The organism is Rhodococcus sp. Z13, from assembly GCF_025837095.1.
GTDB lineage: Bacteria > Actinomycetota > Actinomycetes > Mycobacteriales > Mycobacteriaceae > Rhodococcus > Rhodococcus sacchari.
Window position 1 is genome coordinate 4,310,589 of sequence record NZ_CP107551.1, and the last position, 57,212, is coordinate 4,367,800.

The 57,212-nt window shown below is 69.7% G+C and carries 53 protein-coding genes (2 of these 53 cut by a window edge); 27 read left to right on the forward strand and 26 right to left on the reverse strand.

From position 1 onward, the window contains the following. Positions 1-376: the 3' portion of a M50 family metallopeptidase gene (locus OED52_RS19685; RefSeq protein ID WP_264152496.1), read on the forward strand. Its footprint begins 365 nt before the window's first position; the window shows 376 of its 741 coding nt (coding positions 366-741); its start codon lies off the left edge, out of view; its stop codon occupies positions 374-376. A 38-nt stretch (positions 377-414) separates the two neighbouring features. Here OED52_RS19685 and OED52_RS19690 read toward each other — a convergent pair whose 3' ends face one another. The 5 genes from OED52_RS19690 to OED52_RS19710 all read right to left on the reverse strand — a co-directional run bounded on the left by OED52_RS19690 (position 415) and on the right by OED52_RS19710 (position 6,976). Then, positions 415-1,959 carry an AMP-binding protein gene (locus tag OED52_RS19690; RefSeq protein ID WP_264152497.1) on the reverse strand — a complete coding sequence of 515 codons (1,545 nt, stop codon included), beginning with the start codon at positions 1,957-1,959 and terminating at the stop codon, positions 415-417. Positions 1,960-2,000: 41 nt separating this feature from the next. Beyond that, on the reverse strand, positions 2,001-3,512 hold the full coding sequence (locus OED52_RS19695; protein WP_264152498.1) for a class I adenylate-forming enzyme family protein: 1,512 nt from the start codon (positions 3,510-3,512) through the stop codon (positions 2,001-2,003). 102 nt (positions 3,513-3,614) lie between these two features. Then, on the reverse strand, positions 3,615-4,802 hold the full coding sequence (locus tag OED52_RS19700; protein WP_264152499.1) for an acyl-CoA dehydrogenase family protein: 1,188 nt from the start codon (positions 4,800-4,802) through the stop codon (positions 3,615-3,617). Position 4,803: 1 nt separating this feature from the next. After that, positions 4,804-5,586, reverse strand: coding sequence for an enoyl-CoA hydratase/isomerase family protein (locus tag OED52_RS19705; protein WP_264152500.1), 783 nt, complete (start codon positions 5,584-5,586; stop codon positions 4,804-4,806). Positions 5,587-5,656: 70 nt separating this feature from the next. Next, positions 5,657-6,976, reverse strand: coding sequence for an FAS1-like dehydratase domain-containing protein (locus OED52_RS19710; RefSeq protein WP_264152501.1), 1,320 nt, complete (start codon positions 6,974-6,976; stop codon positions 5,657-5,659). 167 nt (positions 6,977-7,143) lie between these two features. Here OED52_RS19710 and OED52_RS19715 point away from each other — a divergent pair, with 167 nt between their 5' ends. Both OED52_RS19715 and OED52_RS19720 read left to right on the forward strand, forming a co-directional pair. Continuing rightward, positions 7,144-9,294: an acyl-CoA dehydrogenase gene (locus tag OED52_RS19715; protein WP_264152502.1), complete on the forward strand. Its 2,151-nt coding sequence runs from the start codon at positions 7,144-7,146 to the stop codon at positions 9,292-9,294. Between the two features lie 104 nt (positions 9,295-9,398). Then, a complete protein-coding gene (locus tag OED52_RS19720) occupies positions 9,399-10,196 on the forward strand; it encodes a FadR/GntR family transcriptional regulator (protein ID WP_264152503.1) in 798 nt (265 codons plus the stop codon). Positions 10,197-10,262: 66 nt separating this feature from the next. Here OED52_RS19720 and OED52_RS19725 read toward each other — a convergent pair whose 3' ends face one another. Together OED52_RS19725 and OED52_RS19730 are read right to left on the reverse strand one after the other, a co-directional pair. After that, positions 10,263-10,916, reverse strand: a complete 654-nt coding sequence (locus OED52_RS19725) for a cyclase family protein (RefSeq protein ID WP_264152504.1) — start codon at positions 10,914-10,916, stop codon at positions 10,263-10,265. Between the two features lie 34 nt (positions 10,917-10,950). Beyond that, positions 10,951-11,757: a thioesterase family protein gene (locus OED52_RS19730; protein ID WP_264152505.1), complete on the reverse strand. Its 807-nt coding sequence runs from the start codon at positions 11,755-11,757 to the stop codon at positions 10,951-10,953. A 41-nt stretch (positions 11,758-11,798) separates the two neighbouring features. Here OED52_RS19730 and OED52_RS19735 point away from each other — a divergent pair, with 41 nt between their 5' ends. Together OED52_RS19735 and OED52_RS19740 are read left to right on the forward strand one after the other, a co-directional pair. Then, positions 11,799-12,893: a nucleoside hydrolase gene (locus OED52_RS19735; RefSeq protein ID WP_264152506.1), complete on the forward strand. Its 1,095-nt coding sequence runs from the start codon at positions 11,799-11,801 to the stop codon at positions 12,891-12,893. Positions 12,894-12,928: 35 nt separating this feature from the next. Continuing rightward, positions 12,929-13,324 carry a histone-like nucleoid-structuring protein Lsr2 gene (locus tag OED52_RS19740; protein WP_264152507.1) on the forward strand — a complete coding sequence of 132 codons (396 nt, stop codon included), beginning with the start codon at positions 12,929-12,931 and terminating at the stop codon, positions 13,322-13,324. 28 nt (positions 13,325-13,352) lie between these two features. On the opposite strand, the gene OED52_RS19745 is transcribed toward OED52_RS19740, so the two are convergent. After that, positions 13,353-14,765, reverse strand: coding sequence for an FUSC family protein (locus OED52_RS19745; RefSeq protein ID WP_264152508.1), 1,413 nt, complete (start codon positions 14,763-14,765; stop codon positions 13,353-13,355). 71 nt (positions 14,766-14,836) lie between these two features. Here OED52_RS19745 and OED52_RS19750 point away from each other — a divergent pair, with 71 nt between their 5' ends. Further along, positions 14,837-15,349 carry a MarR family winged helix-turn-helix transcriptional regulator gene (locus OED52_RS19750; protein WP_264152509.1) on the forward strand — a complete coding sequence of 171 codons (513 nt, stop codon included), beginning with the start codon at positions 14,837-14,839 and terminating at the stop codon, positions 15,347-15,349. Between the two features lie 118 nt (positions 15,350-15,467). Here the strand turns inward: OED52_RS19750 and OED52_RS19755 are convergent, their stop codons facing one another. Then, positions 15,468-15,947 (reverse strand): hypothetical protein, encoded by a 480-nt coding sequence (locus OED52_RS19755; protein ID WP_264154779.1) that lies wholly within the window; start codon positions 15,945-15,947, stop codon positions 15,468-15,470. A gap of 32 nt (positions 15,948-15,979) precedes the next feature. After that, on the reverse strand, positions 15,980-16,792 hold the full coding sequence (locus OED52_RS19760) for a DUF72 domain-containing protein (protein ID WP_264152510.1): 813 nt from the start codon (positions 16,790-16,792) through the stop codon (positions 15,980-15,982). 104 nt (positions 16,793-16,896) lie between these two features. Between OED52_RS19760 and OED52_RS19765 the strand changes: the two genes are divergently transcribed. Then, the gene (locus OED52_RS19765) at positions 16,897-17,481 is read left to right on the forward strand and encodes an HdeD family acid-resistance protein (RefSeq protein ID WP_264152511.1); all 585 of its coding nucleotides are present in this window, start codon (positions 16,897-16,899) and stop codon (positions 17,479-17,481) included. Positions 17,482-17,500: 19 nt separating this feature from the next. On the opposite strand, the gene OED52_RS19770 is transcribed toward OED52_RS19765, so the two are convergent. Then, positions 17,501-17,908: a PPOX class F420-dependent oxidoreductase gene (locus OED52_RS19770; protein ID WP_264152512.1), complete on the reverse strand. Its 408-nt coding sequence runs from the start codon at positions 17,906-17,908 to the stop codon at positions 17,501-17,503. Between the two features lie 141 nt (positions 17,909-18,049). Between OED52_RS19770 and OED52_RS19775 the strand changes: the two genes are divergently transcribed. The 3 genes from OED52_RS19775 (at position 18,050) to OED52_RS19785 (ending at position 21,034) form a co-directional block, all read left to right on the forward strand. Next, positions 18,050-18,379, forward strand: coding sequence for a GYD domain-containing protein (locus tag OED52_RS19775; RefSeq protein ID WP_264152513.1), 330 nt, complete (start codon positions 18,050-18,052; stop codon positions 18,377-18,379). 80 nt (positions 18,380-18,459) lie between these two features. Then, positions 18,460-19,752: an MFS transporter gene (locus tag OED52_RS19780; RefSeq protein WP_264152514.1), complete on the forward strand. Its 1,293-nt coding sequence runs from the start codon at positions 18,460-18,462 to the stop codon at positions 19,750-19,752. A gap of 49 nt (positions 19,753-19,801) precedes the next feature. Further along, positions 19,802-21,034, forward strand: coding sequence for a serine hydrolase domain-containing protein (locus OED52_RS19785; protein WP_264152515.1), 1,233 nt, complete (start codon positions 19,802-19,804; stop codon positions 21,032-21,034). A gap of 13 nt (positions 21,035-21,047) precedes the next feature. Here OED52_RS19785 and OED52_RS19790 read toward each other — a convergent pair whose 3' ends face one another. The 5 genes from OED52_RS19790 to OED52_RS19810 all read right to left on the reverse strand — a co-directional run bounded on the left by OED52_RS19790 (position 21,048) and on the right by OED52_RS19810 (position 26,232). After that, positions 21,048-22,745 carry an AMP-binding protein gene (locus OED52_RS19790; protein WP_264152516.1) on the reverse strand — a complete coding sequence of 566 codons (1,698 nt, stop codon included), beginning with the start codon at positions 22,743-22,745 and terminating at the stop codon, positions 21,048-21,050. Next, the gene (locus OED52_RS19795) at positions 22,742-23,611 is read right to left on the reverse strand and encodes an alpha/beta fold hydrolase (RefSeq protein WP_264152517.1); all 870 of its coding nucleotides are present in this window, start codon (positions 23,609-23,611) and stop codon (positions 22,742-22,744) included. Before OED52_RS19795 ends, OED52_RS19790 begins: the two co-directional genes overlap by 4 nt. After that, on the reverse strand, positions 23,608-24,345 hold the full coding sequence (locus OED52_RS19800; RefSeq protein WP_264152518.1) for a hypothetical protein: 738 nt from the start codon (positions 24,343-24,345) through the stop codon (positions 23,608-23,610). Before OED52_RS19800 ends, OED52_RS19795 begins: the two co-directional genes overlap by 4 nt. Then, a complete protein-coding gene (locus OED52_RS19805) occupies positions 24,342-25,538 on the reverse strand; it encodes an acyl-CoA dehydrogenase family protein (protein ID WP_264152519.1) in 1,197 nt (398 codons plus the stop codon). Before OED52_RS19805 ends, OED52_RS19800 begins: the two co-directional genes overlap by 4 nt. Positions 25,539-25,629: 91 nt before the next feature. Continuing rightward, positions 25,630-26,232: a TetR family transcriptional regulator gene (locus OED52_RS19810; RefSeq protein WP_264152520.1), complete on the reverse strand. Its 603-nt coding sequence runs from the start codon at positions 26,230-26,232 to the stop codon at positions 25,630-25,632. Between the two features lie 118 nt (positions 26,233-26,350). Here OED52_RS19810 and OED52_RS19815 point away from each other — a divergent pair, with 118 nt between their 5' ends. Continuing rightward, a complete protein-coding gene (locus tag OED52_RS19815; protein ID WP_264152521.1) occupies positions 26,351-26,848 on the forward strand; it encodes a nuclear transport factor 2 family protein in 498 nt (165 codons plus the stop codon). A 19-nt stretch (positions 26,849-26,867) separates the two neighbouring features. Here the strand turns inward: OED52_RS19815 and OED52_RS19820 are convergent, their stop codons facing one another. From OED52_RS19820 to OED52_RS19830, 3 genes are all read right to left on the reverse strand, one after another. Beyond that, positions 26,868-28,205, reverse strand: a complete 1,338-nt coding sequence (locus OED52_RS19820) for a phosphotransferase family protein (RefSeq protein WP_264152522.1) — start codon at positions 28,203-28,205, stop codon at positions 26,868-26,870. A 139-nt stretch (positions 28,206-28,344) separates the two neighbouring features. Continuing rightward, positions 28,345-28,527: a hypothetical protein gene (locus tag OED52_RS19825; protein ID WP_264152523.1), complete on the reverse strand. Its 183-nt coding sequence runs from the start codon at positions 28,525-28,527 to the stop codon at positions 28,345-28,347. Between the two features lie 42 nt (positions 28,528-28,569). After that, positions 28,570-29,049 (reverse strand): TspO/MBR family protein, encoded by a 480-nt coding sequence (locus OED52_RS19830; protein WP_264152524.1) that lies wholly within the window; start codon positions 29,047-29,049, stop codon positions 28,570-28,572. Positions 29,050-29,129: 80 nt separating this feature from the next. On the opposite strand from OED52_RS19830, the gene OED52_RS19835 reads away from it, so the two are divergent. Beyond that, positions 29,130-30,125 carry an MBL fold metallo-hydrolase gene (locus OED52_RS19835; RefSeq protein ID WP_264152525.1) on the forward strand — a complete coding sequence of 332 codons (996 nt, stop codon included), beginning with the start codon at positions 29,130-29,132 and terminating at the stop codon, positions 30,123-30,125. 7 nt (positions 30,126-30,132) lie between these two features. Here OED52_RS19835 and OED52_RS19840 read toward each other — a convergent pair whose 3' ends face one another. Beyond that, complete coding sequence (locus OED52_RS19840) at positions 30,133-32,505, reverse strand: FdhF/YdeP family oxidoreductase (RefSeq protein WP_264152526.1); 2,373 nt, start codon at positions 32,503-32,505, stop codon at positions 30,133-30,135. A gap of 126 nt (positions 32,506-32,631) precedes the next feature. Here OED52_RS19840 and OED52_RS19845 point away from each other — a divergent pair, with 126 nt between their 5' ends. Further along, a complete protein-coding gene (locus OED52_RS19845; protein WP_264152527.1) occupies positions 32,632-34,215 on the forward strand; it encodes an FMN-binding glutamate synthase family protein in 1,584 nt (527 codons plus the stop codon). A 17-nt stretch (positions 34,216-34,232) separates the two neighbouring features. Here OED52_RS19845 and ppsA read toward each other — a convergent pair whose 3' ends face one another. The 5 genes from ppsA to OED52_RS19870 form a co-directional block, all read right to left on the reverse strand. After that, positions 34,233-36,518 carry a phosphoenolpyruvate synthase gene (ppsA, locus tag OED52_RS19850; RefSeq protein WP_264152528.1) on the reverse strand — a complete coding sequence of 762 codons (2,286 nt, stop codon included), beginning with the start codon at positions 36,516-36,518 and terminating at the stop codon, positions 34,233-34,235. Between the two features lie 85 nt (positions 36,519-36,603). Next, positions 36,604-37,602 carry a zinc-binding alcohol dehydrogenase family protein gene (locus OED52_RS19855; protein ID WP_264154780.1) on the reverse strand — a complete coding sequence of 333 codons (999 nt, stop codon included), beginning with the start codon at positions 37,600-37,602 and terminating at the stop codon, positions 36,604-36,606. 137 nt (positions 37,603-37,739) lie between these two features. Continuing rightward, positions 37,740-38,402, reverse strand: coding sequence for a TerD family protein (locus OED52_RS19860; RefSeq protein WP_264152529.1), 663 nt, complete (start codon positions 38,400-38,402; stop codon positions 37,740-37,742). A 105-nt stretch (positions 38,403-38,507) separates the two neighbouring features. Continuing rightward, positions 38,508-39,614 (reverse strand): DUF475 domain-containing protein, encoded by a 1,107-nt coding sequence (locus OED52_RS19865; protein WP_264152530.1) that lies wholly within the window; start codon positions 39,612-39,614, stop codon positions 38,508-38,510. A gap of 137 nt (positions 39,615-39,751) precedes the next feature. Then, positions 39,752-40,327, reverse strand: coding sequence for a TerD family protein (locus tag OED52_RS19870; protein ID WP_264152531.1), 576 nt, complete (start codon positions 40,325-40,327; stop codon positions 39,752-39,754). 272 nt (positions 40,328-40,599) lie between these two features. Here OED52_RS19870 and OED52_RS19875 point away from each other — a divergent pair, with 272 nt between their 5' ends. The 14 genes from OED52_RS19875 to OED52_RS19940 all read left to right on the forward strand — a co-directional run bounded on the left by OED52_RS19875 (position 40,600) and on the right by OED52_RS19940 (position 56,422). Next, positions 40,600-41,721 (forward strand): serine/threonine-protein kinase, encoded by a 1,122-nt coding sequence (locus OED52_RS19875; protein WP_264154781.1) that lies wholly within the window; start codon positions 40,600-40,602, stop codon positions 41,719-41,721. Positions 41,722-41,750: 29 nt separating this feature from the next. Beyond that, a complete protein-coding gene (locus tag OED52_RS19880; RefSeq protein ID WP_264154782.1) occupies positions 41,751-42,908 on the forward strand; it encodes an HpcH/HpaI aldolase/citrate lyase family protein in 1,158 nt (385 codons plus the stop codon). After that, positions 42,905-44,218 (forward strand): phosphoribosyltransferase family protein, encoded by a 1,314-nt coding sequence (locus OED52_RS19885; protein ID WP_264152532.1) that lies wholly within the window; start codon positions 42,905-42,907, stop codon positions 44,216-44,218. Before OED52_RS19880 ends, OED52_RS19885 begins: the two co-directional genes overlap by 4 nt. Then, positions 44,215-45,321 (forward strand): cysteine protease StiP family protein, encoded by a 1,107-nt coding sequence (locus OED52_RS19890; RefSeq protein ID WP_264152533.1) that lies wholly within the window; start codon positions 44,215-44,217, stop codon positions 45,319-45,321. The genes OED52_RS19885 and OED52_RS19890 overlap by 4 nt, the downstream gene beginning before the upstream one ends. Before the next feature lie 59 nt (positions 45,322-45,380). Then, positions 45,381-46,151, forward strand: a complete 771-nt coding sequence (locus tag OED52_RS19895) for an HAD family hydrolase (protein ID WP_264154783.1) — start codon at positions 45,381-45,383, stop codon at positions 46,149-46,151. A gap of 54 nt (positions 46,152-46,205) precedes the next feature. Further along, positions 46,206-47,474: a TerD family protein gene (locus OED52_RS19900; protein ID WP_264152534.1), complete on the forward strand. Its 1,269-nt coding sequence runs from the start codon at positions 46,206-46,208 to the stop codon at positions 47,472-47,474. A 6-nt stretch (positions 47,475-47,480) separates the two neighbouring features. Next, complete coding sequence (locus OED52_RS19905; protein WP_264152535.1) at positions 47,481-49,073, forward strand: TerD family protein; 1,593 nt, start codon at positions 47,481-47,483, stop codon at positions 49,071-49,073. A 133-nt stretch (positions 49,074-49,206) separates the two neighbouring features. After that, entirely contained in the window at positions 49,207-50,772 is a 1,566-nt protein-coding gene (locus OED52_RS19910) for a long-chain-fatty-acid--CoA ligase (protein WP_264152536.1), read from the forward strand. Next, on the forward strand, positions 50,769-51,833 hold the full coding sequence (locus tag OED52_RS19915; RefSeq protein ID WP_264152537.1) for an MBL fold metallo-hydrolase: 1,065 nt from the start codon (positions 50,769-50,771) through the stop codon (positions 51,831-51,833). Before OED52_RS19910 ends, OED52_RS19915 begins: the two co-directional genes overlap by 4 nt. Position 51,834: 1 nt before the next feature. After that, positions 51,835-52,596, forward strand: coding sequence for a crotonase/enoyl-CoA hydratase family protein (locus tag OED52_RS19920; protein ID WP_264152538.1), 762 nt, complete (start codon positions 51,835-51,837; stop codon positions 52,594-52,596). A gap of 90 nt (positions 52,597-52,686) precedes the next feature. Beyond that, the gene (locus OED52_RS19925) at positions 52,687-53,556 is read left to right on the forward strand and encodes a LysR family transcriptional regulator (protein WP_264152539.1); all 870 of its coding nucleotides are present in this window, start codon (positions 52,687-52,689) and stop codon (positions 53,554-53,556) included. Positions 53,557-53,560: 4 nt separating this feature from the next. Then, positions 53,561-54,436, forward strand: coding sequence for a LysR family transcriptional regulator (locus OED52_RS19930; RefSeq protein WP_264152540.1), 876 nt, complete (start codon positions 53,561-53,563; stop codon positions 54,434-54,436). Between the two features lie 66 nt (positions 54,437-54,502). Further along, positions 54,503-55,492 (forward strand): class I SAM-dependent methyltransferase, encoded by a 990-nt coding sequence (locus OED52_RS19935; protein WP_413247691.1) that lies wholly within the window; start codon positions 54,503-54,505, stop codon positions 55,490-55,492. A gap of 69 nt (positions 55,493-55,561) precedes the next feature. Next, entirely contained in the window at positions 55,562-56,422 is an 861-nt protein-coding gene (locus OED52_RS19940; RefSeq protein ID WP_264152541.1) for a hypothetical protein, read from the forward strand. Positions 56,423-56,497: 75 nt separating this feature from the next. Here OED52_RS19940 and OED52_RS19945 read toward each other — a convergent pair whose 3' ends face one another. After that, positions 56,498-57,212 carry the 3' portion of an acetyl-CoA C-acetyltransferase gene (locus OED52_RS19945; RefSeq protein WP_264152542.1) on the reverse strand. 497 nt of this gene lie beyond the right edge of the window, so only the last 715 of its 1,212 coding nucleotides appear in the window; the start codon falls outside the window, past its right edge; the stop codon is at positions 56,498-56,500.

Genomic DNA, 57,212 nt, shown 5'->3' on the forward strand with positions numbered 1-57,212 from the left:
GAACCGGCCCGCGGCGGTGCTGTGGTCGATCCTCGCCGCCCTCGCGCTGCTGCTGCTCCTGATCCGCAATCCGTACGGCTTCGTCTCCGTGGTGATCGCGGGCGCGCTCGTGGGTGCGGCCGCCTATCTCGGCGATCCGGTGGTGCGGTACGCGGCGGCCTACCTGATCACCTGGGTGCTGTTGCTCGGCGCGACCCGCCCGGTGCTCGAACTCGCCCGCACGCACCGGCGCGGTCGCGGGCAGGGATCCGACGCCGACCAGCTACGGTGGCTCACCCATCTGCCCGCCGGGCTGTGGATCGCCCTGTTCGCGCTCGTCACCGCCGGCACGGCGGTCTACGGCACGATGCGCATCGTCGCGACCCAGTGGCCCTGACGACCCAGTGGCCCTGACGACCCGATGGCCCTGACGGTTCAGGACGTCGCGGCCGCCTCGTAGCGGGCGAGCAGCGCGCGGCGCAGGATCTTCCCGCTGGGCAGCCGCGGCACCTCCCCGAACTCGATGCTGCGCGGCGCCTTGAAGTGCGCGAGCCGGGCACGGGTGTAGTCGACGAGTTCCGCAGCCAGCGCGTCTTCGGCCTCGACGCCGTCGACGACGGTGACCACGGCGTGCACCCGCTGGCCCATCTCCTCGTCGGGCAGGCCCACCACGGCGACGTCGAGGACGGCCGGGTGCATCGTCAGCACGTCCTCGATCTCGACGGGATAGATGTTGACGCCACCGGACAGGATCAGGTCCGAGCGGCGTGCCGACAGGTAGAGGTAGCCGTCCTCGTCGACGTGCCCGAGATCGCCGAGGGTGCTCCAGCCCCGCTCGTCGTACGCCTCGGCGGTCTTGGAGGGGTCGCCGTGGTACTCGAAGTCGAGGCCGCCCTCGATCCAGATCGTGCCCACCTCACCGGGACCGAGTTCGTTGCCGGCCTCGTCGCAGATGTGCACCGTGCCCAGCGACGGCCTGCCGACGGACCCGCGGTGTTCGAGCCATTCGCCGGTGGTGATCATGAAGAAGCCGTTGCCCTCGCTGCCCGCGTAGAACTCGAGGATCTTCGGACCGAACCAGTCGATGATGCGTTCCTTGACCTCGACGGGGCACGGCGCCGCGGCGTGGACCACCACGCGCAGGCTCGACACGTCGTACCGCCGCCGGACCTCGCCGGGGAGCTTGAGCATGCGCACGAACATGGTGGGCACGAACTGAGCGTGGGTGACGCCGTGCCGGTCGATCGCGGCGAGGGCGCGCTCGGCGTCGAAGGTCTCCATGACGATCGCGGTGCCGCCGTTGCGGACCGTGCCCATCGTCCATCCCAGGGGCGCCGCGTGGTAGAGCGGCCCCGGGCTGAGATAGACGGTGTCCTCCCCGAACCCGAAGGCGTCGCGCATCGTCGCGTCGATCGGCAGTCCCGTACCGAAGGGTGCGCCGGTGAGGGCGGGGAGGATGCCCTTGGGCCGCCCGGTGGTGCCGGACGAGTAAAGCATGTAGTAGCCCTCGAGTTCGTCCTCGACGGGTGTGTCCGGAAGGGACGCAACCTCGTCCGCGAGCACCCGGGCGCCCGAGGGTGAACTCGGACCGGTCGTGAAGCGGACCTCCACGGCCGGGCTCGCAGTGGCGACGGCGTCACCGAGCCGGTCGAGTTCCGCCGAGTGCACCACCACACGGGCCCCGCAGTTCTCCACCACGTAGGCGGCCTCGGCGTCGGACAGGTGCCAGTTGACCGGCGTGTAGAGCAGTCCGGTGCGCTGCGCCGCCCACAGCACCGGGAACACGTCGAGACAGTTCTCCGTCACGATCGCGATGTGGTCACCCGGTTCGAGACCGAGCCGCCGGAACAGGTGCGCGATGCGGTTGGACGACGATTCGAGTTGCCGGTAGGTCAGCCGTGCCCCGGTCTCGGCCATGACGATCGCCGGCCGGTCGCCGTGCACGGCCGCCCGATCGGTCGGATTCATCGACGTCGTCATCGTGCGGTCCCCTCTCTGCGCACTGTGGGCCCGTCTCCCGTTCAGGTACGGGCGGATTCGATCCCGTCGACCATCTCGAGCAGCCGCCGGCGGTCCACCTTCAGCGACACGCTGCGCGGCAGCGCGTCCACGGTGTGGATGTCGACGGGAATCTCGTAGGCGGTCAGCCGGGTCCTCAGGAACGTCTTCAGTTCGTCGACGTCGACGGGGTCGGCGCCGGCGACGAGTTCGATCACCGCGACCGGCACCTGCCCGAGCCGCTCGTCGGGCCGGCCGTACACCGACGCGTCGAGCACCGACGGGTGGGCGCGCAACGCGTTGCACACCGTCTCCGGCTGGATCTTGAAGCCACCGCGCACGATCGCGTCGTCGGCGCGGCCGTCGATGTACAGGAAGCCGTCCTCGTCGAGGTGCCCGAGATCGCTGGTGCGCACCCAGTCGCCGACACCGGTGCCGGTCTGCGGGGAGCTGACCTCGAGCCGGCCGGTGGATCCCTCCGGGAGCACGGTGCCGTCCTCGTCGACCACCCGCATCCGTACGCCGGGGAAGGGCCGGCCGACGCTACCGCGTTTGCGGTCCCACCACTCGGCGATGAGGGGTTTGGTCCATCCGGCGACCGCTCCCCCGAATTCCGTTGCGCCGTACATGATCATGATGGGGATCCCGTAGCGGGCGGTGAACTCGTCGGCGAGGTCGGGGCTGACGAAGGTGGTGCCGGCGGTGATGGCCCGCAGAGTCGCGAGTTTCTCCTTCGGCACGTCCGCGTCGAGAACCGAGCGCATCGCCGCCGGGGGCAGACCGGCGAGGATCATCCGGTGTTCGTGCACCGCGTCGGCCCAGCCCTCGACCGTGAAGCGGGGCATGAGGACGATGGGCCGCGCCTCGGCGAGCGACTGGACTACACCCCACAGTCCCCCGATGTGCACCATCGACAGGGAGATCAGGGAGACGGGTCCGGTGAACGGTACGCGGTCGCCGCGTCCCTTGCCGGTGTGGCCGTGAACGGCCTCGAGGGCGGCTTCGAGTTGCCTCCAGGTCAACGGGATCCGTTTGGGAGGGCCGGTGGTACCGGAGGTGAACATCTCGACCGCCACCGGATCCTTCTCGTCGACCCCACCGCCGCGGACCCGGTCGCCGCCGATCCGCTGCACCACCTCCGGTCCGTCGACGGCGAACCCGACGATGCCGGCCTCCGCGAGCGGGGCGGCGAACTGTTCGTTCGCCCAGTACTCCCGCGAGGCGAGCACGACGGCGGGGCGCGAGCCCACCGCGTCCTCGACGATGCGCGGAACCGGTTGTGCGGGATTGAGAGTGAGCAGGACGCGACCCCGGGAGAGGATCGCGATCAGGGCGGCGACGGATTCGACGCGGTTGGACAGGACGACGCCCACGCGGGTTCCGTGCCCGCATCCGACGCGGGTGAGTTCGGCGTCGATCCGTTCGACGATCGCCCGCACCTCACCCCAGGTGCGCCACGTCCTGCCCTCCTGCACCATGTTCGTGTCGTCGGGGGTGGACCACAGCAGGGTCAATGATTCTCTGATGCCCGTCATCGCGGAGCCTCCTCTTCGGCGGACCCGAAGGTGTTCGTGACCGGTGCTCCGCCCCGGCGAGGGTGGGTCGCCGTCGCCGGGTCACGGGCACTTCGACAGGGTTCAGCGGGGCAGGCCGAGTCCCCGCTCGGCGATCATGTTGCGCATGATCTCGGACGTGCCACCCGCAATGGTGTACGCACGGGCGTACAGGAATTCGTCCTGCCACCGCCCGTCGTCCACCGCGTTCTCGTCGTTCTCGACCAGTATCCCTCGCGCACCGGCGAGTTCGAGCGCGAAACGCGCTGTCTCGACTCCGGTTTCACTGAACATCAGCTTGGCCATCGGGGCGTCGTGGATCCGTTCGGCGCCCCGCGACCAGCGTCCGATGTTGGCGTAGACGAGGGCGGACAGAGCGGTGACCTGCGCCTCGAGCTCGCCGATCCGTTCCTGGACGGCACCGTCCTCGAGGGCGGGCCGGCCGTGTCGGGTCACCCTGCGTGCCAGGTCCTTCAGCGACTCGATGTCCTGCTGCAGCCGGACCGCCGCCGAGGCGACGGCGCTGCGTTCGTGCGCCAGGCTGGAATTGGCGATCAGCCAGCCCTGGTTCGGGGCCCCGATGAGGGCGTCGGGTCCGAGGTGCACCTCGTCGAGGAACACCTCGTTGAAGTCGGAGGTGCCCGTCATCTCCCGCAGGGGCCGCACCTCGACACCGGGTGAGCACATGTCCACGAGGAACGCGCTGATGCCCTTGTGTTTCGGCGTGTCCGGGTCGGTGCGGGCCAGCAGGTATCCGTAGTCGGCCCAGTGCCCGTTGGTCGTCCACACCTTCTGGCCGGTGACGGTGTAGCCGCCGTCGGCGTCGGGAACGGCCTTGGTGCGCAACGACGCGAGATCGCTTCCGGAACTCGGTTCGCTGAACAGCTGGCAGAAGATCAGTTCTCCGGATCTGATGCCGGGAAGGAACTTCCGGCGCTGTTCCTCGGTGCCGAAGTCGATGAGGGCGTGGGCGACGAGCAGCCCCGCTCCCTGCACCGACGCCGCCGCGCGTCCGCGGGCGAGTTCCTCGCCCACCACGACGTCCCTCTCGGGGGAATGGTGCGCCGAGCCGCCGTACTCCTCGGGCCAGTCGGCGCCGATGTAGCCCGCCTCGAAAAGTTTCCGGGTCCACTCCTTCAGCCTGCGGAGTTCGTCCTCGTTCTCGGCGCTGCGCACACCGGCCCGTACCGGAACGTCGGGCTTGTGGTTCTCGACGAAGTGCCGGACCTCCTTGCGGAACTGCTCGAGTTCCGGGGTCATCCCGTAGTCCATGTCAACGCACCTCGTAGTCGCGCTTCGGGACGGCGGCACGGTCGACCTGGCTCGTCCCGATGGGGTTGCCGAGGTCGGTGTACATCATGCCGGTGGCGAGTGCGTGGGATCGCGTGCGGTCCTTGGATTCCCAGATGGCCCGGATGCTGCCCTGGATCGCGGCGGGCGGCTTGGCGGCGATGCGTTCGGCCAGGTGTGCGGCCCGGTCCCACAACTCCTCACGGGGCACGACCTCGCTGACGAAGCCGATCTCGCGGGCCCGTTCGGCGGACATCCGCTCGTCGAGACCGAGCAGCACCATGCGCAGCACCTCGCCGATCGGGATGCGGTGCGCCAGGCCGATCGGTTCGAGTGCGGCGACCATCCCGTAGGAGGTGTGGGGGTCGAAGAACTGGGCGTCCTCGCTGGCGACGATGATGTCGGCCTCGTTGAGCCAGTACAGGGCGCCGCCGGCGACCATGCCGTGGACCGCGCACACGAGCGGCTTCCAGCAGTTGTTCTGCTTCGGGGACAGGTCCACGCCGGGATCTCGCCGGCTGAAGACGTTGTCGGAGAGGTAGGTGCCCTCCTGGACGTCGACGCCGGTGCTGAAGGCCCGCTCACCGTTCGCGCGGAGCACGACGACGTGCACCTCGTCGGTCTCGGAGGCGAAGTGCCAAAGCCGGCGGAACTCGGCACGCATGGTGTCGGTGAAGGCGTTGAGCCGCTCGGGGCGGTCGAGCGTGACGGTGAGGACGTTGTCCTTCAGTTCGGCGACCACCGTGGTCGTGCTGTTCAGGTCCACGTGTCCTCCTGCAGGTTCCGGCGTCGCCCCGCATCATCCTGACGTGACACGTCCGCGGGTGTCCAGGGGGTCACGACGCGCTCCCCTCGCGGGCCGCCCGCCGTGCGGCGCGCAGTTCGGCGTCGCGTTCGAGCATCCGCGCGGCCAGCGCCTCGAACTCGGCGGGCGGGGTGGGCAGCGCGACCGGGCCGGCGTCGCGGGAGGGCAGTGCGACGGTCGCCGTGGCGGGGCAAGTGATCTCCCCGCGCTGGCTGGTGCCGCGCAGTTCGATGTCGACGAGATACCGCCCGTCCTCGACGCGTTTGCCGACCACCTCACCGGTGAGGGTGTGGGTGTCGCCGAGATAGTTGAACTTGCGCATCTGACTCGACATGGTGACGAGCCAGCCGTCGTCGCCCATCCAGTCGGTGAGGTAGTGCGACAGCCAGCAGTCGCGCATCATGCCGTAGTCGTAGGCGGCGGGCAGGCCGATCGAGCGGGCGTAGCCGGTGTCCCAGTGGATGCGCTGCGCGACGTCGGGGATGCCGTGCTCGTTCGGGATGTAGAACGGGGCGATGCGCTGCCGGTTCTTGTAGGCGAGCCGCCCCGAGCAGGGCGTGTAGGGAGCGAAACCGTATCCGCCCGAGTGGAAGACGACCATGTCGGTGGTGGTGAGCGGGCCCTTGGCCATGGTGCCGAGGCTCTCGCCGACCTCCACGTCCTCCCAGCGACGGACGGTGGCGCCGCGGACCTGTTCGGCCGCGTAGATCTCGTCGATGCGGGCGATGTCGTCGGGGGTGTAGTCGGCCGGTTCGATGGCGTCGTACTTCTTGCGCTTCCTCGACTCGTGCCGCTCGGTGTGGATGGTGATGACCCGCTGGGTCTGGACGACCTCGGCGCGCTGGTTGAACTGCACCTGCAGGCCCGTGATGATGAGCGACCGGCCGGCGAACTCCGACTGCTTCTCCTCGACCTTCTCCGTGCCGTGGAAGCCGTAGAGGATGTCGCCGTCGAGGACCGGGCGGTACCAGTGGGTGGTGGTGCCGGAGACGAAGACGTGGATGCCGCGGAAGGACGGCCGTCGCTGTTCCCGCGGGACCGGGTCGGCCAGGAGTTCCTTGCGCACAGCGATGTTGATCATCGGTGGCGCGATCTGGCCGCCCCACCGGGTGGTCGTGCCGTACTCCTCGTCGGTGAACAGCGGGTTGTCGTCGCCGTAGCTGCGGGCGAAGTTGCGCATGATGTCCGGGGAGGCGCGCGTGTACTGCTCCCGCTGCGTCATCGCGTGGTAGACCCCGACGAGATCCCTCGCCCGCTGGATGTCCTCCTCGCGGAAAGTGTAGATCTCATCGGATTTCTCGGCAGGGATTCCGGTCTTCGCAGAGTTCTCGGTCTTCTCCGACGTGGTCATCGTCTACCTCCGTACGTGGACTGCGCCGGGACGAGCGGCTGCACGACCAACAGTAAGTCAACCTGGTTATACATGTAAAGAGCCGACGGCTTCCCAAAGTAGCGCGGATAACATAGTTTAGATAGTGCTACAAGTGACCAGCACTCGCCCGGCCGAGGAGAACCTCCATGCCACTCGCGCTCACCGACGACCACCACGCCGTCTCCGACGCCGTCCGGTCGTTCCTCACCGGCCACGACGCCGGCACGCTCGCCCGGCAGCTGCTCGACGATCCCACCGCCGACCTCGGCCAGCTGTGGAAACAGCTCGGCGAACTCGGCTGGTTGGGCCTGCACCTGCCCGCCGACCTCGGCGGGGGCGACGCCGCGCTGCCCGACGTCGCGGTCGTCGCCGAGGAACTCGGGCGGCTGCTCGTCCCCGTCCCGTTCCTCGCGAGCGTGGCGACCTCGGCAACGCTGGACGCAAAGGGCGACGACGCCCTCCGCGCCGAATGGCTCCCCCGCTTCGCCGACGGCTCGGTGTTCCCGGGCCTCGGACTGTCCGGCTCGCTCACGGTCTCCGGGAACACCGTCACCGGCACCGCCGATCTCGTCGTCTGGGGTGCGAGCGCGAGCCTGCTCGCTCTCGTCTCCGGGGACGATCTCGTCCTCGTGTCCCCCGGCGAACCGTCGGTCACGGTGACCCCCACCGGCGACTTCGACCCGACCCTGCGGCTCGCCCGCGTGACCCTCGAGGCCGCGCCGGTGACGGCGCTCGTCCCCGGCGGCGGCACGCACGCGAACCACGTCGCCCGCGCCCTCGCCGCGGCGGAGGCCTCCGGCGGCACCCGCGCCACCCTCGAGGCCGCGCTCGCCTACGCAAAGGTACGCGAGCAGTTCGGCCGGCCCATCGGGTCCTTCCAGGCGATCAAGCACCACCTCGCCGACATGCTGGCGACCAGCGAACTCGCGACCGGCACGGCCTGGGACGCTGCGCGATCGGGGGTCGGTGGCGAGCAGGGCGATCTCGCCCTCGACGTCGCGCGGATCATCGCCTTCGACGCCTACATCACCAACGCGCAGAAGAGCATCCAGATCCACGGTGGCATCGGTTTCACCTGGGAGCACGACTGCCATCTGTTCCTGCGGCGCGCCCACGCCCTGCGGATGCTGTTCGGTGATCCCACCTCCGCGCTCGACTCGCTCGCCGTCTCGGGACGGGCTGGGAGCCGCCGCCACTACGCCGTGGACCTGCCGCCGGAGTCCGAGGATTTCCGTTCCGCCGCACGTGAATTCGTGGTGCGCTACACCGCCGTCCCCGAATCGGAGCGGCGGGCCCTGCTCGTCGACTCGGGATACCTGATGCCGCACTGGCCCCCGCCCTACGGCCGCGGCGCCTCACCCGTCGAACAGCTCGTCATCGACGAGGAGTTCGGCGACACCGTCGAACCGCACGGTCTCGGCATCGGCGCGTGGATCCTGCTCACCCTCACCCAGCACGGCACCCCGGAGCAGATCGACCGCTGGATCCGGCCGGGACTGATGGGCGAGCAGGTGTGGTGCCAGCTGTTCTCCGAGCCCGGTGCCGGCTCCGACGCCGCGGCGGTGTCGACACGCGGGGTGAAGGTCGAGGGAGGCTGGCGCATCACCGGCCAGAAGGTGTGGACGTCCAACGCGCAGAACTCCACCCGCGGTCTCGCCACCATTCGCACCAACCGGGACGTGCCCAAGCACAAGGGCATCACGACGATGGTCGTCGACCTCACCGCCCCGGGCGTGACCGTCCGGCCCCTGCGGGAGATCAGCGGCGACGCCGTCTTCAACGAGGTGTTCTTCGACCACGTGTTCGTGCCCGACGAGGACGTCGTCGGGCAGGTCGACGCCGGCTGGACGGTGGCCCGCGCGACGCTCGGCAACGAACGCGTCTCGATCGGCGGGGGGAAGACCGACGAGACCTACTCCGCATACGCGCTGCTCGATCTCGCGTCGACGTACGCCCCGGGGGACGTGTCGGTGACGCGGCGGATCGCGGCGCTCGTCGCCCGCGAGCAGGCGTTCGCCGTGCTCAACCTGCGGCACGTGGTGCGGGCCGTGGCCGGTGGCGACTTCGGACCCGAGGGCAGCGTCACGAAGATGCTGATCGCCGAACACACCCAGCACGTGGGCGAACTCGCGATGCAGATCGCCGGACCGGCGGTGCTCGCCGGCGACGAGCCGGTGTGGAGCCACTACTACCTGCTGGCGCGGGCCATGACCATCGCCGGCGGCACCTCGGAGATCAACCGCAACGTCATCGCCGAACGGCTGCTGGGGCTGCCGCGCGAACACATCGCGAACTGAGGTGGGGGCGGCCCCGGACCCGGCCTTCCGGGACCGCCGCACGTACGATGGATCTGTACGTTCACCAGGTGGTAGAAGTCATAACGGAGCAGGAAGGTCTTCCCGTGAGCGAAGAAGCACCGGCACCCGCGTTCGACACGCGTGTCTCCTCGGGCAGGGCGATCCGCACTCCGAAGACCGCCGAACTCGTGGCACGCAAACTCCGGCGCATGATCGTCGACGGTGAACTGAAGGACGGCGACCACCTGCCCCACGAGGCCTCCCTCATGGAGCACTTCTCCGTGAGCCGGCCGACACTGCGCGAGGCGGTGCGCGTGCTCGAGGCCGAACGTCTCGTGGAGGTGCGCCGCGGGTCGCGGGCCGGCGCCCGGATCTGTGTGCCCGGACCGGAAGTCGTGGCCCGCCCCGCCTCCCTCCTGCTCGAACTCGCCGGAGCCACCGTCGCCGACGTGTACGTCGCCCGGGAGGCGATCGAACCGGCGGCGGCCCGGCTGCTGGCGGAGACCGGCAGCGACGAGGCGATCGACGAGCTGGAACGACTTGTGGACGAGACGATTCCGGCGGCGTTCGCCGAGGGCACCTTCGGGCAGGCCGCCGCGGAGTTGCACCTGCGGATGGTGCAGCTCGCCGGCAACGCGTCGCTCGCGCTCATCGCGGGCATGCTGCACGAGATCTACGAGCGGCACACCATGAACGTCACCCGCGAGAGCATGCAACGCGACGCCGCCGACTACGAGGACAACTACAAGCTGTTCGTGCGGTCGCAGCGCAAGTTCATCCGGATCCTCCGGGCCCGCGACGGCGACGCTGCCTTCACCCACTGGCAGAAGCACATGGCGGCGGTGCGCGAACTGGTCGTGGGTGGACGCGAGGACACCCAGGTCCGCGACATCCTCGACTAGACCGGCCCGCCCGAGCTGCGTCAACCGACCGGCCCCGACCGACCGGACGAGAATGCCGGGGCGGCTTCAGGTCTCGATGTCGATCGCGACGGCGCGGACCGGTGAGCCGTCGAGTCCGGCGAACGGGATCGGCAGGAGCGAGATCAGCGGATCGGGGAAATCGACGTCCTCGAGATTGCGCAGGTTCTCGCAGATCACCGCACCTTCCTCGGCGAGGATGTGGTGCGCGGCGAGCGTCTCGTCGCCGGTGGCGTCGATGCTCGGCGCGTCGATGCCCACCACCCGCACCCCGCGCTCGAGCAGCCAGCGGCACGCGTCCACGCTCAGCACGGGATGGTCGAAGTAGCGGTCGCTGCCGAAGTACCGGGCCCAGCCGGTGTGGACGATCGCGATGTCGCCGGGTGCCGGCACGTGTTCGTGCCGCAGCATGTCCGGCGTGACGAACGATGCGTCGTCGACGTATTCACGTACGTCGAACACGACCCCGCGGGCGACGAGCCCGTCCGGCGGCAGGAGATCGACCGGAGCGCCGTCCCTCCGCACGTGCCGCGGCGCGTCGATGTGGGTGCCGGTCTGCGATCCCATGTGGATGTGGGTGAGGTCGAACCCGTCGGTCTCCACCGACGCGTGCGTGGTGAACACCGGTGCGGGATCTCCGGGATAGACCTGGATGTCCGGAGAGACGACGTGGGTCAGATCGACGATCCGCCGTATGCGCATGGCTCCTCCTCGGTGTTCCGGTCGGCCGACGTGTTCAGCCGAAGTCGACCTGGCGGTGTGCGTTCGCCAGGGCGGTGACCACTCCGGTGCCGAACGCACCGAGCCGGTCGAACAGCACGGCCGTGCCGACGGCGATCCCGTCGCTGCTGATCTGGTTGTCCGCCTCGATCCCCACCTCCGGACCCTCCGGCAGGCGGGACAGAGCAAGGGTGACATCGCAGTTGATGTATCCGACGCCCTTGTCCGACCAGTTGGTGACGAAACTCGTGCCCTCACCGACGGTGGCGGTGTTGACGAAGGGCGTCAGCTCCTCACCGACGACGATCGGCAGCTGCCGCGACCACAGGCGCTTGCGCTCGGAGTTCTGGTGCTCCGAGCGCACCCGCGTCCAGCCGAGCCGGTCGCTGCCGTACCAGGACGAGTACTCCAGCGGTCCCGGCGGCACCGCGACCGATTCGGGCGGTGGCGTGGGGGCCGCGTCCCGTGTCCACACCGACCCGGGCGGCGGCGCCGACTTGCGCAGGAACACCAGGGTCGCCCGCGCCGACACCTCCCCGCCCTGGACGAGTTCGACGTCGGCCACGCGGATGCGGTTGCCGTCGCGCACCAGTTCGCTGGTGAAGGTGATCGGTTCGTTCCGCACCGGCTTGAACAGATCGAGGGTGAAGCGGGACGGGACGAAACCCTCCACCGAGTGCCGGAGCTCGAGTTCGCGGGCGACGAGACCGCTGACGCACGGCCCGTTGAGCATCGTGTCCGACCAGGGGCTCTGCGCGTACTTCGTGGGGTGGTAGACCCCGTCGTGCTCGGTGAAATAGCCGCGATCCTTGCGCTTCTGCATTCCCGGATTCTCCCAATCCCCGCCGGAGCGCGCTCGCGGGGATGCTTCAAGATGGGAGCGTGCACGTCCACGAACCCCCCGCCACCCCTGCCCGGACCCGCCTGATCGTCGACGTCGACACCGGAATCGACGACGCCCTGGCCCTGCTCTACCTGGTCGCCGACCCGGAGGCCGAGATCGTCGCGGCCCTGTGTACCGCGGGCAACGTCCCGGTGGACCAGGTGACCGTGAACACGTTGTCCTGGTTGCAGGTGTGCGGGCGCCCGGACATCGAGGTGGCCGCCGGCTCGCAGGTTCCGCTCGTCGCGCCGCTGATGACCACGGAGGACACCCACGGCCCGCAGGGGGTCGGTTACGCCGAGTTGCCGGAGCCGAACCGTCCGCGCTCGTCGCGCACCGCCGCCGAGGCCTGGGTGGAGCTCACCCGGCAGCATCCCGGCGAACTCACCGGGCTCGTCACCGGACCGCTCACGAATCTCGCGCTCGCGCTCCGGCTCGATCCGGAGATCCCGTTGCGGTTGCGGCGGCTCGTGATCATGGGTGGGTGTTTCCACCATCCCGGCAACACCACCCCGACCTCGGAATGGAACGTCGCTGTGGATCCGGAGGCCGCGAAGGAGGTCTTCGACGCATTCTCCGTGGTGCCGGCGGACCGGCGTCCCCTCGTGTGCCCGCTCGACGTCACCGAGTCGATCGAGATGCATCCCGGACACGTCGCGCAGCTCGCGCGTCTGGCCGGCTGCACCGCCGACGAGACGCTCTCGGTGGACGATCCGCGCGGACAGCGTTCCTGCTCGGCCGTTCCGCTGGTGCGCCACATCGCCGACGCACTGCGGTTCTACATGGAGTTCCACCACGATCAGGGCCTGGGTTATCTGGCGCACGTGCACGATCCGTTCGCCGCGGCGGTAGCGCTGGGCACCGTGCCCTATCGGACGCGTCCGGCGACGGTGGACGTCGAGCTCGACGGTCGTCTCACACGGGGCACGACGGTGGCCGATCTCTACGGCATGTGGGGTCGCGAACCGAATTCGGATATCGTTGTGGGTACTCGACCGCCGGTCTTCTTCGAGCGTTTTCTCGAGCGGGTGGGATCGTACATTCGCGACTTGAACCTACCCCCGAGTAAGAACTAGCGTCGAGTTACCAAGTTCGGGGACAAGGAGCAAACGTGGCACAGAAAGTGCGCGTCGAATACTTCGACGACATCGACGGTCAACCGATCATGGACGGATTGGCCCAATCGTTCCGCATCACCATGGACGACGTCGAGTACGAACTCGATCTGCGGCCGGCGAACGCCGACAAGTTCTTGGCGGTCCTGCGCCCGTGGCTCGCCGAGAACGCCGCCGCCCGGAGCGGGCACAGCCGGCACACGGTCACCTCGAAGGCGGCCACCCCGCGCCGTCCGCGCCCCGAGCGCAAGCACAAGACGATTCCGCCCACCCGGTCGCCCGAACAACTCGCCGCGATCCGCCACTGGGCACGTAACAAGGGTTACGCCATCAGTTCTCGCGGCCGCATCCCGCAGCACATCCTCGAGCAGTTCGAGGCCGCCCACTCCTGAGCACCACCGATCGGCACCACCTCCACTCTCACGCGACGAGGTGGTGCCGATCGTCGCGTCGGATGGTCACCGCAGCGACGATCACGCCCACCGCGACACCGATCAGCGTGTCGCCCACCCGGTCGACCGCGAGCTCGGTCCCGGCGTCTCCGCCGAGTCCGGTGAGCAGCAACGCCATTGCCGTCACACACACCGACGTGAGTCCGTAATTGCGCAGGACGAACAGCTCGGCCATCGTCTGGAACACCACGGCGGCGACGACGAGCGGCCAGTAGCCGAGATCGAGGGCCAGCAGCACCGCCGCGACGACCGCCCCACCGACGTTGCCCATCATGCGCTGGTGAGCGCGCTGAACGGTGTTGCGGTAGTTCAGTCCCTGCAGCGCCGCCATCGCACCCATCGACGCCCACAGCGGGTGACCGAGGCCGCACAGGACGGCGAGCTGCGCGGCGAACAGCGAGGCGAGCACGATCCGTCCCGTGCCGGCGAGCACGGCCTGTTCGGTCAGCCGCTCGAATCCCTCACCGACCGAACCTCGTACGGCCGAGGGCACGCGAGTACCGCGTGCGTCGACATGCGGGATGTCGATGTCGCGGCGGGCCTTTCGCAACTCGGCCTCGAAACGCAGGAAATCGTCGCATCGTTCGGCGACGGTCTCGTGCGAACCTTCGTCGACGACCGTCTCGGCCGCGTCGAGCAGCGCCAGCAGCTCCCGGATGTGGTCGTCGTCGCGCCGCGCGCAGGCCCCGACCACCTCGCGTGCCCGGACGATGCTCTGCCGGGCCGCAGGAACGGCCTGCGCACCTTGGGTTTCCAGGGACGACACCGCAGCGAGTGCGCGCGCCACCGCGATCCGCGCCGGCGAGTAGGGGTTGTAGAGGGCCGGGGCCATCGCGACCACCCAGCCGGCCACCGCGCCGAGTGCGGCCGCGGTGGTGACCAGCCGCACGTCCGCCCAGTCCGCGGCGAAACCCGAGGCCCCGGCCGCAGCGAACACGAGGATCACCGGTCCGGGACCCACGAGCCGGAAGGCGGTGAACAGCCAGAAGGCCAGTCCGGCGCCGAGGGAGATCACCAGGATCTGCAGCTCCATCGGGGCGCCGAGCGCCCCGAGTGCCGCACCGAGGGCGGTGTAGGCGGTGATCCCCGCCCCCACCCACGGCAGTCTCACCGCGCGGCTCGGATACGGCTCGTAGCGCAGGAAGGCGCTCGAGAGTGCGCCGAGCGCGGCGAAGCCCGCGACGTGGGTGTATCCGAGCAGGCCGCCACCCACGAGGGCGATGGTCGTCGCGAGACCGACGCGCAGGGCCACGGCGACCGTGGGGTCGGGGCGCCGCATCTCGAGGGCGTCCCTCCACGCGGTCGCCGACACCGAGTGCGCCAGTGCCGCTCGGGCGTGGTGCAGGCGGGCTCGGTCGACGGTTGGCCGGAGGAGCAGCATGTGCTCCATCGTAATAATTCGTTTGTAAAATATCTATGAAACTTCGGGCTCCGGACCGTTAGAATGGCCACATGCCGCCCGAGAGCCCTCAGCCCGATTACGTCGATCGCGTACGACTCGGTTGGGAGGCCCGGTATCCGGATCTCGACGTCCGTCCCATCGACGTGATCGGCCGCATCACCCGCATCGGCGCTCTCGCTCTCGCCCACTTCGACCGGGAACTCGAGACCAGCGGGATCAGCCGCACCGAGTTCGAGGTCCTCAGCGCGCTCGCCCGCAGCGACCGTCCGTTGCGCGCGAGCGAGGTCACCTCCGTCACGGGCATCTCCGGGGCGTCGACCACCAAGCACACCGAACGTCTCGCCAAGCTCGGCTTCGTGGAACGCCGGCGCCTCGAACGCGACGGCCGGGTCGTCCTGCTCTCGCTCACCGACGCGGGCCGCGAGGTGGTCGAGACCGAACTTCCGCGCCGGCTCGCACGGGAGAGGCAGATGCTCGACGGTCTCGACGAGAACGAACTCTCGACGCTGTCGCACCTGCTGCGGCGGATCGCGCACAACGTCGAGAGCCGGTATCCCGGCTGACGACGGTCAGGGCATCTCCCCTCCCTGACGAAGGTCAGGGCATCTCCCCTCCCTGACGAAGGTCAGGGCATCTCCCCTCCCTGACGAAGGTCAGGGCATCTCCCCTCCCTGACGAAGCTCAGGGCATCTCCACAGTCTCGGCCCGTTCGATCTCGCCGATGGCGCGGCGCAGGTACGGCTCGGGGGCGACGCGTCGTGCGGCCGCGAGGTCGGCGACGACGAGCAGTCCGGCGGCGAGGTAACGCCGCGGCTGAATCCGCGGGCGCGGGGCGTGGGGATCGGACACTCCGAGCGTGCCGGTGAGCACCTCCACGACCGCCTCGGGTTCGAAGGAGGGCAGCCAGCGCATCCCCGAGCGCACGGTGCGTTCGAGGACGGCCTGCACGTCCTCACCGGTGAGGCCGTCGGGGTGCAGTTCCTCGAGCAGTTCGCGGACCATGCCGGCGTGGACGGCGGTGACCTGCTCGTAGGGAAGGTCGACCAGCGTGTCGACGGCCTCGTCGAAGTTCTCGGCCGATTCGGTGCGTACGGCGGTGAGGGCGTCCACGGTGGCCGTGGCGATCTCCCGCGGGGTCTTCGGCCAGTGGTCGGGCCACACAGCGTTCTCCTCGTCTCTCCCGGTCTTCTCGCTCACAGGCAGGACTGCAGAGCGAGTGCGTCGTGCGGTGCCCAGCCTTTCATGTCGTTGTCGAAGTAGACGTAGACGTCCTGTCCGTCGTGGAGCCATCCGCGGATCCGTCCGGCCCATTCGTCGAGGACCTCGGGGGTGTACCCGCTCGCGTAGATCTCCTCGTCGCCGTGCAGCCGGACGTAGACGAAGTCGCTGGTGACGTCGGTGAGGAAGGGGAACCGGCCGGCGGTGTCGGCGACGACGAGCCCGATGTCGTACGCGCGCAGCAGATCCACCGCCTCGGGGGTCGCGAGGTCGGGATGACGCACCTCGAGGGCGTGCCGGAGGGGACGGTCGGCGTCGGTCTCCACCCACGCGCGGCCGGAGGGGATCTTGTCGGTGTGACGGGCGGCCAGTTCGGCGGCCGCCGTCGTGGTGCGGGGCAACCGGTCGAAGAAACCGGTGAGCCGGTCCTCGTCGAAGCCGAGGCTCGGGGGCAGCTGCCACAGCAGCGGGCCGAGTTTCGGGCCGAGGGCGAGGACACCCGAGGCGAAGAAGTTGGCGAGGGCGTCGTCGACGTTCCCGAGCCGTTTGACGTGGGTGACGTAGCGGCCACCCTTGACGGCGAAGACGAAGTCGTCGGGGGCGGCGTCGCGCCACGAGATGTAGCTGGAGGGCCGCTGCAGGGAGTAGAACGAGCCGTTGATCTCGACGGAGCCGAACCGTGCGGCGGCGTAGGCGAGTTCGTCGCGCTGCACGAGTCCTTCGGGATAGAAGTCACCGCGCCAGGAGGGATAACGCCACCCGGAGATACCGATGCGCGCGGTCGCCACGTTCCGAGCGTAACCGCGCTTGCGCGTTTATCCCGCATACCGACCGCGGGGAGCTTACGCTGTGGGGCGATACAAGATCATGACTTCACACGCCAGGAGCTGTCATGTCCACGAGTTCCACTTCTTCTCCCGCAGGTCCCTTCGCCGCCCTCTTCAAACAGATCTGGTGGGTCGTGCTGCTGCGCGGCATCCTCGCCGTGCTCTTCGGCGTCATCGCGCTGGCGTGGCCCGGCATCACGGTGTGGGCCCTCGTCGTGGTGTTCGCCGCCTACTCCATCGTCGACGGCATCGTCCTGGCGGTGCAGTCCGTCCGCGACAAGGCCGAGGGCTGGGGCTGGTGGCTCGCGATGGGCGTCGTCTCCGTCATCGCCGGTCTCGTCGCCCTGTTCTGGCCCGGCATCACGGCGCTCGTGCTGCTGTACGTGATCGCGTTCTACGCCATCCTGTTCGGTATCACCGGCATCGTCGGCGGAATCCGGTTCCGCAAGCTCCACGAATCCGGGTGGGTGTGGTCGGTGCTCGCCGGTGTGATCGCGGTGTTGTTCGGCATCGTGCTGCTGATCTTCCCCGGTGAGGGCATCCTCGGCCTGATCGTCCTTCTCGGTATCTACGCGATCCTCTTCGGTGTGCTGCTGATCGTCCTGGCTTTCCAGGTGCGCAGCGCCGCGAAGAAGGCCGGCGTCATCTGATCGCCGGCCCTCCCCGGGGTCAGGCGTTCCTCAGCCGGCCCCATGCGTGCCAGTGGTCGATCTCGATCCACGCGCTCACCCGCTTGCGTTCGCGCATGTGGTACGGCTGACCGGTGTAGTGGTTCGCGATCCGATCGATATCCGTCAGGGACGGGTCGTCGACGAATTCGACGACCCGTCCCTGAATGCTCACGTGGGTGATCCAGTCGTCCGGGTCCATCGCAGACAGGCTCACCCGCGGGTCGTTGCGCAGGTATTCGAGCCGCTTGCGGCCCTCGTCCATGTTCACGAGGATCCGGCCGTTCTCGTAGAGGTACCAGGTGGGGACGGAGACGGGATGACCATCGGCGCGGAGCGAGCTGATGGTCGCGTAGTTGGGCCGGGCGAGGAACTCGGCGACGGCCTCGGGGAGAGGTGGTTTCGGCACGGTACGCCCTTTCTCGATCGACAACGTCGTACATGTGGACCCTAAGCCCCGGAGTTCCCGGGACCGAATACGTCCGAAACCGTCCCGGAGGGTGCATGGGCGTCCGACCATGGAGGGCGACGTCCACGGAAGGAGAGGGTTATGCCGCGCTATCTCTGGCAGGTGACCTACACCGCCGACGGGGCACGGGGGATGCTCGCGGACGGCGGGACGTCCCGCCGGGACGCCATCGTGCGGATGGTGGAGAGCGTCGGCGGGACGGTCGATTCGGTGCACTTCGCGCTCGGGGGTCACGATCTGTACGTGATCGGTGAGGTGCCCGACGAGATCGCCGCCGCGACACTCGAACTCCGCACCATCGCGTCGGGGGCCGCACGTTCCCTCCCGATAGCGTTGCTCACCCCGGAGCAGGTCGACGAGGCCGCGCGCCGCGACACGGCCTACCGGTCGCCGGGAAGCGCGGAGGGCTGACGGGGACCTCGTCCGCCGGTCCGCACACCGCTGGGTAGGGTCTGCTCATCCCCTTACTTTCCCGAAGAAAGTGAACCGTGATGAGTGTGCGCTCGACCCGGCGCAGCAACAACCGCATCGCCGGCATCCACCCCGCCTGGTGGGTGGCGGCGGTGGCGTTCCTCGCCCTGTTCGGTGCCGCCGGATTCCGCGCCGCCCCCGGCGCGCTCATGGTGCCGCTGCACCACGAGTTCGGCTGGTCGACGAGCGTCATGTCGCTCGCGGTGAGCATCAACCTCGTCCTCTTCGGGCTCGTCGCCCCGTTCGCCGCCGCCCTCATGGACCGCTTCGGCATGCGCCGGGTGATCTCCGCGGCCCTGTGCCTGGTGGCCCTCGGCGCGGGCGGCAGCGTCGCCATGACCGCCTCGTGGCAACTGCTCGTGTTCTGGGGACTGCTGATCGGCACCGGCACCGGGTCGATGGCCCTGGTGCTGGCGGCCACCATCTCGGACCGGTGGTTCGTCGAACGCCGCGGCCTGGTGATGGGCATCCTCACCGCCGGGTCGGCGACCGGGCAGCTCGTGATCCTCCCACCCGTGGCCGCCCTCGCGGAGAACGTCGGGTGGCGTCCGGCCTCCCTCGTGATCGCCGCGGCGGCACTGGTCGTCGTGCCCCTGGTGTGGGCGGTGATCCGCGACGATCCCGCCGAGCGCGGCGTACTGCCCTATGGCGCGGATCCCGGAACGTACGTCCCGCCGGCCCGGACGGCCGGCGGCGCCGTCACACGGGCACTCGAAGGGCTCGCATTCGCGGTGCACCACCGCGCGTTCTGGGCGCTGGCCCTCGCCTTCGCCATCTGCGGCGCCACCACCAACGGGCTCGTCGGCATCCACTTCATCCCCTCGGCCCACGACCACGGCATGCCCACCACCACGGCCGCGAGCCTCATGGCCACCGTCGGGGTGTTCGACATCGTCGGCACCATCGCCTCCGGGTGGCTGACCGACAAGTTCGACCCGCGCAAGCTGCTGGCCTTCTACTACACCTTCCGCGGTGTCGGCCTGCTCCTGCTGCCCTGGCTGCTGCAGGAGTCGGTGCACCCCAGCATGATCCTGTTCGTCGTGGTGTACGGGCTGGACTGGGTCGCCACCGTCCCGCCGACGGCGATGCTGTGCCGCCGGATCTTCGGGACGCGCGGCACCATCGTGTTCGGCTGGGTGTTCGCCTCCCACCAGGTCGGCGCCGCGATCGCGGCCTTCGCCGCCGGTGTCGCCCGCGACTCCTTCGGCACCTACACCTACGCGTGGTGGGGCGGCGCGGCCCTGTGCGGGATCGCCGCGTCGCTGTCGATCCTCACCCGCGGACGCGACGGCGACCGGACCGAAATGCCCTGAACGAGCGGTTCGCGCGGTATCGGGGCAGGGGACCTGGCACACTCCCTGCATGCTTCTCGGACGGAAGGCCCCGGCGCTGCTCTGCGCTCTCGGGATCCTGTGCGCCTGTTCGTCGCCGGGTGACGACCCGGCCGTCGCGGGGACACCTACCACGACGTCCTCGGCGCAGGCCGACGCGATCACTCGGATCGTCGAGGAGGCAATGGCGGACCGGCACCTGCGCGCGGTACTCGTGCAGGTCTCCGAGGGTGGCGAGGAGATCGTCACCCGCGCCTTCGGAGAGTCGATGACGGGGGTCCCCGCGACCACCGACATGCACTTCCGCAACGGCGCCGTGGCCATCTCCTACGTGGCGACGGTGCTGCTGCAACTCGTCGACGAGGGGGTGGTGGGTCTCGACGACACCGTCGCGCAGTGGCTGCCGGACATCCCGCACACCGATCGGGTGACCCTCCGTCAGCTCGCGCAGATGACCTCCGGCTATCCGGATTACGTGCTCGGCAACGACGAGTTCTCCACCGCGATCTACGCGGATCCGTTCCGCGCCTGGACGCCCGAGGAGATCCTCCCCTACGCGACGACGGAACCGCTTCTCTACGAACCGGGCACCAACTGGAACTACGCGCACACCGACTACGTGATCCTCGGGCTCGCCCTGGAACGGATCACCGGCCGGCCCGTCGACGAGCTGATCCGGGAACGCGTCCTCGAACCGCTCGGGCTCGACGACACCGTGGCCTCGCAGACCGCGACGGTACCGGAGCCGGTGCTGCACGCCTTCAGTTCCGAACGCCGCGAATTCCTCGGAGTTCCTGCGGGAACCGGGTTCTACGAGGAGAGCACCTTCTGGAACCCGTCGTGGACGCTCACCGAGGGTGCCGTGCAGACCAGCACCATCGGCGATCTGCACCGCTCCGCCGTGGCCGTCGGCACCGGCGAGTTGCTGTCCGACGAGTCGTACGCGGCGATGACCTCGACGGCCCTGCGTGGGCACACGCACGCCCAGCCGGACTGCCCCACCTGTTTCGAGCAGTCCGAGGCGTACACCTACGGGCTCGGTGTGGTGATCACCGGCGACTGGCTGATGCAGAACCCGATGTTCGGTGGCTACTCCGCCGTGTCGGCCTATCTGCCCGACGAGGAGGTCGCGGTCGCCGTCGCGGTCACCTACGCCCCGGAGGCCTTCGACGACACCGGTGGGTACACGAACCAGGCCGACACACTGTTCCGGCGGATCGCCGCCGAGGTCGCCCCGGAGCACGCCCCGCCGGAACACCGCTAGGCCGGAGACCGCTTCAGACGGTGCGGAAGTCGCGTTCGGTGCCGGCCCAGTCACGGGCCCACTCGCGCAGTTCCACGGCCCGTATCTTCGTGCCGTTGCCGCCGACCGTCGTCGGCATCCGTTCGACGATGTGGACGGCCGTCGGCACCTTGAACGCGGCGAGGGTCTCGCGGCACCACGCCCGCAACGCCGGAGAGGTGGTGTCGGCTGGGGCGTCGTCGGTGGGGACGACGAACCCGATCGCCTCGGTGTAGCCGCCGTCACCGGTGATCCCGACGACCTTGGCCGTGGCGACGCCGGGATGTTCCGCCAGGCGTGTCTCGATCTCGGCGGGGTCGACGAGGAAGCCGCGCAGCCGCAGCACGTCGCCCATGCGGCAGACGTAACGGTAGCTGCCGTCGCCGAGGGCGACCGCGAGATCGCCGCTGCGGAACCAACCGTCGGCCGTGAAGGCGCGGGACGCCGCCTCGGGGTTGCCGAGATAGGCGTCGACGACGTTCGGTCCGCGGAACTGCAGTTCGCCCTGCTCGCCGTCGGGGAGGACCCGGTCGTCGTAGGGATCGGCGACCCGCAGTTCGATCGCCGGATCGACCGGTCGCCCACCGCCGTTCCAGCGGACGGACTCCGGGTCGTCGGCGTGCCACAGCATCGCCAACGCGAACACCTCCGACGAGCCGAAGACCCCGGAGGTGTGGGTGTCGAACTCGTCGCGCAGCCACCGGGCGATCTCGTGGGAGCGGCCGAGGAAGTCGGCGATGCCCACCCAGCGCAGCGACGACAGGACGACACGCTCGCCGTCGTGCCAGGTGTCGTGGAGCCGGCCGAACAGGTCGTCGGCGCCCACGGCGTGGGTGACCCCGACGGCACGCATGCGGCGCAGCACCGCCGCGGGGTCGAACACCGTCTCCATGAGCAGCGCTCCCCCACCGGCGAGTGCGGCCAGCGCGGTGCTGAAACCGAACACCCCGGAGACGGGCAGCACGCACAGGGCGACATCGCCTTCGGCGACGGTCATGATCGCGGCGTCGGCGCGCCCGTGGCGGACGATCGCGCTCTCGCGGTGCGCGGCGAGCTTCGGGACACCGGTGGAACCGGAGGTGGTGAACGCCACCGCGATCCGGTCCTCCGGGTCGTCGTCGGCGCCGGCCGGGGTGAGGGTCACGGTGTCCGGGGTCTGCGGCGCACGCACCCCACGGGTGTCGCCGCTGCCGGCCGTCCAGGCGCCGCCGCCCAGATCGAAGCCCTCGACGGTCGCGGTCGCAGCGGCGGGCCCGGGCACCACCGCGACGGCGGGGACGGTCACGTCGGGCACGGTCGCGGCGGCCTCGGACAGGCGCCCGAAGAGGTCGAGTCCGTGGAAGGCCGCCGGGACCGCGACGACGGCGGGCCGTGCGGCGGTGAGGATGTGCGCGACCTCGCCGGTGTTGTAGCGGGTGTTGACGCCGATGACGTGCGCGCCCAGCGCGGACGCCGCGAACTGCCACACGAGCGCGTCGGACCAGTTCGGCAGCATGACCGCGACGCACTGGCCTGCGCGCAGCCCGACAGCCTCGAGTTCCCGGCGCACGGCGTCGACGTGATCGCGGAACTCGCTGCGGCTGAGCGGAACTGCGGTGTCGTCGACCACGTCGTAGGCCAGCGGGGCGTCGGGATTCGCGGCGACGAGACCGTCGAGCAGGGCGGTGAGGGTGTCGGTGCGGGTGGTGGTCACAGTGCCGCCTCCTCGGGGATACCGGCCTGCCGCAGCTCGCCGAGCCACGTGTCGGCGAGTGCGGCGAAGTCGTCGATCTCTTCCATGGGGTAGTGCCCGATGCCGTCGAGGATGGTGAAGCGGGCACGACCAGGGCAGGTGGCGTTGATCGTCTCGGCGACACGGCCGACCGCGGCGGGGTCGATCCACGGGTCGTCGACCCCGGCGACGAGGTGGATGGGGGCGGTCACGCGGTCGAGGCGGTCGCGCACGTCGTGGGTTCCCCAGCCGATCAGGTCGGACGAGGAGATCTCCGGGTCCTCCCGCTTGTGCATGAGCGCGATGACGTGCGCCTTCGATTCCGGAACCGAACGTCCCACGGAAGCAAGGGTTCCCAGATAGGTGCGTTCGGCCCGCGCCGGTCCGGCGACATCCTCGAGTTCGCGGCGCAGACCGGCGACGTTGACCCGGCCCGGTCCGGCCTCGGCCTCCATCGCGACGGCACCGGACAGGGGACGTTCGGGGCGGGTGGCGAGTTCGAGGGTGAGCTTGCCGCCGATGGAGCAGCCTATGACGAACGGCCGGTCGATGCCGAGGGCGTCGAGCACCGCGCACAGCCAGTCGCCGTAGCCGACGAGACTCGTGACGGGGCCGCCGGGTGCGGGTTCGGAGCGGCCGTGGCCGGGCAGGTCGGGAACGACGACACGGTAACCGCGGTCGGCGAGGTCGCGGGCGACGTGCCGCCACTGGACGCCGCTCTGGCCGGCGGTGTGGATGCACAGCACAGTGGGAAGCGGCGCCGTACCGTGTGCGGATCCTTCGGACGGAGTGACGATCTCGACGAAGCCGAGTGCTCCGTCGATCTCGAGGTAGCGGGCCTCGATCATGAGCAGGCCTTCCGGGCGAGGGCACGGGCGTGCCCGATGATCGTGTGGAGCGGCTTGGTCAGCCGGAGGTACTCGTATCCGTCTCCGGTGGAGGAGAATTCGCCGCGGATCGCGCGGCGCATGAAGTCGTTCTCCTCGGACAGCACGAGCTCCACCCAGGCGTGGTCGGAGGCGACGAAGGTGAACGTCGCGCCGTGCGGGGTGCGGCGGGTGACGTCGACGATGCGACCCTTGTAGACACGCAGGTGCAGTTCGACCTCGCCGCTGCGCAGACCGATCGTGCCGTCCCAGGAGGACAGCGATGCCGTGAACTCCGGTTCCTCGGTGAGACTTTCGGCGAGCAGCGCACCCCATGCGGGAGTGCAGAAGTCGAGTTCGGGCACGGTCTGCGGCTCGGTGTCGGCGAACCAGGACTGCGTGCCGGATTCGCGGACCCGGCCTGTCGTGTCGAGCAGCCGGATGTGACGGCGGACGGTACGGCCGGAGACGCGGGTGACGACACCCTCGGCGACCACCGTCTCGTCGGGCGAGACCGCCTCATGGGTGGTCCAGTCGACGCCGGCGAGGGTGGCGCCCGGCAGGGCGGGGACGAGCCGTTCGGCGGCGAGGGCACCGGCCAGTGCGGAACCCGCCGGGACGGCGAGGCCGGCCTCGGAGAGGACCTCGGTGACGGTCCGGGACGGGGAGGTGACGCGGTCGCCGACGGCGAGCGTCGCGGTGCTGGAGGTGCTCATGCCTGCTCGGGCCTTCCGAGGAGTTCGTCGGAGATGATGCGCATCTGGATCTCGCTGGTGCCTTCGAAGATCTTCGTCAGACGCGCGTCGCGCCAGTGGCGTTCGACCTGGAAGTCGGTGGTGTAGCCGGCGCCGCCGTGGATCTGGACCGCTTCGCTGGTGACCCGCTCGGCCATCTCGGTGGCGACGAGCTTGCACATCGACGCCTCGAGCGAGCAGCGACGGCCGGTGTCGATGTCGGTGGCCACCGAGTACATCAGCTGGCGCGCCGCCTCGATGTCGGCGGCCATCTTCGCGATCTTGAACCGCAGGTGCTGGAAATCGCCGATGGGACGGCCGAACTGGCGGCGGGTGTGCACGTACTCGATGGAGTCCTCGAGCGCGGCGCGGGCCAGGCCGATGGCGCGGGCGGCGGTGTGGGCGCGGCCCACCTCGAGGCCGGAGACGGCGAGGTAGAAGCCCTTGCCCTCCTCGCCGAGCATCTTGTCGGCGGGGATGCGGAAGTTGTCGAAGGAGAGCTCCCAGGTGTTCCAGCCGAAGTAGCCGATCTTGCGGACCTTGGTGCCCGAGATGCCCTCGGGGAACACACCGCGTTCCTTCTCCACGAGGAAGGCACTGATACCGCGGTGCGGCTTGGCCGGATCCTTGTTCGGATCGGTGCGGGCGAAGAGCACGAGGTAGTCGGCCTCGTCGGCGTAGGTGCACCACATCTTGGTGCCGTTGACGACCCACTCGTCACCGTCGCGCACGGCGCGGCAGGAGATGTTGGCAACGTCGGAGCCGGCTTCGGCCTCCGACAGGGCGTACGCGCCGAGGTACTCGCCGCGGGCGACCTTCGGCAGCAGTGCCGCCTCCTGTTCGGGGGTGAATCCGCCGCCCATGCCGTTGCCGCGGGCGAGCAGACCCGAGACGCTCATCCACGCCCGGGAGAGTTCCTCGGCGACGAGGCAGTACTCGAAGACGCCGAGCCCGAGACCGCCGTGCTCCTCGGGGATCATGATCCCGAAGAAGCCGATCTCGGCCATCTCCTTCTTGAGCGAGTCCGGGATCGTGCCCTGCACGGGGTCGAGCTCGTTGGCGACGGGCAGGACCTTCGTCATGGCGAAGTCGCGGGCGAGATCGCGGATCGCGAGACGTTCCTCGGTGAGATAGCGCGGGGAGTCGGTGCGCGGCTGCGAGGGGCGGTGGGTCATGAGGAGTTACTCCATTCGGGGGACCGGAGTAGGTCATTAACGCTTGTTCACCCAGTACAGCATGACGCACACCACACGTCAACGGGAGAAATCAGCCGGCCGAGTATCCGACCAGATTCAGCGCGTAGAGGGCGAAGTCGTCGGCGACCTCCTCCGCCGTGAGCGGGCCGTCCTCCCGGAACCACAGCGGGATCCCGGCACACATGGTGAGCACGGCGGCCACCGCCTGCGACACCCGCCGCACCGAGAAGATTCCTTGCGCCACAGCTTCTTCCGCGATATCGACGAACAGCTGCTCCTGGGCGTCACGGGAGCCCACCACCCGCTTGCGGTCGATCTCGCCGAGATAGCGGAGCTCGGAGTTGGCCACCAGGCAGGCACGCGGGTTGCGGGCGATGTAGAGCGAGTGGGCCGCGACGGCCGCGCGCCACCGCTCGGCGGGATCGTCACCCGTCTTCCGCAGCGCGTTGCGGGTCGCGGTGAACTGCTCGTCGCTCGCGCGGCGCAGGATCTCCACCAGCAGTTCCGACTTGTTCTCGAAGTGGTTGTAGACGTTCGCAGCGCTACAACCTGCGGCTTTAGCGATGTTGCGCATCGTGGCCCCGTGGAAGCCACAGGTGTAGAACTCGTCGAGTGCGGTTTCGAGGATGCGTTCACGGATGGACGGGAGCGCCCCGTTCGACCGGCTGTTCATTCCAGCAGCGTAGGGGGAAAGCCTCTCCACCAGCAACAACCACCCCTTTGACGCCGGCAGGACCACTTGTTATGGTCCAGATCACATGAACAATCGTTAACAACCTGGAGGGTCCCGCATGACCGGTCCGAATCCCGCCGCGTCCCTTCTCGACCGCATCACCCGCCTCGAGGACCTCGAGGCGATCCGGCAGCTCGACGCGCGGTACTGCCGCCATCTCGACGACGGCGACTGGGACGCCCTGCTCGCGCTGTTCACCGACGACGGCGAATTCGACGGTCTGTCCCATCCGCGAGGAAAATCCGAGATGCGCGAGTTCTTCGCGGGGCTCGCCGAGGGCGGCCTGACCTCCTTCTGGCACTTCGTCACCAACCTCGAGATCGATCTCGACGGCGACCGCGCGACCACCCGGTCGTTCCTGTGGCAACCCTGCGTCACCGACGGCACCCCCGCGATCGCCGCGGGCCGGTACACCGACGAACTCGTCAAGCTCGACGGCCGCTGGTTCTACAAGGTCAAACAGGTGCGCTTCCACTTCTTCGGCCCGCTCGAGGCGGGCTGGGACGAGAACCTCTTCGCGCTCGACAGCGCCCGCAACGTCGCCGTGCGGGCGTGACCTCCCGGTACCGCGCGAGTCAGTACTTCGGGTTCGCGACACGCAACCGGGTCTCGGCCAGATCCCGGATCAGCACGGCGACCTCCGGGTCCTCGAGCCGGTCCCGCCCGGCACGGACACCGAGCGCGAGGTCGGCTTCCGAGCGGTACCCCATTCCTGCGAGCCGCGTGCGGAGACGATCGCGGACGGCGCCCGGGACCGCCGCCTCCCGTGCCACGATGTCCAGGACGTGGGCGGCGACCCGGCTGCGGTAACGGGTCTTGGCATCACTGCCCGACCCGATCTCGAGGACGAATTCCTTGACGGCACCGAGCAGTTCGCCGGCGCTCGGGCTCCCGAACAGATCCGTGACCGCACCGGTCGCGTCGAGGTCGGTGGTACCGGCCGGGACGTCGAGGAGATCCAGCAGGTCGTGTTCGCACTCGGCGACGCGGCGGCCGATGGCGAGCAGCTCGAGACGGTTGTCGCCGCCCGAGGAGGCCGCCGCCTCCTGCATCCGGCAGATCACCGCCCACCGCAGGGAACCGTAGACCTCCCACCAGCGCACGACGTCCGGGTCGGGTTCCCGCCCCGATTCGTCGGCGTAGCCGCGGAAGAGATCCTCGCGGGAGCCGAATCCCCCGACGGGATGGGGCGATCCGAAGCGCCACGTGCGGGTGCACAGCCAGCCGAGGTCCTCCATCGGGTCGCCGACGTGGGCCAGTTCCCAGTCGAGCACCCCGCGCACACCCTCGGCGTCGACGAGCAGGTTCCCGTTGCGGAAGTCGCCGTGCACGAGCGTCTTGCCGGTCTCCTCCGGGCGATGCTCCGACAACCACCGGAAGGTGGCCTCGAGCATCGGGACGGGTTGCCCAGTGGCGGTGTACTCGTCGAAGAGGAATTCGAGCGGATCGTGGTCGGGTAGGTTCGGCACCGCCGCGACGTCCATCCGGTGGATCCGGGCGAGGATCCGGCCGAGTTCGTAGGGCAGGGCGGCACGGACCTCGGCGAGGTTCTCGTCGCGCAGCAGTTTCTGCGGCAGCGCCTCGCCGGGCACACGCGTCGTGATCAGGTAGCTGCCGAGGCCGGGATGAGGTTCGTCGGCGCTGCGGTCGACGACCGTGGGGACGGGTACGTCGACGCGGGCCGCCTCGTCGAAGGCGGCGGCCTCCATCGCGATGCGCCGGGTGTTCTCCCGGCCGGGGGGATCGCGCCGCAGGATCAGCTCGCGGGTGTCGCCGTCGGCGGACGCCGCCGTGATCGCCCAGGTCTCGCGGCTCGCCCCGCCGGTGAGCCGTTCGACTCGGCGCAGCGTCCACCGTCCCTCGAACGTCTCCGAAAGGCGCTCGGTCAGAGCTTCCTTCAGGTCCCCGCTCATCGCTCCCCTTCCGCTCCTGCGGACCACCGGCGAGCTCAACGTTCCTCGCTGCTCCCACGCACGGCGGCCTCCCGGTTCGGTGTCTGCGGTGGATACTCCCACGCGAACTCGACCCGTGCGGGCGCTTCCGACGGACCGTTCACGCTGCGAAACCCACCGCGCCGATGACGGGGATGATCGTCATGAACACGATGGCGACGGCGAAGAAGGTGATCGTGAGCTTCTTCGTCCAGCGCAACCGTGCCCCCAGGGCGGCGAGCATGAAGAAGACGAACCCGATGCAGATGGAGCCGATACCGACGACGACGGGTGTTTCGAGCATGCACCCATCATCGCCCACGACCCGGTGTGACCGAGCCTGTGGTCACCGGTTGAGCTGCCGGATCCGTCCCGTCAGGATCGTGGCGAATCCGGTCCACCCCGCATAGGGTGCCAGCGCGGCACCGGCCGCGGGGCTCGCCTCGGCGGTGCGGCGGGTCAGGTCCGCGGTGCTCGCGGCCAGGGCCGCGGCCAGCAGGGTGGCGGGGAGCAACCGGTGCCACTTGAAGAACACCCACGACCACGACGCGTTGAGCACGAGGTTGGCTGCGAGGGACGCGACGTAGCTGCGGCGGCCCGCGAAGTCGGCGGCGTCGGTGTACTCGTCGATCGCGACCGCCGAGGTCACCGCGATGTCGGCGTAGAGCGCGGTCCACACGATCGGGAACACCTCCGCCGGAGGCTGGAAGCCGGGCTTGCGAAGCTTGCGGTACCACCGTGAGTTCGTGTCCTGCGAGGCGATCGATCCGATGACGGCGGTGGTCGTCGTCGCGGCGGCGGTGGCGAGCACGGTGGTGAGCTTCATGCCGCATCGGCTACCCGCCTCGGCCGCGGACGAAACGGACACCCCGGTAGCGTGACGGCCACATCGGAAGGGGGCAGAGGATGAGCGGTCTGCAGCAGGTCGGGGACGGGGTCTGGGCGTTCCTGCGGACACCCGGGGGCTGGGGTGAGGCCAACACCGGGCTGGTCGTGGCGCCCGGGACGGCGTCGCTCGTGGTGGACACGGCCTGGGACGTCGGGGTCGCCCGGCGGATCGCCGAGGCGCAGGCACCGCTCGTCGCGGACGCCCCGATCACCGAGGCGGTGAACACGCACAGCGACGGCGACCACTGGTGGGGCAACGACAGCCTGCCCGCCGGCACCCGGATCACGACGAGCACGGCCGCCCTCGAGGGGATGCGCGAGGACCTCCCGCCGCGTGCCCTCACCGCGCTGGCCTCCACGGGATCGGTGTTGGGGCGGCTGCCGGGACCGATCGGCGCCGCCGGGGCCTACACGGCCCGGGTGCGCGGCGACGCACGTTTCCCGCGCCGCACCCCGCGTATGCCCGACCACACCTTCGACACCGCCACGACGCTCGAGGTCGGTGGCCGCACGGTCGAACTCGAGCGGCTCGGTCCCTGTCACACGGCCGGCGATCTCGTCGCGCGGATCGCCGACGCCGGGGTGGTGTTCACCGGCGACCTGCTGTTCATCGGGTCGACGCCGATCCTGTGGCACGGTCCCCTCGACAACTGGCTGTCGGCGCTGGACCGGCTGCTGGCCTGGGACGCCGCGGTCTACGTGCCCGGCCACGGTCCGCTGTGCGGCACCGCCGAGATCCGGACACTGCGCAACTATTGGCTGTGGCTGCGCGACGCCGCCGCAGAACAGCACCGGACGGGAACCGGCCTGCTCCCCGCCGCCCGCGCTCTCGTCCGCAGCCCGGAGTTCACGCAGTGGCGGCACTGGGAGTCGCCCGAACGGCTCGTGCTGAGCCTGAGCACCCTGTTCGACCAGTGGAACGGTAAGCCGCCCGGCCCGCCGACCGTCGTGCGGCGGGCCACGGCGTTCGCCGTCGCCGAGACGCTGCTGCGCGAGGGCGCACTCAACTCCTGAACACGGCTCAGGACAGGTGCTCCGGTTGCGGGCAGGTCTTGTGCGACCAGTCCGACCCGACCGTCTGCGTGCCGTGCACGTCGGGGCAGGAACTATCGCGCGTCCCGGCCGGCGCGAGAGAGACCACGACCGACTTGTAGGTGGGGCAGTTGCTCTGCAGCGCCGTCGAGTCGAGCGGAACCAGCGCGTTGGTCTCCGGATAGTAGGCGGCCGCACTCCCCCGCGGCAGGTCGTACTCGACGATCCGGAACTGCTCGGCACACCGCACGCGTTCGTCGCCGTCCCAGCGCGTGAACAGATCCACCATGTCGCCGTTGTCGAACCCGAGAGCGGCGATGTCCTCCCGGTGCACGAAGACGACGCGGCGGCCACCCTCGATGCCGCGGTAACGGTCGCTGAGCCCGTAGACGGTGGTGTTGAACTGGTCGTGGCTGCGCAGTGTCTGCAGCAGCAGGTGGCCGGGCGGGACCTGCACGACCTCCACCGGTGACACCACGAATTCCGCCTTCCCCGACTCGGTCTGGAAGGTGCGGCTGTCACGCGGCGGGTGCGGCAGGATGAAGCCGCCGGGCCGGCGGACGTTGACCTCGTAGCTCTCGCAGCCCGGCACCACCCGGGAGATGTGCTCGCGGATGTTCTTGTAGTCGTCGCGCATCGCCGTCCAGTCGATGCCGTACCGGTCACCGAGGGTGGCCTCGGCGATGCCGGTGATGATCGCGACCTCCGACTTCAGGTGCTTGCTGGGCGGTTTCAGGGGGCCTCGGGAGGCGTGCACCGAGCAGGTGGTGTCCTCCACCGACACGAACTGCGGACCGGACGCCTGCACGTCCTTGTCGGTGCGGCCGAGGGTCGGCAGGATCAGCGCCGTCTCCCCGCACACCAGATGCGACCGATTCGGTTTCGTGGAGATGTGCACCGTCGTGTCGAGGCGGGACATCGCCTCGGTGGTGACCGCCGTGTCGGGTGCGGCCTGCACGAAGTTGCCGCCGAGTCCGAGGAAGAAACGCGCCTTGCCATCGCGCATCGCACGGATGGAATCGACCGTATCGTAGCCGTATTCGCGAGGCGGATCGAAGCCGAACTCCTTCTGTATCGCGTCGAGGAAGCTCTGCGGTGCGCGTTCCCAGATGCCCATCGTGCGGTCGCCCTGCACGTTGGAGTGGCCCCGCACCGGCATCAGGCCGGCGCCGCGTTTTCCGATGTTGCCCTGCGCGAAGGCGAGATTGCAGATCTCCTTGATGGTGGCGACGGCGTTGCGGTGCTGCGTGATTCCCATCGCCCAGCAGAAGACCGTGGCCTTCGAGCGGCGCAACATCTGCGCGGCCTCGGTGATCTGCTGCCGCGACAGACCCGTCGCGGACACGACGACGTCCCAGTCGACACCCCGCACGTGCTCGGCCCACTCCTCGAATCCCCGGGTGTACCCGCGGATGAAATCGTGGTCGAGAGCGTCCCATTCGACGAGCAGCGACCCGAACGCCTGCAGCAGGGCGAGATCGCCGTTGACCGCGACGGGCAGGTGCAGATCGGCGATGTCGGTGCCCTTGCCGATGACGCCCCGTGGTGTCTGCGGGTTGCGGAAGTTGACGAGACCCGCTTCGCGGAGCGGGTTGATGGCGATGATCTTCGCGCCGTTGCGCTTGGCCTCCTCCAGCGCCGTGAGCATCCGCGGATGGTTGGTGCCGGGGTTCTGGCCCTGCAGCACGATGAGCTCGGCGTGGTGGACGTCGTCGAGGGTCACGCTGGCCTTGCCGATGCCGATCGACTCCTGCAGCGCGATGCTCGTGGACTCGTGGCACATGTTGGAGCAGTCCGGCAGGTTGTTGGTGCCCAGGGCCCGCGCGAACAGCTGATAGACGAAGGCGGCCTCGTTCGAGGCGCGACCGGAGGTGTAGAAGATCGCCTCCTCGGGACTGTCCAGCGACCGCAGCTTCTCCCCGATGAGGGCGAACGCCTCGTCCCAGTCGATGGGGGTGTAGTGCGTGGCGCCCGGGCGTTTGACCATCGGGTGGGTGATGCGGCCCTGCTTGCCGAGCCACAGTTCGCTGCGCTGGGACAGTTCGGCGATGCTGTACTTCGCGAAGAACTCCGGGTCGGCGCGCCGGCGGGTGCCCTCCTCCGCGACGGCCTTGGCCCCGTTCTCACAGAACTCGGCGATCTTGCGGTGGCCGGGATCGGGATCGGGCCAGGCACAGCTGGGGCAGTCGAAACCCTCGGCCTGGTTGAGTTCGAGCAGCGATTCGGCGGTGCGCACGAGACCCATCTGCTCGAGCGAACGTTTCATGGCCACTGCCACACCGGTGACGCCGGCGGCGGCCTCCTTGTGGTCGCCGATCTCGAGGTCGTTCTCATCGTAGTCGTTCCGGTAGTCGTCCAGCATCCCGATCACCTCTCGCCGCGCACAGTCCTGCACGACGGATACCCACCGTGCGGAACGACCCAAACCGTTCCGCGACGATCCCTCCGACCCGCCTCGCCGGGCACCGCGCAGACGTACGCTCGGGGCATGCGGTGGTCGAAGACGTTCGGAATCCCGGCGGCCGCGGCGGCAGCCGTCGGTGCGTACGATCTTGCGCAGAAGCGACATTCGTTGCTACGCAATTTCCCGGTTCTCGGGCATGCCCGCTACCTCCTCGAATCGATCGGGCCGGAGCTGCGCCAGTACATCATCACGACCAACGACGAGGAGCGTCCGTTCACCCGCGATCAGCGCAGATGGATCTACGCGTCGTCCAAGAACGTCACCAATACCTTCGGTTTCGGCAGCGACAACGACATCGAGTTCACGGACGGGTACACGATCGTCAAGCACCGCACGTTCTCGGATCTGCCGCCGTCCGCCGCCCCGCACGCCGGGGAGAAACTCACCATCCCGTCCGCGAAGATCCTCGGTGCCGCCCGCAGACGCAGGCGGGCGTTCCGTCCCGAGTCGTTCGTGAACATCTCCGCGATGAGCTTCGGATCCCTGTCCGGTGCCGCGGTGGAAGCACTCAACCGGGGTGCGGCCGCGGCCGGATGCCTGCAGAACACGGGTGAGGGCGGGCTGACGCGCTACCACCGCAACGGCGGCGAGCTGATCTTCCAGATCGGCACCGGCTACTTCGGATGTCGCGACGAAACAGGGCGTTTCGATCTCGCACGGTTGAAGGACGTGGTGGAGTCCGCGCCGGTACGGGCACTGGAGATCAAGCTCAGCCAGGGCGCCAAGCCGGGGCTCGGTGGATTGCTGCCGGGAGCCAAGGTCACTCCCGAGATCGCCGAGGTCCGTGGCATTCCCGTCGGCAGGGACTGCGTGAGCCCGTCCCGCCACACGGAGTTCCACGACGTCGACGAACTGCTCGACTGGGTGGAACTGCTCGCCGCGGAGACGGGGTTGCCGGTCGGCATCAAGTCCGCGGTGGGCGACCCGACGTTCTGGGACGAGCTGACCCGGCAGATGCGCGCGACCGACCGCGGCGTCGACTTCGTCACCATCGACGGGGGCGAGGGCGGCACCGGTGCGGCTCCCCTGGTGTTCGCCGACGCGGTGTCGCTACCGTTCCGCAGCGGGTTCGCCCGGGTCTACGCGGCCTTCGCCGAGGCCGGCCTGACGGACGGTGTCACCTTCGTCGGCGCGGGCAAACTCGGCCTGCCCGACAATGCCGTCGCCGCGATGGCGCTGGGATGCGACATGGTGAACGTCGCGCGCGAACCGATGTTCGCCATCGGGTGCATCCAGGCCCAGAAATGTCACACCGACCGATGCCCCACCGGGGTGGCGACGCAGAACCGTTGGCTCGTCCGCGGACTCGACGTCCCGTCCAAGGCCGAGCGGGTCACCGACTACATCGGCGCTCTGCGGCGCGACGTGTTCAAGATCGCGCAGGCCACGGGGGTGGCACATCCGGGACTGATCACCGTCGACGACGTGGAGGTCGCCGACGGGAACCAGCACGCCATCACTCTCCGCGAGCTGTACGGCTACCGGGAGGGCTGGGGCCTGCCCTCACCGAGCGATCGGGACGAGATCACCCGCCTCATGACGGTGGAAGCTGTCACCACACCGGGTGGCACCGATTCCGGGGGATCGGTTCCTCCCCCGGACCGGTAGTCGCACAACGGAGTTCGTCACCGTTCGGCCACGCGGGCCCGTTCGAGCAGAATGCGTTGCTCCGCTTGCGCTATCGTCCGCCGAGTCCGTGCGACGGCGTCCGGCGCCACCGACACCGAGGTGATGCCGCGCCGCACCAGGTGCTCGGCGAGGGCGGGGCTCGTCGACACCGCCTGACCGCACAACGAGACGGTCAGGCCCGCAGCCGAGGCCCTGTCGACGATCCGGTCGATCGCGTCGAGCACCGCGGGATCGAGGGTGTCGAACAGGTCCTTGCACACCTCGGAATCCCGGTCCACACCGAGGATCAGCTGGGTGAGGTCGTTGGTGCCGATGGAGACACCGTGGATGCCGAGCTTCGCGTACTCCGGCAACCAGTAGACGACCGACGGCACCTCCGCCATGATCCAGCGCTGCATGCGGTGGTCCGCACCGAGGGGATGCGCGTCGAGCTGTGCGAGGCACTCCTGCAGCTCCCAGCGGGTGCGTACGAACGGGATCATCAGGTGCACATCGGGATGCAGACCGCGCACGCGGTGCAGCACGTCGAGGTCGAGGGCGAACAACTGCGGGTCGCGCACGTACCGGAAGCACCCGCGGTAGCCGATCATCGGGTTCTCCTCGTGCGGTTCGACCTCACCGCCCTCGAGATCGGCGAATTCGTTGCTGCGCAGGTCGATCGCCCGGTACACGACCGGCCGGGGTGCGAACGCCGCGGCGATCCGCGCGACCCCGTCGGCCATCCTCTCGACGTACTCGTCGCGGCGGCCCTGCGCGATCATGCGCGCGGGGTGCTCCCCTGCCAACGCCTCGGTGATCATGAACTCCGCGCGCAGCAGACCCACCCCGTCGACGTCCGACGCGGCGACGGCCTCGGCCGCGTCGGGGGTCGCGAGGTTGACGTACACCGACGTCGCGGTGACCGGCAGGGCACCGGCCACCACCGTGGTGGCGGCCCGGTCGGCGGCGGGTTGCCCGGCCGCGGGATGCACCCGGCCTTCGAAGACCGCGCCGGCATCGCCGTCGACCGTGATCAGCTGACCGTCGTGCAGGTCGGTCGTGGCGGTGCGGGCTCCGACCACCACGGGCTTGCCGAGTTCGCGCCCGACGATCGCCGCGTGACAGGTGATGCCACCGCCGTCGGTGACGATGCCGCCGGCGCGCCGCAGGATCGGCAGCCAGTCGGGGCGGGTCATCGGCGCGACGATGATCTCGCCGTCGGTGAGCCGCTTGCCGTCGGCCAGTTCGTGCAGGATCCGCACCCGGCCGGTCGCCGAGCCGGGACCCGCACCGAGACCGGTGAGCAGAGGCTTGGCGTCGCCGCTCCCGACCGGGCCGTCGTCGGCCGGTGCGCCGAGGGTGGTGATGGGGCGGGTCTGCACGATCCACAGCTCGCCCTTCGCGAAGGCGAACTCGAGATCCTGGGGAGCTCCGTAGTGCTTCTCCACGTCGGCGGCCAACCGGGCGACGCGGCGGAGCTGCTCGTCGTCGAGGACGCGGGTCGCGCGGGCCGGGTCGACCACCTCGCGGGTGTCGCCCGCCGACGACGAGGTGATCCGGAACTCCTGGTGCCCGCGGTGCACGTCGAGGATCTCGAAACCGTCCTTGGCGACGACGTAGGTGTCGGGTTCGACCTGCCCGCCGACGACGACCTCGCCGAGGCCGAGTGCCGCCTCGACCACGATCCGGTCGAGGTCGCCGGTGCGGGGGTCGGCGGTGAACGCGACCCCGGAGGATTCGGACTCGACCATCACCTGCACGACGACCGCGATGGACGGCTCGTCCGCCACCCCGCGCAGACCCCGGTAGGTGCGGGCGCGTTCCGACCACAGCGACGCCCAGCACGCCTGCACCGCGCGGATCACCGCATCGGCGCCCACGATGTTCGTGTACGACTCGTGGATACCGGCGAAGGAGGTGTCGGCGGCGTCCTCGGCGGGCGCCGACGAACGGACCGCGACGGGCACGTCCCCGCCGAGCGCCTCGTAGGCCGCGACGATCTCCGCCCGCAGTTCGTCCGGAACGGACGAATCGGTCACGAGCGCAGCGAGTTCGGTGGAGGTGCGGATGAGGGTGGCGTCGTCGATGTCCGGTGCGGGCACCGCCTCGGCGGCCAGTCGCGTCCGCACGCCCGCCGCGTCCATCGCGTCGAGATAGGCGTCGGTGGTGACGGCGAAGGCGGGGGGAACCGGGAAGCCCGCCCGCGTGAGCTCACCCAGATTCGCGGACTTCCCCCCGACCTTCGGGGCGTCGTCGGCACCCACGGCCTCGATCGGTCGTACCCACACGTTGTGCTCGCCCATCGGTGACTCCTCAGGTTCCACGTGAGACGGCCCCGATCCCATCCTCGCCCCGCCGGGGCGGGGAACGTAGGGCACAAGGTCCTCGTTACGGCACCAGCACTGCGGCCCCGCGGACCCGGTCGTCGGCGAGGTCGGTCAGCGCCCGGTCGGCTTCGGCGAGGGGATATCTCGTCGCGCTGACCCGGATGCGGTGTTCGCCGACGAAACGGAGGAACTGGTGCGCGTCCTCGCGGGTGTTGGCCGTGACCGACCGGATCTCGCGTTCGTAGAACAGATGTCGCTGATAGTTCAGGACCGGTACGTCGGTGAGGTGGATGCCGGCGAGCGAGAGGATGCCGCCGCGGTCGAGGGCCTCGAGAGCCGTCGGCACCAGTTCACCGGCGGGCGCGAAGACGATGGCGGAGTCCAGCGGGACCGGCGGTCGGTCGGCGGAGCCCTGCACCGAGTCCACACCGAGTTCACGGGCCAGTTGCCGCGCGTCCTCGCTGCGGGTCATGACGTGGACGGACACACCGCGATGCATGGCCACCTGCGCCGCGATGTGGGCGCTGCCGCCGAATCCGTAGATGCCCAGCCGGCCGCCGTCCGGGACCGCCGCGCGTTTCAACGCCCGGAATCCGATGATTCCGGCGCACAACAGCGGTGCGAGTTCCACGTCGTCGTAGCCCTCGGGCAGGGGCAGCGCGTAGGCGGCGGGCACGAGGGTGTACTCGGCGTAGCCACCGTCCTCGTCCCAGCCGGTGTAGCGCGAGTCCGGGCAGAGGTTCTCGTCGCCCCGGCTGCAGTAGCGGCACTGCCCACAGGTCCATCGCAGCCAGGCGACACCCACCCGGTCCCCCGGCGCGAACCCGTCGACGCCCTCGCCCACCTCACGCACCACACCGACCACCTCGTGTCCCGGCACGACGCCGGGGCGGTGGACCGGCAGGTCGCCCTCCGAGACGTGGAGATCGGTGCGGCACACGCCGCAGGCCTGCACCTCCACCAGCAGCTCTCCGGGTCCGGCGACGGGCATCGGGACGGGTCCGAAGGTCAGCGGTTTCTCGTGGATGGGGCGCGGATCGGTGACCCGCCACGCCGTCATCGTCCCCTCGGTCACGGTGATCCACCTCCGGGATCTGCGTTTCACGGTCGCCCTCGGTGGTCCCGGCCCGACGATCTCGGACCGGGACCGCCCGTCCAGTTTCGCGCGTGTCACCCCGGTGTGGGGAGGGGTTGGGGTTACTTGCGGCCCGCCTGCCAGCGCATGCCCCAGCCGTAGGCGCGGTCGAGGTCGGACTGGCTGCCGTCGACGTACTCGACGAGCCGGTCGACGGTGATGCCGCCGGGGGTGTTCTGGAGCATCGCGATCGCGCAGATGCGGGCACCGTTGTTCGGCGAATCCAGGCGCACCTCGATCTGTGGGCCGGACGGCGGGGTGAGGGTGACGACGCCGTCGACGGCAGCCCAGTTGGGGGCGCCCTCGTAGATCATCGCGAAGATCAGCACCCGCTTGAACAGCTCGGGGCGCTCGAGGTTGACGTACATGTTCTCGCCGCCCTCGACGGAGCCGGTGCGGTCGTCACCGTCGAGGTGGATGTAGGGCGGGGTGTGCAGCGCGCCGAAGCTGTTGCCGAGCGCCTGCACCACGCCCTTCGAGCCGTCCGCCAGTTCGTAGAGGCAGCCGAGGTCGAGGTCGACGCCGCCGGTGGCGCCGGCCAGCTTCGCGAGGAACCCCTTCTTCTGCTGGGCGCCGCGCGACCAGTTCAGGTTCACCCGCGTGACCCCCTGACCCGAACCGGCCTTGGTGAGGCTGACGCTGGGGGCCTCCTTGGTGAGGTTGATCTTGCTCAGGTTCACGCCGCCCGCGTTCGGCTGGGGCTTCTTGTTGTAGTCGATGGCCATGTCGTGCCTTTCGTCGTGGGGATGGGTCTGCGAACGAGGGGAGCCTCCCGGCCCGGATGTCGGGTCGGGAGGCTCCCCTCGTGGATGCGGATCGGTCTGCCCGGATCAGGGAGCGCCGGTCTCCACTGCCTCGGCGCCTTCCCGCGCGGCGATCCGGCGGTTGCGGTACACGCTCGACGCGAAGGCCGCACCGATCAGCGCCACACCGATGAGTCCGGTGACGACCTCCGGAACGTGCGTGCCGATCGAGTACAGCAGGATCAGTGCCAGCGCACCGATGGCCCAGTGGGCGCCGTGTTCGAGGTACACGTAATCGGAGAGCGTGCCCTTGCGCACCAGGAAGATGGTGATGGAGCGGACGAACATCGCGCCGATGAAGCCGAGGCCCAGGGCGATGATGATCGGATCGGACGTGATCGCGAACGCGCCGATGACGCCGTCGAACGAGAACGACGCGTCGAGCACCTCGAGGTAGAGGAACAGGAAGAAGCCGGCCTTGCCGGTGGCCTTCGCGAGGGTGCTCGGGCCGCGCGATTCCTCCTCGCCCTCCTCGGGCACCTCGAACATGTCGCCGAGGCCGTTGACCGCGATGTAGGTGATCATGCCGAGCGAGCCGGCGATCATGACGGTCGAGACCTTGTCGTCGGGGGCGATGACGGTGGCCGTGATCAGGAGCAGCGCCGTGGCGACGACGACCTCGAGCTGGTCGAGCTTGCCGGCCTTCGCCAGCGGCCGTTCGAGCCACTGGAGCCACTTGATCTCGCGTTCCTCGAAGATGAACTGCAGGAACAGCATGAGCAGGAACATGCCGCCGAACGAGGCGATCTGCGGATGCGCGTCGGTGATCAGGGTCTCGTAGCTGGGGCTGCCGTCCGGGAAGTAGGCGGCGCCGTCGGCCGGCGGGTTGAGGGCAAGGTCCAGGGCCTCGATCGGTCCGAGCCCGGATGCCGCCCACACGATGACGAGCGGGAACACCAGGCGCATGCCGAAGACGGCGATGAGGACGCCGATCGTGAGGAAGATCTTCTGCCAGAACTCGCTCATCCGCTGCAGCACGGTGGCGTTGATGACCGCGTTGTCGAAGGACAGCGAGACCTCGAGGATACCGAGGATCAGACAGAGGAAGAGGGCCTGGGGGCCGCCGTAGAGGAAGGCGACCACGAGGGAGACGACGGTGACCGCGAAGGAGACACCGAATATTCGCAGAACCACGAAGCGTGGCCTTTCTGTGGGAATCAGGTCATTGCAGGGTGGTTACTGCACATCGGTCGTACGACCCCCGCAGGCGGGGGCGGTGCCGGGTTCCGGCCTCGACGACACCGCCGAGGCCGGAACCGGGGAGCAGCGGACTAGACGTTGACGCCGTAGTCGCGGGCGATGCCCGCGAGGCCGGAGGCGTAACCCTGACCGATGGCACGGAACTTCCACTCCGCGCCGTGACGGTAGAGCTCACCGAAGACCATGGCGGTCTCGGTGGAGGCGTCCTCGGACAGGTCGTAGCGGGCCAGCTCGGTGCCGTTGGCGCGATCCACGACGCGGATGTACGCGTTGCGGACCTGGCCGAACGACTGGCCGCGGGAGTCTGCGTCGTAGATCGACACCGGGAAGAAGATGCTCTCGATGTTGGCGGGAACCGCCGCGAGATCGACGTTGATGACCTCGTCGTCGCCCTCGCCCTCACCGGTGCGGTTGTCGCCGAGGTGCTCGATCGAGCCGTCGGGCGACTTGAGGTTGTTGAAGAAGACGAAGTGCTGGTCGGAGACGACCTTCTTGTCGGCGCCGGTCGCGATCGCGCTGGCATCGAGGTCGAAGTCGGTGCCGGTGGTGGTGCGCACGTCCCAGCCGAGGCCGACGGACACCGCCGTCAGGTTCGGAGCTTCCTTGGTCAGGGAGACGTTTCCGCCCTTGGTCAAGCTGACGCCCATTCGGGGTCCTTTCGATCGTTCAACGGTCGACGTACCGGTAAGGGCACGCCCGGTGTGCGTGTGGAACCCCACAGTAGTAGCTCTCCGGACCCTCCCGCGAGGTACGCCCGTATCCACTATGCCCGTTCCGGGCGACATGGCCGCGGCGTCACCGCTCCGGACCCCGGACCGGGCGACCAGTACCATTCGGACCTGTGGCGAGCCGATGGACGCGCCGCCTGTTCGGCGGGGGAAACACCGAAGACCCAGCGGCGCGGCGTGCGCACGACGCGATGGTCAGCGCATTCCTCGACATGGACCGGCGCCAGTCGATCATCGAGGCGGGTGTCACCGCCTCCCACGAACTCGAACCCGAACGCGGTCTGCTGCGCGAGTGGGACCCGATCCGGCAGACCTGTTACCGCGCGGGCGAGGAGTACCTGCAGCTCGCGGTGACCGATCCGGACCGGCCGCTGGCGCCGGCCCACGCCTACGACCAGGCAGTTCACCGCCTGGGGGAGGCAACACGAATTCTGGATGAATTCTATGCGAACAATCGGGGTCATCTCGAGCACATGACCGCGATGGCACAGACGATTCCGCAGCTGGCGCACCGGGTTCGCACCGAGGCCCGCACCGTTCTCACCGCCGCCGCGGCACCGGAGAACACCGAGTTCGCGCACTATCCGTCGGTGCGTTCGGCTGTCGCCGATCTCGAGAACGCCCTGCGCGCACTCGACTCCGCACTGGGCATCGGCGCGGTCCGTGCGGCCGCGCTGCACGCCGCGGAGGTGACGTCCCGTCTCCACGCGGCGCTCGACGAGGCACCCGGGCGCGCGGCCGAGGCGAAACGCACGCTGGCGTCGGTCACCACCCGGCTCGGTGCCGTCCGCACCCGCTGCGAAGGCCTGGCCCCGGCCTTCTCGGCGTTGCTCCGCGAATTCAACGCGGCCAGTTCCGCCGACCTGACCGGCAACGACCGGCGCGCCGCCGAACTGCTCTCGCGTGCCGAGGAACAACTGGCCGCAGCCCGGGCCGCGGCCGCAGACGGCCGGCCCGAGGACGCCCTCGAGGAGGTCGCGGCGATCCGCGCCGAACTGTCGCGTGCCGAGGAACTCGTCGACGCGGTCACCGGCCGACTCGCGATTCTGCGTGCCGTGCGCGAGAATCCTCGCCGCAAGGTGGACGAGGTCCGGTTCCGGCTCCGTGACGCACAACACCTCGCGGTGCAGCGGGGGCTCACAGCAGAATGGGGGTCCGTCCTCGACGCGCAGTCGAGCCGGATCGACAGGGCGGTCGATGCGCTCACCGGTGTCCATCCGGACTACTGGGCGTACGTACGGGAACTCGACGCGGTGTCGACCTTCATCGCAGGGGTGGTGGATCGAATGAGAGGACGGCAGAACAGCGCATGACCGGGGCGACACTCACCGAGGCGCGTGCCATGCGGCACTTCCGTCAACTGGACCACCCGACGCTGGACCGGCTGTTCCTCCACCGTCCACAACCGTTCGGGCACGGGGATCTACGGGAACGCCTCGCGACCGCTCTCGGCGCGACCCTCTACGTTCCCGCCACCCGCCCCGATCTCACCGCGACGATCGTGCGGCGCGCCGTCGAGGGGGTGACCTCCATGGTTCTCGACCTCGAGGACGCCGTCGCCGACGACGAGGTCGAGGACGGATTCCGCAACGCGATCGACACGCTCGACGCGCTCGCCGCCCGCGGACCCGCACCGTTGATGCTGTTCGTCCGGGTGAGGACTCCGGACGGCATCGACCGGATCGTGTCGGGGCTCGGTGCAGGCGCCGGTGTCCTCACCGGCTTCGTGCTGCCGAAGTTCACCTCGCACACCGGATCCGATTATCTCCGGGCCGTGACCGCAGCCTCCTTGCGACTGGGACGCCGGTTGTACGCCATGCCCGTCATGGAGTCCTCGGAGATCGTCCACCGCGAGACCCGCGACGACGAACTGCGCGCGGTCTCGGCGATCCTTGCGGAGCACCGCGACAGCGTGCTCGCCGTCCGGATCGGCGCGACCGACATGTGCTCCACCTTCGGGATCCGCCGCGACCGGGACCTGACCATCTACGACGTGCGGGTCGTGGTCGACGTGATCGCCGCCGTCGTCAACTATCTCGGCCGCACGGACGGCACGGGTTTCGTGATCACCGGCCCGGTCTGGGAGTACTTCGCCGACCACGAGCGCATGTTCCGGCCGTTGCTGCGGTCCACTCCCTTCGAGGAGCACGACGCGGTGCTGTTCCGGCAGCAGCTCGTCAGCCGCGATCTCGACGGGCTGCTGCGCGAGATCGCCCTCGACCGCGCCAACGGGATCCAGGGCAAGACGGTCATCCACCCCTCGCATGTCGCTGCGGTGCACGCACTCTCGGCGGTCACCCACGAGGAGTACCACGATGCGACGGACATCCTCGACCGCGACACCGGGGGCGTGCAGGCGTCCGGTTACGGAAACAAGATGAACGAACGACGCCCGCACCGGACCTGGGCCGAGCAGACGCTCCTGCGCGCCTCCGTCTTCGGGGTCACCCGCAAAGGAGTCACCTTCGTGGACCTGCTGACCGCACTGGTGGAACGATGACCGGAGTCCTCGAAGTTCCCTGGTCCACTGCAGAATTCGGCCTCACGATCCGGCACGGCGAGTCGTCGTGCGGGTACACCGTCACCGGGCTCGTCGAACCCGGTCTGCGCCGCAATCCCCGCCGCGCGCACCTGCTGGTGTCCACGGTGCTCGGCAAGCACATCCCCACCGACCCCGCCGCGGTGCTCGGTGCGGGCCACCGGCTGGGCGAGCTGGTCGCGGATCTGCTGGGCGACAGCGCCTCCGACGCGGTCGTCCTCGGGTTCGCCGAGACAGCAACGGGTCTGGGCCACTGTGTCGCAGACGCTCTCGCCGCGGCGTGCTGCCTGCACTCGACGCGCCGGCGGGTCCCGGGTGCCGAGGTGTTCACCGGCTTCGAGGAAGGCCACTCGCACGCGACCTTCCATCTGCTCCAGCCCACCTCGGGTGACCTGTTCGCCAATGCGGCACCGCTCGTCCTCGTGGACGACGAGATCTCGACGGGGGCGACCGCGGTGGACGCCATCCGCGCGCTGCACCGCAGCCATCCACGCGAGCGGTACGTGGTGGCGTCGCTCGTCGACATGCGCACGGACGAGCACCGGCGCCGCACGGCCGAGGTCGCCGCGGAGCTCGGTGCCCGCATCGATCACGTGGCCCTCGCGAGCGGGCACGCCGTCGTACCCGACGATCTCGTCGCGCGGGTCTCGGCCCTTCCCGAGCCGCAGCTGAATCCCGTGGGGGACCGGCGCGGGGAGGCGCGGTTCGTGCAGGCGGCATGGCCGTCGCACGTGCCCGACGGTGGACGGCACGGGCTGCTCCGTTCCGACGCACCGGCTTTCGACGCGGCGCTGGAGGCCGTCACCGACGCGGTGACCGCCGTGCGGGACGCCGACCGGCCGGTGATCGTGATCGGGCACGAGGAGCTCATGTACCTGCCGCTGCGGCTGGCCGAGGCCCTCGCCGGGCGCGGCACTCCCACCCGGTTCCAGACCACCACCCGCTCCCCCGCCTACGTCATGGACGTCGACGGGTACCCGCTGCGGCGTGGATTCCGTTTCACGGCACCGGAGCACATCGCCGCAGAGGTCGAGGACGAGGTACCGCGTTATCTCTACAACGCGCAGTGGCCCTCCCCGACGCCGTCGTGTCCGGAACTACCGTCACGTCCGGAACTGGTGCTCGTGATCGACACACCCGCCGACACCGACCGGCTCCGCGCGCCGGGCGGCCTGCTCGATGTGCTCACCGCCGCCGGCGAGGACGTCCTCGTCGTGGTGGTCCCCGCCGCCGACCCGGCCGTGCTCCGTTCCTCCAGGGAGGCGAGATGACCACCCCGCTCACCGGGCCCGAATTCGGCTCGTACGCACCCGACGAGGTGACCTGGCTGCTCAAGGACCTCTCCCATGTCGACCTCGAGGGCGACATCGCCGAGCGGGAGGCACGCATCCAGGCCGGGCTGTCGCACTACGCCGAGTCGCTGCCGATCGAGTACCAGCCCGACGCCGCCTACCGCGAATTGTTCGAGAAGGCCCTGGCCGGCACGGCCGGGCGGCTCGCGCACGCCGTCGGGACGGTCACCGAACTGCTGCTCGCCGAACGCGGCACGGACCTCACGCTCGTCTCGCTCGCGCGCGCCGGCACCCCGATCGGTATCCTGATCCGCCGGTGGGCGCTGCACAAGCACGGCGTGACGCTGCCGCACTACGCGGTGTCCATCGTGCGTGGACGCGGAATCGATTCCGCTGCACTGGACTACATCACGCAACGGCACGATCCGGAATCGGTGGTGTTCGTCGACGGCTGGACGGGCAAGGGCGCGATCGCACGCGAACTGTCCGCCGCCCTCGTCGACTACGCCGCGGCCGGTGGTCCCGTCCTGTCCGACGATCTCGTGGTGCTCGCCGATCCGGGACACTGCGTGCGCACCTACGGCACCCGCGACGACTTTCTGATCGCGTCGGCCTGCCTCAACTCCACGGTGTCGGGGCTGGTGTCGCGAACAGTGCTCAACGACAGGTGGATCGGGCCCGGGGAGTTCCACGGCGCCAAGTTCTACTCCCAGCTGGCCGCCGACGACGTGTCGAACCGCCTCCTCGACACCGTCACCGCCGAGTTCGACCACTGCGGTGACGCCGTCGCCTCCGCCCGCGCGGTGCTCGACTCCGACCGCACCCCGACCTGGGCCGGATGGGAGTCCGTGGAGCAGGTGCGCGCCCGCTACGGCATCTCGAGCGTCAACTTCGTCAAACCCGGCGTCGGGGAGACCACCCGGGTGTTGTTGCGCCGTGTGCCGTGGAAGGTGCTCGTCCGCGACGTCACGGCCGAGGAGCACGCCCATATCCGGCTGCTCGCCGCCGCCCGGAACGTGCCCGTCGAGGAGGTCCCCGATCTCGCGTACTCGTGCATGGGACTGATCAAGGACCTGCCGTGACCGCGTCCGCTCTTGTCGCCACCGATCTCGATCGCACCCTCATCTACTCGCGGGCCGCGATGGCGGACGACCGGCCCGACGACCTGCTGTGCGTCGAGTACTACGAGGGTGCGCCGCTCTCCTACGTCACCGAGGTCGAGGCACGGCTGCTGCGCGAGCTCGCCGACGAGGTGGCCGTCGTCCCCACCACCACACGCACCCCCGAGCAGTTCCGCCGCATCGACCTTCCCGGTGGGCCGTGGCACTACGCCATCACCAGCAACGGCGGCTGCATCCTCGAGGACGGACGGGTGGACGAGGGCTGGCGCCGCCGCATCGAAGGTGCCGTGTGCGCGGGCGGGGCGGGCCTCGACGAAGTCACCACCGAACTGCGCCGCCGGATCTCCGAGGAGTGGGTGTCGAAGTTCAGGATCGCCGACGACCTGTTCTGCTATCTCGTCGTCGACGTCGCCGCGCAGCCCTCCGGCTTCCTCGCGGACTGGCAGGACTGGTGCGCCTCGCGCGGCTGGAACGCCTCGCAGCAAGGCCGGAAGATCTACACGATGCCGGACGGCGTGTGCAAGAGCCGCGCGGTCGCGGAGGTGCGGAGCCGGCTCCGGGAGGCCGGGCTCCTCACGGACGACGCCCCGGTCCTCGCCGCCGGCGACGGTGCCCTCGACGCCGAGATGCTCAAGGCCGCCGACGCCGCGATCCGCCCGCGCCACGGCGAACTCGAACTGCTGGACTGGCAGCATCCGACGGTGTCGGTCACCGAGGCCGCGGGCATCGCGGCGGGCGAGGAGATCCTCACCTGGTTCGCCCGGTCCGCTCGGTTCTCCGCGGCTTCGTAGAGTAGGGATGCCAGCCGACCGCCCGCCCGGTCACCGACACAGTGAGGACACATCTTGCCGACTTCGCTCTCCAAGGGTCAGAACGGACCGTTGACCGCGTCCGACGTGGTCGTCTCGCTCGAGTTGACCACCCCGGCGGACCTGTCCGCGCTGCTGGTCAAGGCGGACGGCAAGGTGCGATCGGACGCCGACTTCGTGTTCTTCAACCAGCCCACCGGCCCCGGTGTGCGGCTGGTGCCGGGCGCCCCGGGTCAGGCCGCCTCGCTCGCGGTGTCGCTCGCGCAGGTGCCCGCCGACATCGACCAGGTGCGTGCGGTGATCACCCTCGACGACCCGTCGAGCAGCTTCGGCCGGTTCGCGCCGCCGACCGCCCGTGTCGCCGACGGCACCGGCACCGTGCTGTACGAGTACCTGATCGAGGGTCTGACGAGCGAGTCCGTCGTCATCGCGCTGGAGCTGTACCGGCGCCAGGGCGCATGGAAGGTCCGGGCGGTGGGCCAGGGTTACGCGGGCGGATTCGCGGACCTGGTGACCGACCACGGCGTCAGCGTCGACGACGCTCCCGCGCCGTCCGCTCCGGCTGCTCCCACACCGCCCCCGGCTGCTCCCACACCGCCCCCGGCGCCGCCGGTGCAGACGGCACCTCCCGTGCAGTCTGCGCCTCCGGCGCAGCCGGTTCAGCCCGCACAGCCGGTTCAGCAGGCACAGCCGGCACAACCCGCCGAGGTCAGCCTCACGAAGGCCCGGCCGGTGAGCCTGGTCAAGGGTCAGAAGGTCACGCTCCGCAAGGACGGTGGCGTCGCCCTGACCTACCTGACCATGGGTCTCGGCTGGGATCCGGTGCAGAAGCGCGGACTGTTCGGCAACCGTTCCGCCGACATCGACCTCGACGCCTCGGCGGTGATGTTCGCCGACAACCAGATCGCCGACGTCGTCTACTACGGGCAGCTGCGTTCGAAGGACGGCTCGATCCAGCATCAGGGCGACAACCTCACCGGTGTCGGTGAGGGCGACGACGAGGTGATCCTCGTCGACCTCACCCGCGTGCCCGCGCACGTGAACACCGTGATGTTCATCGTGACCTCCTACAAGGGCCACACCTTCGAGCAGGTGCAGAACGCCTTCTGCCGCCTCGTGGACGGCACCACCGACATCGAACTCGCCCGCTACACCCTGCAGGGCGGCATGCCGTTCACCGGCATGGTCATGGCGAAGGTCTTCCGGCAGGGCGGCGACTGGAGGCTGCAGGCCATCGGCGAGGGGATGCAGGCGAAGCACCCGGGCGAGGCGGCCCCGCAGCTGAGCCGGTTCCTGGTCTCGTAGGCGCCCGTGAGCGAACACTTCACAGCGGGACGCAACGCCCCGCTGACGACTCGTACCGTCCGGTTCACCGCGACCGCCGGCGTCCCGCTGGACGTGTGCGCGTTCGTGGTGGACGACCGGTGGCACGTGTCGTCCCCCGCCGACGCGGTGTTCTACAACCAGCCGGCCACGCCGGGCGTGCGGCTCGAGGGCGACACGCTGCTCGTCGACCCCGCCGCGGTGCGGCCCGGTGCCCGGGTTCTCTGCGCGGTCGGCGCCGGACGTTCGGTACCCGTGACGACCACGCTGGCCGACGCGGCCGGTGGCGTCGTGGCGACGTTTCACGTGGAACCGACCGACGGTGAGACGGCGTTGCTGTGCTGGGAGATCTACCGTCGCGGCGACGCGTGGAAGATCCGCGCGCTCGGGCAGGGTTACACCGGCGGGCTCGAGCGGATGTTCACCGCCCACGGTGTCGAGGTCGACGGCGCAGAGGTCGACCGCGCAGAGGTCGACGGTGCCGAGGGCGGCACCCCGGTCGACGGTGCCGAGGGCGGCACCCCGGTCGACGGTGCCGAGGTCGGCACCCCGACCGACGGTGCCGAGGCTCCCGCGGAACCCGGGCTTCCTCCGCTCGAACTGCTGTGGCGCATCTTCGAGGACGCCGCCCGGTCGGCGGCGGCGTGCACGTCCACCTACGAGTTCGCCCAGCAGCGGCTCGACGACGAACTGTCCGCCGCCGTGGCCGACCCCGCGGACCGCACCGGCCCGGCCGCCGAACGACGACGCGAACGGGCCGAGGAACGCTATCGCGAACTCGTCGACGCCGCGGACGAGCGGTACCGGGACGACAGCGCGGTGCTCACCGCCGAACTGCTCACCGTCGACGCGACCCTGCCGCCGGCCCTCGCGTCATGGTCGTCGCCGAGCTGGTCGCGGCCCGGAACCCCGAGCGACGGGGTGCGCGTCGGCGAGGTGTGGGCCCCCGACCTCGGGGCGCTGCGCATCCCCCTGTGCCTGCCCGCCCCGCTGATCCGGCCGTTGTGGCTCGAGGGCGACCCGGCCGAGCTCGGTCCCGTCGTCTCGGCGCTGACCGTGCGGCTGCTCGCCGCGTGCCCCGGCACGCTGCTGCACCTGATCGATCCCGCGCGTTCGCTGCCCGGGCTCACGAGCCTCACCGCTCCTCTGCTCGCGGGACCACCGGTGCTCGACAGCGAGCACGTCGCGGCGCGGCTGCGGGGACTCGCCGAGGCCGCCGACCTCGACGCCCTGGCCCAGCAGATCGAATCGGAATCCGGTTCGCCCGCACCTCTTCTCGTCGTCCTCGGCAGCATGCCGCACGGATACGGCCAGGAAGACCTGATCCAGCTGCTGCGGTTGGTGAAATCACCTGCGAACCGCAGTATCTCAGTGATCCTCGCCGGTGAGGCGGGCGCGGACGACGATCCGATCGTGCGGTTGCTGCGCGAGGAGGCCGAGTGTCTGCCCGGCGACGCCGAGGGCCACCTGATCGACCCGTGGACCGGCGGGCAGTGGACGTTCACCCCGGACCGTCTGCCCACCGACACGGAGTTGCTGCGCAACGTCGTGGAGGGACCCGGCCGTCAGGACCGCGTGTGACGGCCGGACTCCGCTCATAGGTTTGTCCTAACGTTTCGTGCGGCTGCCGGTCTTTGTAGCCGACGTCACGATCGTGTTCGACTGAAACGCGTGGACGGCACGTCCCCGTTGTCTCGGCGATCAGGAGCGTGATGTGAGCGAGTTGCACCTTCCCAACCGCATCCGGCGGATGGCAGCGGAGCACCCCGATCGTGCTGCGGTCAGCTCCGGCGACACGACCCTCACCTACTCGCAGTTCGACGACCTCACCAACCGCGTCGCCTCGGCGCTCACCACCGTGCCCGTCGAGTCGAAGCGGATCGGTGCGCTGCTGCGCATGGGCCTGCCCGGCGCCGCGTCCTTCGTCGGCTGCGCGAAGGCCGGGCTCGTGTTCACCCCGCTCAACTGGCGTCTGAACCCCGCCGAGGTCGCCGACATCGCCGACGACGCCCAGCTCGACGCGCTGATCGTCGAGGCCGAGTTCGCCGACTCCGCCCGCGCCGTCGCGAAGGTCCGGCCCGGCATCCCGATCGTGGTGGTCGGCGACCCCGCCGCGGTGCCCGATGCCCGGTCGTGGGACGACTTCGTCGCCTCCGGCGACGGGGTGGATCCCGGTTTCGGCGACGATCCCGCGACCGAGCTGCTGCAGCTGTACACCTCCGGCACGACGGGCCGCCCGAAGGGCGTCGTGGCCACCCACCACAACCTGTTCAACGAGCCTCAGAACTTCGCGTTGTACGAGTTCACCGACGACTCCGTCGCCCTCGACGCCCTGCCGCTGTTCCACATCGCCGGTACCGGCTGGATGAGCACGACCCTCTCGGCGGGTCTGCACCTGGTGCTGCTCGGCGAGATGCGCCCGAATCTCGTCGCCGAAGCGATCGCCGAGCACCGCATCACCCACGCCTTCCTGGTGCCGTCGGTGATCGGGATGCTCGTCGAGATGCCCGATCTCGCCGAGTACGACCTGTCGTCGCTGCGACTCGTCGCCTACGGCGCCTCCCCCATCACCCCCGCGCAGCTGGCCCGCGCGATGGACACCCTCGGCTGCCGGTTCGTGCAGCGCTACGGCATGACCGAGACGATGGGGGCGCTCACCGCCCTGCGCGCCGACGACCACGACCCGCACGGCGCACGCTCGTATCTGCTGCGGTCGGCCGGCACCCCGCTGCCCGGCGTCGACGTGCAGATCCGCGATCTCGCCACCGGTGAGCCGCTGCCCGCCGGGCAGACCGGCGAGATCGTGTGCCGCTCCCGCAACAACACCCCCGGATACTGGCGGCGCGACGCCGAGAACGCGGCGCTGTTCACCGCCGACGGTTTCCTGCGCACCGGCGACGCCGGGCACATCGACGAGGACGGCTATCTGTTCGTCACCGACCGGGTGAAGGACATGATCATCTCCGGCGGCGAGAACGTCTACCCCATCGAGGTGGAGTCGGTGCTGGCCGAGCACCCGGCCATCGCGGAGGTCGCCGTCGTCGGGGTGCCCGACGACCGGTGGGGCGAAGCCGTCGTCGCCGCCGTGCGGATCGCGCCGGGCGCCGAGCGCCCGAGCGAGGACGAACTCGTGCAGTTCACTGTCGAGCGGCTCGCCTCCTACAAGAAGCCGCAGCGCATCCACTTCCTCGACGAGCTGCCCCGCAACGCCAGCGGCAAGATCCTCAAGCGCACGTTGCGCAACGAGTTCGCTCCCGCCCCGGAGGGGAGCACCTCGTGATCGTCACCGAGGACGTCGGCGTCGTCCAGCGCGAGGCATGGGCGGCGAAGGTGCTGCCACCCGTCGAGGAGGTCCGGCCGGGACTGTGGTCGATCCCGGTGCCGATGCCGCGGAATCCGTTGCGCTACGTGCTCTCCTACGCGCTCGCCCTCGACGACGGTCTCGCCCTCATCGACCTCGGCATGGACACCGAGGAGTCCTGGGACGCGCTGGTACGCGGTGTCGCCGCGACCGGTCACCACATCACCGAGGTGCGCTACGCGGCGATCACCCACCTGCACCCCGACCACTTCGGTCTCGCACCGCGGCTGCGGGAGACGACCGGCGCGACCATCGCGATGCACGCCGCCGACGCCACCGCCCTGGGGCACTTCACCCCCGTGGACACCGCCGCCGAGAAGGAGGCCTGGCGCGTCGACCTGACCGGCTTGGGTGCGCCCCCGGAGGTCGTCGAGGCCGAGCGGCTCCAGCTCGTGCGGTTCCCGCCCGGGGAGAGCGCCGATATCGTCCTGGCCCACGGTGACCGGCTCGACCTGCCCGGATGGAACGTCGAGGCGGTGTGGACCCCCGGCCACACCCCGGGCCACCTCGCGTTCGTCGACCGCGACCGCGACCTGCTGTTCAGCGGCGACCACATGCTGCCGCGCATCAGCCCCAACATCTCGTCCGGGCCGGGTGAGCTGCCCGACCCGCTGCACCGTTACCTGCTGTCGCTGCACGCCACCACGGCGCTGCCGGACTGCGAGGTGCTCCCCGCGCACGAGTACCGCTTCCGCGGGGTCGTCGAACGGGCCCGCCAGTTGATGGAGCACCACGAGGACCGGCTCACCGAGATCCGCGACGCCGTGGCGGCGCGACCGGAGTCGACGGCCTGGGAGCTCACCCGGAACGTGACGTGGTCTCGCCCCGTCGACGCGATGACCCCACGTCTGAAACGCCTCGCGGTGCGCGAGACCCAGGCGCACCTGATCGTCCTCTCCGACCGGGGCGACGTCCGTTCCGACGACGGCACTCCTGCCCGCTGGACCCTCTCCTCCACCGCTACGAAGAAAGAACACTGACATGAGCGTTGTCCTCACCGAATTCGCCGACGGCGTCGCCGTTTTCACCCTCAACCGCCCCGAGGCCAAGAATGCCGTGAACCTCGAGGTCTCCGAGGCGCTCGCCGCCGCCATCGACGAGTTCGAGGCACGCCCCGACCTCACCATCGGTATCCTCACCGGCGCCGGTGGCACCTTCTGCGCCGGCATGGACCTCAAGGCGTTCGCCCGCGGTGAGCGCCCGTCGATCCCCGGCCGCGGCTTCGGTGGCATCACCGAGGCCCCGCCCACCAAGCCACTCATCGCCGCGGTCGAGGGCTGGGCGCTGGCCGGTGGGTGCGAGCTGGCGCTGTCCGCCGACCTGATCGTCGCCTCCCGCGAGGCGAAGTTCGGCATCCCCGAGGTCAAGCGCGGCCTCGCCGCCGCGGCCGGAGGTCTGCTGCGCCTGCCGAAGATCCTGCCGTACCCGCTCGCGATGGAGATGGCCATCACCGGCGATCCGCTCACCGCCGAGCGCGCCCACGCGTACGGCCTGGTCAACCGGCTTGCCGAGCCCGGTGAGGCACTGACCGTCGCGAAGGAACTCGCCGCGCGGGTCGCCGAGAACGGGCCGCTGGCCGTGAAGGCCACCAAGCAGGTCCTGTCGATGGCCGCGAACTACACCGATCCCGACGCCTTCGTCGCCCAGCGCAAGTTCATCGAGCCGGTCTTCGCCTCGTCCGACGCCAAGGAGGGGGCCCAGGCGTTCGCCGAGAAACGCGCCCCGGTCTGGACCGGCGCCTAGGTCCCCGAGAACCGTCCCGGATCGCTCCCCGAGGGCCGATCCGGGACGGTTGCGTGCGGGCCGTTGTGGCCCGTCCCATACGATGGCGGGGTGGACCTGCACCTGGTGACCTATTTCGTGGCCGTCGTCGACCACGGCGGGATCACGAAAGCCGCTCAGGCTCTCTATATTTCGCAACCATCCTTGTCGCAGGCGATCCGTACGCTCGAGCGTCGCCTCGGAACGACCCTGTTCGACCGCAGCGGGCGCCGCCTCACCCTCACCGAGGACGGCCGCACCCTCGAGGTCGCCGCGCGCCGCATCCTCGCCGACGTCGAGCGAGCCAAGCAGAAGGTCGCGGCGGTGCGCGACCTCCAGGCCGGCCGCGTCGAGATCGTCACCTATGCGACCTTCTCGATCCACCCGATCATCGAGTTCGTCCAGCGCTTCCGGCAGCAGTACCCGAGCCTGACCGTGCGGGTCAACGACGCCGAAGGACCCGCCGGGGTGCACGCCGCCCTGCGCCGCGGGGAGGCGGAGATCGGCATCACCGACCTGTCCGTCGAGCACGCCGGCATGATCACCAAGCACGTGCTGGACCAGGAGATGGTGCTCGCCCTGCACCCCGACCTCGCCACCGACGTGCCCGAACCGATCACCCGGGCCGAGGTCCGCGAGTTCCCCCTGGTCCTCGACCTCGGTTCCCGCGCGAGCGCCGCCCGCACCGGCGAACTGCTCGGCGAGCAGAATGTCGTCGTCGACTGCTCCAACCAGGCCGCGCTGTGGCAGTTCGTCGAACGCGGCACCGCGGGCACGGTGGTGCCGCGGCGTGTCGCCGAGAAGCAGATCCCCGGCGCGGTCGTGCGGTCGCTGGACCCGCCCTTCCGGCGTCCCGTCGGGCTGGTGATGCGGCCCGGTGAACTCTCCCCCGCCGCCGCCGCGTTCGTGGCGACCACCACCTCCACCACCTGGGAAGCGTGACGACATGGAGTTCCGGCAGGTCGAATACTTCCTCGCCGTCGTCGAGAACGACGGGATCAACGGCGCCGCAGCCGAACTCGGTGTAGCTCAGCCGACCGTCTCGCAGGCGCTGCGCAGTCTCGAGCGCGAGCTCGGGGTGCAGCTGTTCCACCGCATCGGACGGGGCATGGTGCTCACCGCGGCGGGCAAGGCCCTCATCGGTCCGAGCCGTCAGATCCTGCGTGATGTGAACGCCGTCGAGGAGCTGCTCACCGTGTCGACCGGGGAAGTGACCGGCCGCCTGGACCTGATGGTCTTCCCCGCCCTCGCGACGGGGCCGATCGTCGATCTGGTGACGGACTTCCGGCGGTTGCATCCCAAGGTCACCGCGCGGCTCGGCGACCTGCGCGACGAGGAATCCACCGCGTCGGTTCTCCGCGACGGGCACTGCGAGTTCGTCGTCACCCACCTCCCGGTCGAGGACCGGGTGGGCCTCGAGGTCATCGAGCTCGGGCACACCGAGTACTGGCTGGCCTACCCGCAGGGCACCGACCTGCCGCCCGGCCCGCTGCCCCTGACCGAGCTGCCCGACATGCCGATGGTGTTCGTACCCCGCGGGATGGGATCGGTGAGCGACTCCATCGACCACGCGATGCGGCAGGCCCGGATCCGGCGGCCCATCTCGGTGCTCACCGACCACCGCGAGGCACGTCTGCCGATGGTCATCGCGGGTCTCGGCGGGTCGTTCGTCGAGCGGTCGCTGGCGGAGGCGGCGCAGGACGTCGCGGTGGTGCGCCCGTGCGAGCCGACCTTCACCCAGTCCTACGGCCTGGTCTTCGACCCGGCGGCGTTGTCGAAGGTGGGCCGGGCGTTCGTCGACTACGTGCGCTCCTCGGAGTAGCAACCGGCCCGATCCGGGGTCACCATGGGGGTAGACATCCGCTCCGGAACCCGGAGGTGACCTCCCGTGTCCACCTCGACGACCACCCCTCCCCTCACCGACTCCCCGGACGCCTTCGCTCAGCGCATCCTCGATGCCGTCCTCGGTGCGATGGACGCCCTCGCCATCCATCTCGGCGACCGGCTCGGCTGGTACCGCAGCCTCGCCGAGGACGGCCCCGCCAGCCCCGTCGAACTCGCCGAGCGCACCGGCACCGATGCCCGGTACGCCCGTGAATGGCTCGAGCAGCAGGCGGTGACGGGCATCCTCGGCGTCGACGAGGACGGTCGCTTCTCCCTGTCCCCGGTCGGCGTCGCGGTCCTCGCCGATCCGCACAGCCTGGCCTACAGCACCCCGATGGCGCGGATGGTGTGCGGTGCGGCGATGCATCTGCCGGAACTGCTCGAGGCCTACCGGACCGGCGGCGGGGTCTCGTGGTCGCGGCTCGGGCGCGACGCGCGCGAATCGCAGGCCGACGCGAACCGGCCGTGGTTCGAGCACCGTCTCGAAGGCGCGTTGCGGTCGGTCCCGGAACTCGACGCGGTGCTGCGGAAGCCGGGCGCCCGACTGCTCGACATCGGTTGCGGCGCAGTCTGGTCCACGATCGCTCTCGCCCACGCCTGCCCCGGCGGGCACGTCGACGGGGTGGACGTCGACCTGGCCTCCGTCGAACTGGCCCGCACCAACGTGGAGTCGGACGACGCTGTGGCGCAGCGGATCACCGTCATCGAGTCCGACGCCGCCGATCTGCCCGAGGCGACCTACGACGCCGCTTTCGCGTTCGAGTGCATCCACGACATGCCGCAACCCGTCGAAGTGCTCGACGCGGTGCGGCGCACCCTCGCCCCGGGCGCCCCGCTGATCGTCGTCGACGAGGCGGTCGCCGAGACCTTCACCGCCCCCGGCGACGACGTCGAACGCCTGATTGTCCGAATGAGGTTGGGGGAGGTTGTGTTCGAGATTTTCGAAAATTTCGGACACAACCTCCCCGAACTTTCGTATGCGCCCTGTGGATAACGGCAGGTTGTCCACAATCCCCTGGTCGCGCGACGACCGGGACGCCGGCGAGTGGTGCAAGCTCGGCGCGTGATCGACTTCGACGAACCCTTCTCGGGCCGGGAGGCCCTCGCCGCCGGACACGTCTCGCGGCACCGCCTCGCCCGCGAGTTCGTGCACCTGCACCGCGACGTCTACATCCGGCGAGGCGTACCGGCGACACCCCTGCGGCGCGCGAAGGCGGCATGGTTGTGGTCCCGAGGCCGAGGTGTCCTCGCGGGAGTCTCGGCGGCCGCTGTGCACGGCACCCGGTGGCTCGACCCGGACGCACCGGCAGAACTCGTCCGCGGCGACCACGTCCGGCCGGTACCGGGGATCGTGGTGCGCCGGGCCACGAGGCTCGAGACGTGCGTGGTGGACGGCATGGCTGCCACGACACCCGCGCAGACGGCCTTCGATCTCGCCCGGCGCATGCCGCTCGACCGGGTGATCGAGACGATCGACGCGCTCTGCAACGCAACCGATCTGAAGGTGCACGAGATCGAGGAACTCGCGGCGGGAAACAAGGGCGCGCACGGTATCGGTGCCGTGCCGAGGGTGCTCGCACTCGTCGACGGCGGAGCCGCATCACCACCCGAGACCCGCACACGCCTGCTCCTGATCCGGGCCGGTCTGCCGCAACCGGAGACCCAGATCGAGGTGTTCGACGGTGACGAGTTCGTGGCGCGTGCCGACATGGGCTGGAAGCAGTGGCGGGTGCTCGTGGAGTACGTCGGGGCGCAGCACTGGACCGACCCCACGCAGCGCACCCGCGACATCGACCGGTACACGGTGCTGCCGGAACTGGGGTGGACCGTCCTACACGTGGGTGCCGACCTGCTGTACCGCAGGCCCGAGGTGTTCGTCGAACGGGTACGACGTGCCCTGGCGTCGGCCGGAACCCCGGTCTGAAAAGAGTTCGGGGAGGGTGTGTCCTGAAATTTCGAAAATTTCGGACACAACCTCCCCGAACCGGCAGCCGGCTGGTTACGAGACGCGCTCGAAGATCGCGGCCAGGCCCTGGCCGCCGCCGATGCACATGGTCTCGAGGCCGTAGCGGGCCTCGCGGCGGTGCAGCTCGCGGGCGAGGGTGGCGAGCATGCGGCCGCCGGTCGCGCCGACCGGGTGGCCGAGCGAGATGCCGGAGCCGTGGACGTTGGTGCGGTCGAAGTCGGTCTTGCCGAACTTCCACTCGCGGGTCACAGCGAGGGCCTGCGCGGCGAACGCCTCGTTGAGCTCGATGAGGTCGACGTCGGCGAGGGTGATGCCGGCCTTGGCGAGAGCGACCTCGGTGGCGGGCACGGGGCCGATGCCCATGATCTTGGGCGCGACACCGGCGACACCCCAGGACACGATCCGCACCAGCGGGGTCAGGCCCAGCTCGGCGGCCTTCTCCGGGGTGGTCACGAAGGCCATGGAGGCGGCGTCGTTCTGGCCGCTGGCGTTACCGGCGGTGACGGTGGCCTCCGGGTCCTGCTTGCCCATGATCGGCTTCAGCTTGGAGAGCGACTCGAGGCTGATGTCGGGACGCGGGTGCTCGTCGGTGTCGATGACCTCGTCGCCCTTGCGGCTGCTGACGGTCACCGGGATGATCTCCTCGGCGAGGATGCCGTTCTTCTGGGCCTCGACGGCACGCAGGTGCGAGTTGAGGGCCAGCTCGTCCTGCTCCTCGCGGGAGATCGAGTACTCGCGGCGCAGGTTC

Excerpts from the sequence above, each read along its gene's own strand:
- OED52_RS19690 (WP_264152497.1), bottom strand. The coding sequence starts at position 1,959 with ATGACGACGTCGATGAATCCGACCGATCGGGCGGCCGTGCACGGCGAC.
- OED52_RS19695 (WP_264152498.1), bottom strand. The coding sequence starts at position 3,512 with ATGACGGGCATCAGAGAATCATTGACCCTGCTGTGGTCCACCCCCGAC.
- OED52_RS19700 (WP_264152499.1), bottom strand. The coding sequence starts at position 4,802 with ATGGACTACGGGATGACCCCGGAACTCGAGCAGTTCCGCAAGGAGGTC.
- OED52_RS19710 (WP_264152501.1), bottom strand. The coding sequence starts at position 6,976 with ATGACCACGTCGGAGAAGACCGAGAACTCTGCGAAGACCGGAATCCCT.
- OED52_RS19715 (WP_264152502.1), top strand. The coding sequence starts at position 7,144 with ATGCCACTCGCGCTCACCGACGACCACCACGCCGTCTCCGACGCCGTC.
- OED52_RS19725 (WP_264152504.1), bottom strand. The coding sequence starts at position 10,916 with ATGCGCATACGGCGGATCGTCGATCTGACCCACGTCGTCTCTCCGGAC.
- OED52_RS19730 (WP_264152505.1), bottom strand. The coding sequence starts at position 11,757 with ATGCAGAAGCGCAAGGATCGCGGCTATTTCACCGAGCACGACGGGGTC.
- OED52_RS19735 (WP_264152506.1), top strand. The coding sequence starts at position 11,799 with ATGCTTCAAGATGGGAGCGTGCACGTCCACGAACCCCCCGCCACCCCT.
- OED52_RS19745 (WP_264152508.1), bottom strand. The coding sequence starts at position 14,765 with ATGCTGCTCCTCCGGCCAACCGTCGACCGAGCCCGCCTGCACCACGCC.
- OED52_RS19750 (WP_264152509.1), top strand. The coding sequence starts at position 14,837 with ATGCCGCCCGAGAGCCCTCAGCCCGATTACGTCGATCGCGTACGACTC.
- OED52_RS19765 (WP_264152511.1), top strand. The coding sequence starts at position 16,897 with ATGTCCACGAGTTCCACTTCTTCTCCCGCAGGTCCCTTCGCCGCCCTC.
- OED52_RS19775 (WP_264152513.1), top strand. The coding sequence starts at position 18,050 with ATGCCGCGCTATCTCTGGCAGGTGACCTACACCGCCGACGGGGCACGG.
- OED52_RS19780 (WP_264152514.1), top strand. The coding sequence starts at position 18,460 with ATGAGTGTGCGCTCGACCCGGCGCAGCAACAACCGCATCGCCGGCATC.
- OED52_RS19785 (WP_264152515.1), top strand. The coding sequence starts at position 19,802 with ATGCTTCTCGGACGGAAGGCCCCGGCGCTGCTCTGCGCTCTCGGGATC.
- OED52_RS19795 (WP_264152517.1), bottom strand. The coding sequence starts at position 23,611 with ATGATCGAGGCCCGCTACCTCGAGATCGACGGAGCACTCGGCTTCGTC.
- OED52_RS19800 (WP_264152518.1), bottom strand. The coding sequence starts at position 24,345 with ATGAGCACCTCCAGCACCGCGACGCTCGCCGTCGGCGACCGCGTCACC.
- OED52_RS19805 (WP_264152519.1), bottom strand. The coding sequence starts at position 25,538 with ATGACCCACCGCCCCTCGCAGCCGCGCACCGACTCCCCGCGCTATCTC.
- OED52_RS19810 (WP_264152520.1), bottom strand. The coding sequence starts at position 26,232 with ATGAACAGCCGGTCGAACGGGGCGCTCCCGTCCATCCGTGAACGCATC.
- OED52_RS19815 (WP_264152521.1), top strand. The coding sequence starts at position 26,351 with ATGACCGGTCCGAATCCCGCCGCGTCCCTTCTCGACCGCATCACCCGC.
- OED52_RS19820 (WP_264152522.1), bottom strand. The coding sequence starts at position 28,205 with ATGAGCGGGGACCTGAAGGAAGCTCTGACCGAGCGCCTTTCGGAGACG.
- OED52_RS19825 (WP_264152523.1), bottom strand. The coding sequence starts at position 28,527 with ATGCTCGAAACACCCGTCGTCGTCGGTATCGGCTCCATCTGCATCGGG.
- OED52_RS19830 (WP_264152524.1), bottom strand. The coding sequence starts at position 29,049 with ATGAAGCTCACCACCGTGCTCGCCACCGCCGCCGCGACGACGACCACC.
- OED52_RS19835 (WP_264152525.1), top strand. The coding sequence starts at position 29,130 with ATGAGCGGTCTGCAGCAGGTCGGGGACGGGGTCTGGGCGTTCCTGCGG.
- OED52_RS19840 (WP_264152526.1), bottom strand. The coding sequence starts at position 32,505 with ATGCTGGACGACTACCGGAACGACTACGATGAGAACGACCTCGAGATC.
- OED52_RS19845 (WP_264152527.1), top strand. The coding sequence starts at position 32,632 with ATGCGGTGGTCGAAGACGTTCGGAATCCCGGCGGCCGCGGCGGCAGCC.
- ppsA (WP_264152528.1), bottom strand. The coding sequence starts at position 36,518 with ATGGGCGAGCACAACGTGTGGGTACGACCGATCGAGGCCGTGGGTGCC.
- OED52_RS19855 (WP_264154780.1), bottom strand. The coding sequence starts at position 37,602 with ATGACGGCGTGGCGGGTCACCGATCCGCGCCCCATCCACGAGAAACCG.
- OED52_RS19860 (WP_264152529.1), bottom strand. The coding sequence starts at position 38,402 with ATGGCCATCGACTACAACAAGAAGCCCCAGCCGAACGCGGGCGGCGTG.
- OED52_RS19870 (WP_264152531.1), bottom strand. The coding sequence starts at position 40,327 with ATGGGCGTCAGCTTGACCAAGGGCGGAAACGTCTCCCTGACCAAGGAA.
- OED52_RS19875 (WP_264154781.1), top strand. The coding sequence starts at position 40,600 with ATGGTCAGCGCATTCCTCGACATGGACCGGCGCCAGTCGATCATCGAG.
- OED52_RS19880 (WP_264154782.1), top strand. The coding sequence starts at position 41,751 with ATGCGGCACTTCCGTCAACTGGACCACCCGACGCTGGACCGGCTGTTC.
- OED52_RS19885 (WP_264152532.1), top strand. The coding sequence starts at position 42,905 with ATGACCGGAGTCCTCGAAGTTCCCTGGTCCACTGCAGAATTCGGCCTC.
- OED52_RS19890 (WP_264152533.1), top strand. The coding sequence starts at position 44,215 with ATGACCACCCCGCTCACCGGGCCCGAATTCGGCTCGTACGCACCCGAC.
- OED52_RS19895 (WP_264154783.1), top strand. The coding sequence starts at position 45,381 with ATGGCGGACGACCGGCCCGACGACCTGCTGTGCGTCGAGTACTACGAG.
- OED52_RS19920 (WP_264152538.1), top strand. The coding sequence starts at position 51,835 with ATGAGCGTTGTCCTCACCGAATTCGCCGACGGCGTCGCCGTTTTCACC.
- OED52_RS19930 (WP_264152540.1), top strand. The coding sequence starts at position 53,561 with ATGGAGTTCCGGCAGGTCGAATACTTCCTCGCCGTCGTCGAGAACGAC.